The organism is Paraferrimonas sedimenticola (assembly GCF_002282855.1).
GTDB classification, from domain to species: domain Bacteria; phylum Pseudomonadota; class Gammaproteobacteria; order Enterobacterales; family Shewanellaceae; genus Paraferrimonas; species Paraferrimonas sedimenticola.
This window is the reverse complement of record NZ_NRIR01000002.1, coordinates 461,372-516,913: the sequence shown is the minus strand read 5'-3', so window position 1 is coordinate 516,913 and position 55,542 is coordinate 461,372. Positions and strand designations below refer to the sequence as shown.

At 51.8% G+C, this 55,542-nt stretch carries 59 protein-coding genes (2 of these 59 only partly in view); 20 read left to right on the top strand and 39 right to left on the bottom strand.

The window, feature by feature from the left end; translation table 11 throughout:
* Nucleotides 1-1,345 carry the 3' portion of a M20/M25/M40 family metallo-hydrolase gene (locus tag CLC93_RS05740; protein ID WP_095504980.1) on the top strand. The gene continues 59 nt to the left of window position 1, outside the view, so only the last 1,345 of its 1,404 coding nucleotides appear in the window; its start codon lies off the left edge, out of view; its stop codon occupies nt 1,343-1,345.
* 74 nt (nt 1,346-1,419) lie between these two features.
* Here the strand turns inward: CLC93_RS05740 and yaaA are convergent, their stop codons facing one another.
* Together yaaA and CLC93_RS05730 are read right to left on the bottom strand one after the other, a co-directional pair.
* A complete protein-coding gene (gene yaaA / locus CLC93_RS05735; protein WP_095504979.1) occupies nt 1,420-2,193 on the bottom strand; it encodes a peroxide stress protein YaaA in 774 nt (257 codons plus the stop codon).
* 104 nt (nt 2,194-2,297) lie between these two features.
* Nucleotides 2,298-3,734 (bottom strand): alanine/glycine:cation symporter family protein, encoded by a 1,437-nt coding sequence (locus CLC93_RS05730; protein WP_095504978.1) that lies wholly within the window; start codon nt 3,732-3,734, stop codon nt 2,298-2,300.
* Between the two features lie 363 nt (nt 3,735-4,097).
* On the opposite strand from CLC93_RS05730, the gene tal reads away from it, so the two are divergent.
* From tal to CLC93_RS05715, 3 genes are all read left to right on the top strand, one after another.
* On the top strand, nt 4,098-5,051 hold the full coding sequence (tal, locus tag CLC93_RS05725; protein ID WP_095504977.1) for a transaldolase: 954 nt from the start codon (nt 4,098-4,100) through the stop codon (nt 5,049-5,051).
* A 21-nt stretch (nt 5,052-5,072) separates the two neighbouring features.
* Nucleotides 5,073-6,728 carry a glucose-6-phosphate isomerase gene (gene pgi / locus CLC93_RS05720; protein ID WP_095504976.1) on the top strand — a complete coding sequence of 552 codons (1,656 nt, stop codon included), beginning with the start codon at nt 5,073-5,075 and terminating at the stop codon, nt 6,726-6,728.
* Nucleotides 6,729-6,936: 208 nt separating this feature from the next.
* On the top strand, nt 6,937-7,122 hold the full coding sequence (locus tag CLC93_RS05715; protein WP_095504975.1) for a DUF3545 family protein: 186 nt from the start codon (nt 6,937-6,939) through the stop codon (nt 7,120-7,122).
* A gap of 84 nt (nt 7,123-7,206) precedes the next feature.
* Here CLC93_RS05715 and CLC93_RS05710 read toward each other — a convergent pair whose 3' ends face one another.
* Nucleotides 7,207-7,764, bottom strand: coding sequence for a hemerythrin domain-containing protein (locus CLC93_RS05710; protein ID WP_095504974.1), 558 nt, complete (start codon nt 7,762-7,764; stop codon nt 7,207-7,209).
* 130 nt (nt 7,765-7,894) lie between these two features.
* On the opposite strand from CLC93_RS05710, the gene ung reads away from it, so the two are divergent.
* A complete protein-coding gene (gene ung / locus CLC93_RS05705; protein ID WP_095504973.1) occupies nt 7,895-8,629 on the top strand; it encodes a uracil-DNA glycosylase in 735 nt (244 codons plus the stop codon).
* Here the strand turns inward: ung and thrC are convergent.
* From thrC to thrA, 3 genes are read right to left on the bottom strand one after another with little or no spacing between them, the layout of a single operon-like run.
* Nucleotides 8,626-9,909: a threonine synthase gene (gene thrC, locus CLC93_RS05700; protein WP_095504972.1), complete on the bottom strand. Its 1,284-nt coding sequence runs from the start codon at nt 9,907-9,909 to the stop codon at nt 8,626-8,628. The genes ung and thrC overlap by 4 nt on opposite strands.
* Entirely contained in the window at nt 9,909-10,883 is a 975-nt protein-coding gene (gene thrB / locus CLC93_RS05695; RefSeq protein WP_095504971.1) for a homoserine kinase, read from the bottom strand. The genes thrC and thrB overlap by 1 nt, the downstream gene beginning before the upstream one ends.
* Entirely contained in the window at nt 10,880-13,342 is a 2,463-nt protein-coding gene (gene thrA, locus CLC93_RS05690; protein ID WP_095504970.1) for a bifunctional aspartate kinase/homoserine dehydrogenase I, read from the bottom strand. Before thrA ends, thrB begins: the two co-directional genes overlap by 4 nt.
* A 377-nt stretch (nt 13,343-13,719) precedes the next feature.
* On the opposite strand from thrA, the gene aceK reads away from it, so the two are divergent.
* The 4 genes from aceK (at nt 13,720) to CLC93_RS05670 (ending at nt 17,179) form a co-directional block, all read left to right on the top strand.
* The gene (gene aceK, locus CLC93_RS05685; protein ID WP_095504969.1) at nt 13,720-15,423 is read left to right on the top strand and encodes a bifunctional isocitrate dehydrogenase kinase/phosphatase; all 1,704 of its coding nucleotides are present in this window, start codon (nt 13,720-13,722) and stop codon (nt 15,421-15,423) included.
* A gap of 87 nt (nt 15,424-15,510) precedes the next feature.
* Nucleotides 15,511-16,074, top strand: a complete 564-nt coding sequence (gene slyD / locus CLC93_RS05680; protein WP_095504968.1) for a peptidylprolyl isomerase — start codon at nt 15,511-15,513, stop codon at nt 16,072-16,074.
* Between the two features lie 163 nt (nt 16,075-16,237).
* Nucleotides 16,238-16,609, top strand: coding sequence for a hypothetical protein (locus tag CLC93_RS05675; protein ID WP_095504967.1), 372 nt, complete (start codon nt 16,238-16,240; stop codon nt 16,607-16,609).
* 117 nt (nt 16,610-16,726) lie between these two features.
* Nucleotides 16,727-17,179 (top strand): c-type cytochrome, encoded by a 453-nt coding sequence (locus CLC93_RS05670; RefSeq protein WP_095504966.1) that lies wholly within the window; start codon nt 16,727-16,729, stop codon nt 17,177-17,179.
* Between the two features lie 97 nt (nt 17,180-17,276).
* Here the strand turns inward: CLC93_RS05670 and CLC93_RS05665 are convergent, their stop codons facing one another.
* Nucleotides 17,277-17,969 carry a cytochrome b/b6 domain-containing protein gene (locus tag CLC93_RS05665; RefSeq protein ID WP_095504965.1) on the bottom strand — a complete coding sequence of 231 codons (693 nt, stop codon included), beginning with the start codon at nt 17,967-17,969 and terminating at the stop codon, nt 17,277-17,279.
* A gap of 237 nt (nt 17,970-18,206) precedes the next feature.
* On the opposite strand from CLC93_RS05665, the gene hpf reads away from it, so the two are divergent.
* On the top strand, nt 18,207-18,542 hold the full coding sequence (gene hpf, locus CLC93_RS05660; protein ID WP_095504964.1) for a ribosome hibernation-promoting factor, HPF/YfiA family: 336 nt from the start codon (nt 18,207-18,209) through the stop codon (nt 18,540-18,542).
* Nucleotides 18,543-18,785: 243 nt separating this feature from the next.
* Entirely contained in the window at nt 18,786-20,720 is a 1,935-nt protein-coding gene (gene pheA / locus CLC93_RS05655; protein WP_095504963.1) for a prephenate dehydratase, read from the top strand.
* A 51-nt stretch (nt 20,721-20,771) separates the two neighbouring features.
* On the opposite strand, the gene CLC93_RS05650 is transcribed toward pheA, so the two are convergent.
* From CLC93_RS05650 to ffh, 9 genes are all read right to left on the bottom strand, one after another.
* The gene (locus tag CLC93_RS05650) at nt 20,772-21,131 is read right to left on the bottom strand and encodes a VOC family protein (RefSeq protein ID WP_095504962.1); all 360 of its coding nucleotides are present in this window, start codon (nt 21,129-21,131) and stop codon (nt 20,772-20,774) included.
* Nucleotides 21,121-21,471 carry a hypothetical protein gene (locus tag CLC93_RS05645; RefSeq protein WP_095504961.1) on the bottom strand — a complete coding sequence of 117 codons (351 nt, stop codon included), beginning with the start codon at nt 21,469-21,471 and terminating at the stop codon, nt 21,121-21,123. Before CLC93_RS05645 ends, CLC93_RS05650 begins: the two co-directional genes overlap by 11 nt.
* A gap of 70 nt (nt 21,472-21,541) precedes the next feature.
* On the bottom strand, nt 21,542-22,675 hold the full coding sequence (gene tyrA / locus CLC93_RS05640) for a bifunctional chorismate mutase/prephenate dehydrogenase (RefSeq protein WP_095504960.1): 1,134 nt from the start codon (nt 22,673-22,675) through the stop codon (nt 21,542-21,544).
* Nucleotides 22,672-23,751, bottom strand: a complete 1,080-nt coding sequence (locus CLC93_RS05635; RefSeq protein ID WP_095504959.1) for a 3-deoxy-7-phosphoheptulonate synthase — start codon at nt 23,749-23,751, stop codon at nt 22,672-22,674. The genes tyrA and CLC93_RS05635 overlap by 4 nt, the downstream gene beginning before the upstream one ends.
* Nucleotides 23,752-24,019: 268 nt before the next feature.
* Nucleotides 24,020-24,367 (bottom strand): 50S ribosomal protein L19, encoded by a 348-nt coding sequence (rplS, locus tag CLC93_RS05630; protein WP_095504958.1) that lies wholly within the window; start codon nt 24,365-24,367, stop codon nt 24,020-24,022.
* A gap of 18 nt (nt 24,368-24,385) precedes the next feature.
* Complete coding sequence (gene trmD, locus CLC93_RS05625; RefSeq protein WP_095504957.1) at nt 24,386-25,144, bottom strand: tRNA (guanosine(37)-N1)-methyltransferase TrmD; 759 nt, start codon at nt 25,142-25,144, stop codon at nt 24,386-24,388.
* Between the two features lie 16 nt (nt 25,145-25,160).
* Nucleotides 25,161-25,688 carry a ribosome maturation factor RimM gene (gene rimM / locus CLC93_RS05620; protein ID WP_095504956.1) on the bottom strand — a complete coding sequence of 176 codons (528 nt, stop codon included), beginning with the start codon at nt 25,686-25,688 and terminating at the stop codon, nt 25,161-25,163.
* 22 nt (nt 25,689-25,710) lie between these two features.
* Nucleotides 25,711-25,959, bottom strand: coding sequence for a 30S ribosomal protein S16 (gene rpsP / locus CLC93_RS05615; RefSeq protein WP_095504955.1), 249 nt, complete (start codon nt 25,957-25,959; stop codon nt 25,711-25,713).
* Between the two features lie 154 nt (nt 25,960-26,113).
* Complete coding sequence (ffh, locus tag CLC93_RS05610) at nt 26,114-27,487, bottom strand: signal recognition particle protein (protein WP_095504954.1); 1,374 nt, start codon at nt 27,485-27,487, stop codon at nt 26,114-26,116.
* A gap of 268 nt (nt 27,488-27,755) precedes the next feature.
* On the opposite strand from ffh, the gene CLC93_RS05605 reads away from it, so the two are divergent.
* The 5 genes from CLC93_RS05605 (at nt 27,756) to CLC93_RS05585 (ending at nt 31,736) form a co-directional block, all read left to right on the top strand.
* Nucleotides 27,756-28,544 (top strand): cytochrome C assembly family protein, encoded by a 789-nt coding sequence (locus CLC93_RS05605; protein WP_095504953.1) that lies wholly within the window; start codon nt 27,756-27,758, stop codon nt 28,542-28,544.
* A gap of 68 nt (nt 28,545-28,612) precedes the next feature.
* Nucleotides 28,613-29,875, top strand: a complete 1,263-nt coding sequence (locus CLC93_RS05600) for an HlyC/CorC family transporter (protein WP_095504952.1) — start codon at nt 28,613-28,615, stop codon at nt 29,873-29,875.
* Between the two features lie 3 nt (nt 29,876-29,878).
* On the top strand, nt 29,879-30,265 hold the full coding sequence (locus CLC93_RS05595) for a DUF2721 domain-containing protein (RefSeq protein WP_095504951.1): 387 nt from the start codon (nt 29,879-29,881) through the stop codon (nt 30,263-30,265).
* A gap of 73 nt (nt 30,266-30,338) precedes the next feature.
* Entirely contained in the window at nt 30,339-31,247 is a 909-nt protein-coding gene (locus tag CLC93_RS05590; protein WP_095504950.1) for an adenosylmethionine decarboxylase, read from the top strand.
* A gap of 123 nt (nt 31,248-31,370) precedes the next feature.
* On the top strand, nt 31,371-31,736 hold the full coding sequence (locus CLC93_RS05585) for a MaoP family protein (RefSeq protein ID WP_095504949.1): 366 nt from the start codon (nt 31,371-31,373) through the stop codon (nt 31,734-31,736).
* A gap of 24 nt (nt 31,737-31,760) precedes the next feature.
* Here the strand turns inward: CLC93_RS05585 and acpS are convergent, their stop codons facing one another.
* The 11 genes from acpS to rpoE form a co-directional block, all read right to left on the bottom strand.
* Nucleotides 31,761-32,141, bottom strand: a complete 381-nt coding sequence (acpS, locus tag CLC93_RS05580) for a holo-ACP synthase (RefSeq protein ID WP_095504948.1) — start codon at nt 32,139-32,141, stop codon at nt 31,761-31,763.
* 3 nt (nt 32,142-32,144) lie between these two features.
* Nucleotides 32,145-32,876, bottom strand: a complete 732-nt coding sequence (gene pdxJ / locus CLC93_RS05575) for a pyridoxine 5'-phosphate synthase (protein WP_095504947.1) — start codon at nt 32,874-32,876, stop codon at nt 32,145-32,147.
* Complete coding sequence (gene recO / locus CLC93_RS05570) at nt 32,869-33,570, bottom strand: DNA repair protein RecO (RefSeq protein WP_169902836.1); 702 nt, start codon at nt 33,568-33,570, stop codon at nt 32,869-32,871. The genes pdxJ and recO overlap by 8 nt, the downstream gene beginning before the upstream one ends.
* A 22-nt stretch (nt 33,571-33,592) precedes the next feature.
* A complete protein-coding gene (era, locus tag CLC93_RS05565; protein ID WP_245837107.1) occupies nt 33,593-34,474 on the bottom strand; it encodes a GTPase Era in 882 nt (293 codons plus the stop codon).
* Between the two features lie 67 nt (nt 34,475-34,541).
* Entirely contained in the window at nt 34,542-35,213 is a 672-nt protein-coding gene (rnc, locus tag CLC93_RS05560) for a ribonuclease III (protein WP_095504944.1), read from the bottom strand.
* Nucleotides 35,213-36,124: a signal peptidase I gene (gene lepB / locus CLC93_RS05555; protein WP_095504943.1), complete on the bottom strand. Its 912-nt coding sequence runs from the start codon at nt 36,122-36,124 to the stop codon at nt 35,213-35,215. Before lepB ends, rnc begins: the two co-directional genes overlap by 1 nt.
* Before the next feature lie 6 nt (nt 36,125-36,130).
* Nucleotides 36,131-37,921 carry a translation elongation factor 4 gene (gene lepA, locus CLC93_RS05550; RefSeq protein WP_095504942.1) on the bottom strand — a complete coding sequence of 597 codons (1,791 nt, stop codon included), beginning with the start codon at nt 37,919-37,921 and terminating at the stop codon, nt 36,131-36,133.
* A 190-nt stretch (nt 37,922-38,111) separates the two neighbouring features.
* Entirely contained in the window at nt 38,112-38,567 is a 456-nt protein-coding gene (locus CLC93_RS05545) for a SoxR reducing system RseC family protein (protein WP_095504941.1), read from the bottom strand.
* Nucleotides 38,564-39,484, bottom strand: a complete 921-nt coding sequence (locus CLC93_RS05540) for a MucB/RseB C-terminal domain-containing protein (RefSeq protein ID WP_095505036.1) — start codon at nt 39,482-39,484, stop codon at nt 38,564-38,566. The genes CLC93_RS05545 and CLC93_RS05540 overlap by 4 nt, the downstream gene beginning before the upstream one ends.
* A gap of 54 nt (nt 39,485-39,538) precedes the next feature.
* Nucleotides 39,539-40,162, bottom strand: coding sequence for a sigma-E factor negative regulatory protein (locus CLC93_RS05535; protein WP_095504940.1), 624 nt, complete (start codon nt 40,160-40,162; stop codon nt 39,539-39,541).
* 17 nt (nt 40,163-40,179) lie between these two features.
* Nucleotides 40,180-40,758 (bottom strand): RNA polymerase sigma factor RpoE, encoded by a 579-nt coding sequence (gene rpoE, locus CLC93_RS05530; protein WP_095504939.1) that lies wholly within the window; start codon nt 40,756-40,758, stop codon nt 40,180-40,182.
* A 223-nt stretch (nt 40,759-40,981) separates the two neighbouring features.
* On the opposite strand from rpoE, the gene nadB reads away from it, so the two are divergent.
* On the top strand, nt 40,982-42,577 hold the full coding sequence (gene nadB / locus CLC93_RS05525; RefSeq protein ID WP_095504938.1) for an L-aspartate oxidase: 1,596 nt from the start codon (nt 40,982-40,984) through the stop codon (nt 42,575-42,577).
* Here the strand turns inward: nadB and CLC93_RS17945 are convergent.
* The 11 genes from CLC93_RS17945 to rppH form a co-directional block, all read right to left on the bottom strand.
* A complete protein-coding gene (locus CLC93_RS17945) occupies nt 42,574-43,050 on the bottom strand; it encodes a protein YgfX (protein ID WP_425439837.1) in 477 nt (158 codons plus the stop codon). The genes nadB and CLC93_RS17945 overlap by 4 nt on opposite strands.
* Complete coding sequence (locus CLC93_RS05515; RefSeq protein ID WP_095504936.1) at nt 42,950-43,216, bottom strand: FAD assembly factor SdhE; 267 nt, start codon at nt 43,214-43,216, stop codon at nt 42,950-42,952. The genes CLC93_RS17945 and CLC93_RS05515 overlap by 101 nt, the downstream gene beginning before the upstream one ends.
* A gap of 79 nt (nt 43,217-43,295) precedes the next feature.
* Nucleotides 43,296-44,207 (bottom strand): transcriptional activator NhaR, encoded by a 912-nt coding sequence (nhaR, locus tag CLC93_RS05510; protein ID WP_095504935.1) that lies wholly within the window; start codon nt 44,205-44,207, stop codon nt 43,296-43,298.
* Nucleotides 44,208-44,219: 12 nt separating this feature from the next.
* Nucleotides 44,220-44,597 (bottom strand): hypothetical protein, encoded by a 378-nt coding sequence (locus tag CLC93_RS05505; RefSeq protein WP_095504934.1) that lies wholly within the window; start codon nt 44,595-44,597, stop codon nt 44,220-44,222.
* Nucleotides 44,594-45,775 carry a Na+/H+ antiporter NhaA gene (gene nhaA, locus CLC93_RS05500; RefSeq protein WP_095504933.1) on the bottom strand — a complete coding sequence of 394 codons (1,182 nt, stop codon included), beginning with the start codon at nt 45,773-45,775 and terminating at the stop codon, nt 44,594-44,596. The genes CLC93_RS05505 and nhaA overlap by 4 nt, the downstream gene beginning before the upstream one ends.
* Nucleotides 45,776-45,910: 135 nt before the next feature.
* The gene (locus tag CLC93_RS05495; RefSeq protein ID WP_095504932.1) at nt 45,911-46,483 is read right to left on the bottom strand and encodes an LON peptidase substrate-binding domain-containing protein; all 573 of its coding nucleotides are present in this window, start codon (nt 46,481-46,483) and stop codon (nt 45,911-45,913) included.
* Between the two features lie 106 nt (nt 46,484-46,589).
* On the bottom strand, nt 46,590-47,441 hold the full coding sequence (locus tag CLC93_RS05490) for a thymidylate synthase (RefSeq protein ID WP_095504931.1): 852 nt from the start codon (nt 47,439-47,441) through the stop codon (nt 46,590-46,592).
* Complete coding sequence (gene lgt, locus CLC93_RS05485; protein WP_095504930.1) at nt 47,441-48,250, bottom strand: prolipoprotein diacylglyceryl transferase; 810 nt, start codon at nt 48,248-48,250, stop codon at nt 47,441-47,443. The genes CLC93_RS05490 and lgt overlap by 1 nt, the downstream gene beginning before the upstream one ends.
* A gap of 3 nt (nt 48,251-48,253) precedes the next feature.
* Nucleotides 48,254-49,054, bottom strand: coding sequence for a sulfite exporter TauE/SafE family protein (locus tag CLC93_RS05480; protein ID WP_095504929.1), 801 nt, complete (start codon nt 49,052-49,054; stop codon nt 48,254-48,256).
* Nucleotides 49,055-49,148: 94 nt separating this feature from the next.
* Nucleotides 49,149-51,383: a phosphoenolpyruvate--protein phosphotransferase gene (gene ptsP / locus CLC93_RS05475; protein WP_095504928.1), complete on the bottom strand. Its 2,235-nt coding sequence runs from the start codon at nt 51,381-51,383 to the stop codon at nt 49,149-49,151.
* Complete coding sequence (gene rppH / locus CLC93_RS05470; RefSeq protein ID WP_095504927.1) at nt 51,383-51,901, bottom strand: RNA pyrophosphohydrolase; 519 nt, start codon at nt 51,899-51,901, stop codon at nt 51,383-51,385. The genes ptsP and rppH overlap by 1 nt, the downstream gene beginning before the upstream one ends.
* Before the next feature lie 567 nt (nt 51,902-52,468).
* Between rppH and mutH the strand changes: the two genes are divergently transcribed.
* Nucleotides 52,469-53,143, top strand: coding sequence for a DNA mismatch repair endonuclease MutH (gene mutH / locus CLC93_RS05465; protein ID WP_095505035.1), 675 nt, complete (start codon nt 52,469-52,471; stop codon nt 53,141-53,143).
* 139 nt (nt 53,144-53,282) lie between these two features.
* Nucleotides 53,283-54,371: an adenylate/guanylate cyclase domain-containing protein gene (locus CLC93_RS05460; protein WP_169902834.1), complete on the top strand. Its 1,089-nt coding sequence runs from the start codon at nt 53,283-53,285 to the stop codon at nt 54,369-54,371.
* On the opposite strand, the gene CLC93_RS05455 is transcribed toward CLC93_RS05460, so the two are convergent.
* Nucleotides 54,368-54,733 (bottom strand): Hpt domain-containing protein, encoded by a 366-nt coding sequence (locus tag CLC93_RS05455; RefSeq protein ID WP_095504926.1) that lies wholly within the window; start codon nt 54,731-54,733, stop codon nt 54,368-54,370. The genes CLC93_RS05460 and CLC93_RS05455 overlap by 4 nt on opposite strands.
* Before the next feature lie 265 nt (nt 54,734-54,998).
* Here CLC93_RS05455 and folE2 point away from each other — a divergent pair, with 265 nt between their 5' ends.
* Nucleotides 54,999-55,542: the 5' portion of a GTP cyclohydrolase FolE2 gene (folE2, locus tag CLC93_RS05450; protein ID WP_095504925.1), read on the top strand. It continues 383 nt past the right edge of the window; the window shows 544 of its 927 coding nt (coding positions 1-544); its start codon is at nt 54,999-55,001; the stop codon falls past the right edge of the window.

Here is a 55,542-nt window from a genome sequence, read left to right as displayed (position 1 = left end):
AACCTTCGCCACACAGCAAAACCCCACGCCCGCTCAGGTCAAAGCGCTACAACAGCAAGCGCTAAATAGCGATTTAAGTTATCAACTTGTTGAATCGCTGACGGTAGAGATTGGTCCGCGCCTCCCTGGCACGGTGGCCGATATCAAAACCGTAGAGTGGTCGGAGAAGCAGCTAAAACGCTTGGGCTTTGATAAGGTGTACCGCGAGCCCGTGACGATTCCAGTATGGAAGCGCGGCGATGCCAAAGCATCGATTACCGCACCTTTCCCACAAAACATAGTAGTGACAGCCCTGGGTGGTAGTGTTGCCACCCCAAAAGAAGGCATTGAAGCGGAGATCGTTCGCTTTGACTCCATCGAACAAGTGGAGCAAGCCAGCGCGGCTGAGATCGAAGGTAAAATCGTATTTATCGACCCGATTACCGAGCGTCACCGCACAGGCAAAGGCTATGGCAAAGTCGTCGGAGCTCGCTCCAAAGGCGCAGTGGAGTCGGCTAAAAAAGGCGCGGTTGCGGTAGTGATTCGCTCAATTGGTACCGATAGCGACCGTTTTGCTCACACCGGCATGATGCGCTATGCCGATGATGTGGTGCGCATTCCAGCGGCGGCCATGTCTGTACCGGATGCGGAGTTGGTTAACGCCATGCTAAAACGCGACCTTCCAGTAAAAATTAAGCTGCACATGACCCCGGCCCACAAAGGCGAAGGCACCAGCTACAACGTGATTGGTGAGATCACTGGCAGCCAGTATCCAGATGAAATCGTATTGCTAGGCGCTCACCACGACTCCTGGGACGAGGGCACTGGCGCACTGGATGATGGCGCTGGCATGGGTATTGTGATGGCTACCGGCGCTATTATTAAGAAAAGTGGCATTCAGCCGAAGCGCACTCTGCGCGTGGTGCTTTACGCTGCCGAAGAAATTGGTCTGATTGGCGCCAAAGCTTATGTTGAAGCCCATAAAGCCGAGTTGGACAAGCACAAGTTCGCACTAGAGTCTGACTTTGGTGCTGGCTACATCTGGCGTTTTGACACTCGCGTCAACGACAGTGCCTTACCGGCCATGCAAAAGATCGCTGACGCGCTAGCCCCACTAGGTATTGAGCGCGGCCACAACGAAGCGAGTGGTGGACCGGATGTGTCTATGCTGCCTAACTACGGCGTGCCTGTGGTATCTCTGCAGCAAGACGGCAGCGATTACTTCGATTATCACCACACGCCAAACGACACTCTAGATAAGATTGACCCGGTGAAGATGAAGCAAAACACCGCCGCTTGGGTCACTTTTGCGATTTTGGCCGCGGCGGTAGACACGCCACTGCGCCCTATCCCGCCAAAAGAATAATTCAGTTATCTAAATCCAAAAGGCCCGAGCAATGCTCGGGCCTTTCTATTGATGGGATTTTGTAAGAGCCAGTGCTACACAGGGTCGCGCAAAAATACCGGTTGGTCAGGCTTAGACAGCTCTTCGCTATAGCGATAGCCCTCGTAATCAAAAGCCCTCAAGTCTTCTGGAGTTTTCGCCTTTGTTTCAATCATAAAGCGAACCATTAAGCCGCGCGCCTTTTTGGCGTAGAAGCTGATGATTTTGTACTGGCCTTTGCTCATGTCTTTAAACACAGGAGTAATAATGCGCGCATTCACCTGCTTGGCTTTAACCGCTTTAAAGTATTCGTTGGACGCCAGGTTCACCAGCACAGCGTCAGCTTGAGTCGCGAGGGTTTGGTTCAACAGGTCTGTGATGCGTTCGCCCCAAAAAGCATACAGGTCTTTGCCGCGAGGGTTGGCCAAACGAGTCCCCATCTCCAAGCGGTAGGCTTGCATTAAGTCCAACGGGCGCAGCAAACCGTACAATCCCGACAGAATGCGCAGATGCTCCTGAGCGTATTCCAATTGCGCTTGACTCAAGGTCTCTGCATCCAACCCTGTGTATACGTCGCCTTTAAAGGCCAGCAGCGCTTGCTTGGCGTTGTCCAAGCTAAAGGGTGGTTGCCACTCGCCGAACCGGGCTGCATTGAGTCCCGCTAGCTTGTCGCTGATTTTCATCAATTGCGATAAGTCCGCTGGCGTTAGGGCACGACAAATCGGCATCAGCGCTTCGGCTTGCTCTAAAAGTTGAGGCTGACTATGAGTGGCAGTGATTGGCGCAGTTTCGAAATCCAAGGTTTTCGCGGGCGATATCAGGGCTAGCATTGTTGTTCTCTGTTTGGGCTTTGTGCCTATGATAGCCTTAGGCCATAAAAAAACCACGACTTCACGCCGTGGTTTTTTTGAACCTGGTTATCGAGAGAATCGAATCAAGCTTTTTTACCTTCCTCGCTCGGCCAAACCTGCTCCACGGAACTGCCTTTGAGTTCGTCGAATTGGGTGGGGTCAAAGCTAGGCTCTTGGCCCTTGGCCAGCTGTTGCTTGTAATCGCGAATGACTCGAACCGCCAAGCCAGATAGCAGCAGAATGGCCACAATATTAACCACGGCCATCAAGCCCATGGTCACATCCGCCAGATTCCAAACGGTTTGCAGTTGCGCCAAAGAGCCAAATAGCACCATGCCTAGCACGAGCGCGCGAAACGGCAACAGTACCTTGGTGTTGTTCTTCGAAAGGAACAACACATTGGTTTCCGCATAAGAGTAGTTAGCAATGATAGAGGTAAAACAGAAGAGTAAAATGCTAATGGCGACAAAGATAGCGCCCCACTGGCCGACTTCGCTAGTCAGTGCCATTTGAGTCAGAGCGATACCATTAAGATCGCCGGCATTCTCGTGGGCACCGGTTAGCAGTATGATTGCTGCTGTGGCACTACAGATAACCAAGGTATCAAAGAACACGCCAAGCATCTGCACGAACCCTTGGGCCGCCGGATGATTTGGGTTAGCCGCCGCACTGGCCGCTACATTGGCTGCACTACCCATACCGGCTTCGTTAGAGAACAAACCGCGAGCGATACCGCTTTGCATGGCCTGAGCTATGGTATAAGCCACGCCACCAGTGACCACTTCTTGCAAGCCAAAAGCGCTTTTCACAATCAGTAGAAGTACCCCTGGCAGCTCGCTAATGTTCATCGCCACCACGATAAGCGCCACAAAGATATAGCCGACGGCCATCACAGGCACCACTTTCACCGCAACCGAAGCAACTTTTGCCAAACCGCCACTGATCACCAAACCACAAAGCACTACAACAATCGCTGCGACCCACATTTTGTCGAATTCAAAGGCGATAAACAGGGCGTCGGTGATGGTGTTCGCTTGCACTGCGTTGAAGGCAAAGCCAAAGGCGAAGATCAAACAGATGGAAAACAGTATTCCCATCCAACGTTTACCCAAGCCCTGCTCCATGTAATAGGCAGGACCGCCGCGATACTTGCCCTCGCCGTCTTTGACCTTGTACACCTGAGCCAAGGTCGACTCGATCATCGAGGTCGCCATACCTAGCACGGCAATCAGCCACATCCAGAACACAGCACCTGGACCGCCAGCTACAATAGCCACCGCTACACCCGCCATATTGCCTGTGCCAACACGCGCCGCCATGGAGGTGCAAAACACCTCAAACGAACTCAGGCCCGCATCGTTGCGTTGGCTTTGCTTGAGTACAGTAAAACCGTGTTTGAAGTAGCGCATCTGAATAAAACCCAGACGCAGGGTGAAGAACAGACCAGCACCCACGAGCAAGTAAATAAGTACCTTGCCCCAAAGTAAGCCGTTTAGAAAATCAATGACACTGTCTAACATAGGGTCCCCTAGCTGTTAGGTTTTTGACAAAAACCCGAGTGACAAACAGCGCGCAATTTAGCATGGACTAAACTAACATCCTTTAACTGAGCGCGAAAAAGCAGAGCTGACGCACAGGGTTTTTGAGACCGAGTTCAGACTGGCAAACAATGGCTAACCCCTTGGTTACATTCCCAAAGCTTGCTTCCTAATTACCGTGAAGTGATATCTGTAACATTACGACAAAAAACACCTATTTGAGCCAATATCCAGCAGTTGAAGGCTTTTTTGGTAAGTTAAGTACATTATTTGTTCCAATAGGGCTGCAATCCCCTGTAATATTAGCCAATAACTCGATATTCCCAGACAAAGGACGAACTCAAGATGAGCAGCAGCTTAGAACAGCTCAAACAGCTGACCACCATTGTGGCCGATACCGGCGATATTGACGCCATTGCCCAATACCGCCCAGAAGACGCCACCACCAACCCTTCCCTGATTCTAAAAGCTGCCCAAATTCCTGAGTACCGCCCGCTGATCGAAAAGGCTGTTGCCTGGGCCAAAGTACAATCGTCCCAGCCACAGCAAATCATTGAAGACACCATGGACAAGCTGAGTGTCGAGATTGGCGTTGAGATTTTGAAACTGATTCCTGGGCGTATCTCTACCGAAGTTGACGCCCGCTTGTCCTACGACACTCAAGCCTCGATTGCCAAGGCGCGTCGTTTGATTGAACTGTACCAAGATGCCGGTATTGGCAAAGACCGAGTTCTGATCAAACTGGCCTCAACCTGGCAAGGCATCAAAGCCGCCGAGCAACTCGAGAAAGAAGGCATTCAGTGCAACCTGACCCTATTGTTTAGCTTTGCCCAAGCGCGCGCTTGTGCCGAGGCCAAAGTCTTCCTAATCTCGCCGTTCGTGGGTCGTATTCTGGACTGGTACAAGAAAGACACAGGTCAGGATTACAGTAGCGAAACCGATCCAGGTGTGGTTTCTGTCACTAAGATCTACAACTACTACAAGCAACACGGCTACCAGACAGTAGTCATGGGTGCCAGCTTCCGCAACACTGGCGAAATTCTCGAACTGGCAGGCTGCGATCGCCTGACCATTGGCCCAGGCCTACTGCAAGAGCTAGCCGATGCCGATTGGCCAGTGGCCCGTAAACTACACTCAGATGTGCAGCCACAACCAGCCCCTGCCCCGCTGACCGAAAGCGAGTTCTACTGGGAGCACAACCAAGATCCGATGGCGGTTGAGAAGTTGGCCGAAGGCATTCGCAACTTTGCTGTTGACCAGGGCAAGCTAGAAACGCTGCTTAGCGACTTCATTAACTAAGCTTTAGAACGAATCAAGATTATGTCGCAACTTACCCAATCGGCGGCTTGGGCCGCCCTAGAGCAACATCAAAAGTCCATCGCGCCACAACACATGCGCGATTGGTTTAAAGCCGACCCACAGCGCGCCGAGCGCATGCGCCTAAGCGCCGCTGGCTTGACCTTGGACTACTCCAAAAACCGCGCCAACGACGAAACCCTGTCTTTGCTGATGGATTTGGCCAAACAACAGGGCCTGAATAAGCTGCGCGTGGCCATGTTCAGCGGCGAGACCATTAACAACACCGAGCAGCGCGCAGTGTTACACACTGCGTTGCGCGCTAACCCAAGCGACTCGGCCTGGCAGCCACAAGCTGACAAGATTGAAGCGGTTCAAGCTTCACTTGAGAAAATGCGCGACTTTGTCGAGCAAGTTCGCGCGGGCCAGTGGCACGGTTATACCGGAAAAGCCATCACCGACGTGGTTAGCATAGGTATTGGTGGTTCATTCTTGGGCCCTAAAATGGCGTCCGAGTCGCTTAAGCCCTATTGGCACGAAAGCTTGTCAGTGCACTATGTGGCTAACGTCGATGGCACTGCCATTGCCGATAAGCTAAAAGGCTTAGACCCTGAGACCACCTTGTTTGTCACCAGCTCTAAGTCCTTTGGTACTCAAGAGACGCTGGCTAACACACTTAGTGCGCGCGCTTGGTTCTACGAGTCTGGCGCTGGTAAGCAAGACGTAGCCAAGCACTTTGTTGCCGTGACCTCAAACATCAAAGCCGCCACTGAGTTCGGTATTGACGAGAATAACCTGTTCCCAATGTGGGATTGGGTTGGCGGTCGCTACTCCATGTGGTCAGCGATTGGGATGCCAATTGCACTGCTGATTGGTTTTGAGCGCTTTGAAGAGATACTCAAAGGTGCTGAAGCCATGGACACTCACTTCATGGAAGCTCCGATTGAGCAAAACATGCCAGTGCTGATGGCCATGCTGGGGGTTTGGTACGCCAACTTCTTCGACTCGCACGCCCACGTGATTCTGAGCTACGACCATTACCTGCGCGCGCTGCCTGGCTATCTGCAGCAACTCGACATGGAGAGCAACGGTAAAAACGTCACTCGCAGCGGCGAGCTTGTGGATTACCACACTGGGCCTGTAATTTGGGGGGGCGAAGGCACCAATGGTCAGCACGCCTATCACCAACTGCTGCACCAAGGCACTCGAGTGATCCCTGCGGACTTTATCATGCCGCTTAAGAGCCACAATCCTATCGGTGAGCACCACGATATGCTGGCGTCCAACTGCTTTGGTCAAACTCAGGCGCTGATGCAAGGTAAAACCCTTGCTGAAGCACAAGCGGAACTAGCAGGTAGCCAGCACTCGCCAGAGCAGCTTAGCTTATTGGCTAAGCACAAGGTCATGCCGGGTAACAAACCGTCAAATACGATTCTGATGGAGCGGGTGACTCCGTACACCCTAGGCGCGCTAATCGCCCTGTACGAGCACAGAACCTTTGTTCAAGGGGTAGTGTGGGAACTCAACTCCTTTGACCAATGGGGCGTGGAGCTAGGTAAGCAATTGGGCAACTCTGTGTTAAGTGCGATTCGCGACACTCACGCAGAAGTCGAACTAGACGCTTCTACCGAGTACCTAGTGAATAGCTTTCGCCAAGCCAAGCCTCAAACACTTGGTTAAAAAATAAGCAAACGAATTTTGTTCATTTAATGCCGGCAGCTATGCCGGCATTTCTTTTTGTGACAAGCAGTTAGGCCAAATTTTAAACGATCAATTAGTCCTGTTTTTTGCATAAATATTTAACACAGACTTAACAAAATGGTTGCATGCGCTTTTTAGGCTGTGATATTAACAAGTCATAACACTAAGAAAGGCACAGGAGGCCGCCATGGATCGTTTGGATTTTGGTAACGCTATTGGGGAAGTGGTTGAAAAGCCAACACGCTCGCGCAGCTCAAACAAGAAACGCAAGTTCCGGGAGATTGAATTGCTTAAGGAAAAGCATCGCCTAATGAAAGAATTACAAGAGCTTGAGCCAGGTCTGGCATACGACCTAGAAAGTTTAGGCTTATAACTCTTCGACTCCTTGCCGAGTATACAAAAAGCGCCTGTTAGGCGCTTTTTTTGTGTCTGCGTGCTGAGTGTTAAGGCCTAGCAACTAAGGCGCGACTTCTGCATAGGTCTCGTCGTTTATGTATTGCTTTAACGCGCGAAACTCTGCGGCACCCTCTTCCGAGAACAGTGGATCTTGAATGAACAGGGGCGTGAGTTCAGTTTCGACTTTGCGCCAATCAGATTCGACAAACTTTTGCTCAATTTGCGGGAAGATATGTTGCTCTTCGTACTGCAGGTGAGCCTGCTGTAGAGTCACATAGCGCTCAATTTCCTCAATCAATTGAGGCATCGGCACCATCAAGTCACTCAATACCATAGTGATAGAGTGAGATAGCATTTCGTTGGCTTGAGCTAAACGCTCATGCTCAACCGTCAGCCGCTCTAAATCTTCCTGATTGCCGAACTGCTGGCAATAATGACCATACAGAGTATCTTCCACCGGGTGGTGACAGCGATCCGTGTACTGCTGCATGTATTCAATAATGTCGCTAATGAGCGAAAAGTTGACCTTCTGATTGCGCTTCAACTTGTACGCTTTGTCTTCCAACACGCCCAGCAACATGCCGATGTTGTGGTGATCTTGGCGTAATCGTGTCAGCATAAGGTTCTCCTTTTTCGTTCGTATTAGCCACTATAGTTGATGCCGGTTCTGCACCGCCGAATAGTTAGCCCAAACTTGATTCAGATCAGTTTTCGGCCGTGTTTACTCTTCAATTTTGCGAGATCAGCCCATGCCGCTTAGCCAGCTTGCCCGCCAACATATTCCCAACAACGACTGGAACGAGTTTCTCGAATCCCAATGGCAAAGCCAGCCTTTTCAACGTCTACTGAGCGCGCTAGAAGAGCGCCACCTGCAAGGCGAGAATATTTTGCCGCCGCCACCGCTGTGGCTTAACGCATTCGCTTTGACCAAGTTGGCAAAGGTAAAGGTGGTGATCATTGGCCAAGACCCATACATGCATCCAGGCCAAGCCATGGGCTTGTCCTTTAGCGTGCCACAAGGGGTAAAAGTGCCACCGTCGTTAAACAACATATACAAGCAGCTGGAAGCCGAGTTTGGTGGCGAGCGACCCGCTCACGGCGATCTCAGCCACTGGGCCGAGCAAGGGGTGTTCTTGCTCAACGCCAGCTTAACCGTGGCAGAAGCGCAAGCGGGCAGCCATTTAAAGCTGGGATGGTTGGCGTTTACTCAGGCGACCCTTGAATACCTTAATCAAGAGAGAGACGGGATAGTGTTCTTAGCTTGGGGGGCGTTTGCGCAGAAATTGTGTAAGGACATAGACCAAAGCAAGCACAAGGTGATCGCTACCACTCATCCTAGTCCGCTTGGCGCCAGGCGCCCCTCCAAAGAGGCGCCGGCGTTTTTAGGCAGCAACTGCTTCACTCAGACCAACGACTGGTTGAAAGCTCAAGACCAAGCCCCAATCGAGTGGTTGCCCGAGCCCAGCCAGTACAGCCTGATTTAACCTTTGAGCTGTGCCAACATCCACTGGCGCAGTGCTTGATAGTCTGGTGCCAAGGATTGGGCCAGACAGGTTTTATCGGCCACAGCCGCGAGTGCCGCCGGTAATTCCAGTTGGATATTCAAGCTGCGCTCAACACTGCTTTGGAACTTGGCCGGGTGGGCCGTACCCAAGAACACCCCAAGTTGATTGGGTTGTAACTTATTCGCCAAGGCATGAGCTGCTACCGCCGCGTGGGGCTCACTGACATAGCCTTGCTGATGTAATTGCTGCAAACTCGCTTGAGTCTCATCCTCACTCACCGCCACCGCTTCAACTAGCTCCTGACTCAAGTGCTCGCGCAATAGAAATTCAGCTCTGGGCCAATTACTTGGGTCGGATACGTCCATGGCATTGGATTCGGTGGATTGAGTGGGATTGACCTGCCACTCACCCTGATTCCAAAAACGCGGCACAGTGTCGTTGGCGTTGGTGGCTGCAATGAATTTAGCTACCGGCAAACCCATGGCCTTTGCCAATAGACCTGCCGTCAGGTTGCCAAAGTTACCGCTAGGCACGGATACCACTACGGAATCGCGCTGGGACGGCTCCACTTGCGCTAGCACTTCAAAGTAGTAGCACACCTGCGCCAGCAAGCGACTGATGTTAATCGAGTTGGCCGAATTCAGGTTGACCGCTTGGCGTAGCTGGCTATCTTCAAAGGCTTGCTTGACCAAATCCTGGCATTGGTCAAAATCGCCATCCACCGCCAGCGTGTGAATATTGCCACCTAGAGTAGTGAACAAGCGGCGCTGCAGCTCTGAGATACGCCCGTCGGGATAGAGAATTACCACTTCAACATTGTCTAAGCCATAAAAGGCGTCGGCAACCGCAGCACCGGTATCGCCAGAGGTAGCGGTAAGAATGGTAATTTTCTGGTCCGGATTCAGCGCGGACAAGCACTGCGCCATGAAGCGTGCGCCAAAGTCTTTAAACGCAAGCGTCGGCCCGTGGAATAACTCTAGACAATGGCGTTGCTCATCCACCTTAATCAGCGGCAGCTCAAAGCCAAACGCCTTGCTCACCAGTTGGTCAACACGCTCCTGACCCAACTCGTCTGCCAACCAGGCACCAAGGATTTTCTGGCTGCGCTCAACAAACCCAAGCGACAGCAAGGACTCTACATCGTCCAACTCAGGCACCTTTGCTGGCATGTACAAACCGCGATTGCGGCCGAGACCTTTAACTAGAGCAGTTTTAAAGTTCACTACCTCTTCAGGCGCGCTTAGATTAAAGAGTTCCATTAACATACCTCGAGACGACAGCCGCGCTCATCAAGGCGGCAAATATGGGCAAAGCCCTGTGAAGATTGCAGATAATTTTGGTTTAAGTACTCAAGTCCAGCTTGGGCTTGCTCGAGGGATTGGCAAACCGCGAACAAGGTCGGTCCGCTGCCTGAGATTCCGCACACCGGTACCCCAAGCTCAGTCAAACCCGCGCGAGCGTCAACAAACCCAGGAATGGCGTCCGCTCGATAGGGTTCGGCTATCACATCGCGCATTTTCGCTAAGGCAAGAGGCTCATCGCCCTGATGACTGGCGTGAATAAAGGCCGACAGATTACGCCCATAGGCCAGTACGTCTTTTAGTGGGAAAGCCTCGGGGAGCAAGGCACGCATTTTGGCAGTGGACAAGCTCACACCAGAATAGGCCACCAGCCAATACCAGTCGCTGAACACCGGCAGAGCTCGACACTCCGCCTGACCATTGTCGCTGACCATAAGTTGCAGACCACCTAGGTAGCTAGGCGCTACGTTGTCGTAGTGCACGGCACCACTGATCCGTCCTTCTAGCTCACCCATCAGCATCAACAAGGCTTGCGGACGCAGCGGCTCGTCGAATAGGGCATTGAGCGCGTACAAGGCCGCGACCACAGAGGCCGCACTAGAGCCCAAGCCGCTACCAACCGGCAGTTGTTTGTACAACACCAGTTTTAACGCCGGCGCACGCTTGAGCCATCCCTGTTCCAGGCCCGCAGCTAGAAAGGCTTCGGCGCACTGCCACACAATGTTTTGTTCAGGCGCACCTGGCAGGGCTGAGGCCCATTCGCCTTTCACTTCCAGTTGTAATGGCGGCGAGCCGACAGATGCCAGCTCAACGCTGACTTTATCCCCCAGCTGATAACCATCGATTGGTGCCAGCGCAGCTCCGAGTAGGTCAAAGCCAACCCCAACATTGCCCATGGAGGCAGGCGCAAATGCGGTAACGCGATTGATCATAGCGATACCTCACGCTGCCAATTCAAGGTTCTCAATAAATCCGCGTATACGCCCGCCGCGGTCACTTGAGTCCCAGCGCCATAACCGCGCAACACAAATGGCAGCGGCTGATAATAGTTGGAGTAAAACGCCAACGCATTCTCGCCCTCGTCCACACTGTAGAGCGGATGCTCAGCGCCAACCGCTTCAATGGACACGCGACACTGGCCTCCCTCAATACGCCCGACGTATTTGAGGACCTTGCCCTCACTGGCCGCTGCTGAGATTTTCTGCGCCATCCAGTCATCGAGCTCTGGCAAGCGCTGCATAAACTCGTCGACCGAGCCACTGGCGTCAAAGTCCGCAGGCAGTACGCCTTCTACTTCAATGTCATCGAGTTCCAACTCAAGCCCAGCTTCCCGAGCCAAAATCAATACTTTACGCGCCACGTCCATGCCGCTTAAGTCATCGCGCGGATCCGGCTCAGTAAAACACTTCTCACGAGCAATGGCGGTGGCTTGGGACAAACTCATGCCCGCTTGTAGCTGGCCAAAAATGTAACTCAAAGACCCCGACAGAATACCTTCGAAACCGCGCAATTGATCCCCTGCCGCCAAGAGTTTTTTGAGGTTGTCGATGACAGGCAAGCCAGCACCCACAGTGGTCTCATAGAGGAACAAGCGGCGCTGCGCCATGGCGGCTTGGCGTAGCTCGTGATAGAAGGCCATGGATTGAGTGTTGGACTTTTTGTTTGGGGTCACCACGTGCACACCAGCGGCCAACCATTGCGGGTAAGCGCTGGCCACCGAGTCGCTGCTAGTACAATCCACTAACACTGGGTTGTGTAGCGTTTGCTCGCGCACCCAGTCCAACAGCTGACTCACATCACTGGTGATTCCTTGCTGCTCGAGTACCTCAAGCGCTTGCGCTGGCGCTATGCCGTTGGCACGACGCAGCATTTGACGCGAGTTCGCGATCCCCACCAAGCGCACGCCGATCTGCTGTTGCTGCAATAACCCTTGGGTCTTTTGCATTTGCTGCAAGAACTCGCCACCCACGTGACCGCATCCCACCAGAATCACGTCTAGGGTCAATCGCTGGTCAAAGAAGGCCTGATGGCAAGCTTGTACCGCTGCATTGACTCGATGCGAGCCCACCACCACAGAAATCGAGCGCTCAGAGGAGCCCTGCGCCATGGCAACAATATTGGCGCCTGCTTGCGAGATGGCTCCAATGAATCGCGCCGCTACCCCTTTGTAAGTGCGCATGCCATCGCCGACGATAGACACAATCGCCAAGTTGGACATCAAACGCACCGGCTCTAGTAGTTCGCTGGCCAGCTCCAATTCGAATTCCGCTGACAAGGCCTGTTTGGCGGCAACTGCTTGCTCATCGGCCACACAAAAACTCACAGAGTACTCACTCGAGCTTTGAGTAATCAGACTCACAGAAATCCCGGCGCGAGAGATGGCGCCAAACACTCGAGAGGCCATACCCACCATGCCCTTAAGGCCAGGGCCACAAACCTCCACCATGGTCACTTGCTCAAGGTGAGAAATAGCCTTAACCCGTTGGCTCGGATCACCGCTGGCGGACACCAAAGAGCCCTCGCCTTTGGGGTTTTGGGTATTCTTAATCACACAGGGAATATGGTACTGAGCGATGGGCGCTATGGTTTTTGGATGTAGCACCTTGGCGCCAAAGTAAGACAGCTCCATCGCTTCTTGATAGCTCAAGCGCGGCATTAGCTGGGCGTTTTCCACAAGGCGTGGATCACAGTTAAACACCCCATCCACATCGGTCCATATCTCGCAGCGGCTAGCCCCAATACAAGCGGCTAGCGCGGCCGCGGAATAATCACTGCCATTGCGCCCGAGCAACACTCGCTCACCATCGCTATTGGCGGCGCTAAAGCCGGGCATCAGCCAAACTCGCGCTTGCGCCCATTGGACTTGAGACAGGGCTTGTTGGCTAGCAGGAATGTCTACTCCCGCCTCTAAGCGCTCGCCTTCGGCGCGCAGCACGTTGCACGGGTCCAGGGATTGAGCCGATAGGCCGGTCTGTTGCAGTAAGGCGGTCATCAGCGCCACCGACAAATACTCACCGGCACCAACAAATTCGGCGTAAATGCTCTGCGGACATTGCTTGAGCAGCTGACAGCCGTGCAGACACTGTTGCCAGCGAGCCACTTGCGCCGCCAGCGCTATCTGAAAGCGCTCTCGAGCCGACTGAGTCAGCACCACTCCAGCCGCTTGCGCAATTCCGGTGAAGGTTTGCTCAACGGCGACCAATGACGCCTGCGGGTCGCTGCCCTGCTCTGCCAGTTGCAACGCCTTAATCAAATGGTTGGTCACGCCGGCAGGGGCAGATAGCACCACGGCCAAGGAGGTATTCTGCGCCTCATCGCGCAAAATGTTTGCCACTCGCTCAAACTGCGGCCATCCCGCCAGCGAGGTTCCTCCAAATTTCACCACCTTCATAAGGCTCTCCTATATCTCTTGTTGATGCATGTGTATCGCTAATACTTGCCGGTCAACGCCAGGCCAAAAAAAAGCCCGCTCCTTTGATGGAAGCGGGCTGGTATTTGTTTGTCGAACTTGGATTAATACGCGGCCGCCACCAACTGAGTAATCAGGGTGGTTGTAATAATAATGGTCATGGTAACTACTGCTTGAGCCATTAGTGCGCGTGTCCAACTGGGTTCGAATTGATTTTTAGAATGGCCTTTTGGCCTCGCTAAAGTCAAGCCTAAAAGCCGCGCTTAAATAAAATTCAACCTGGGTTAGATCACAGCTTGTTCAACTCTTGCTCAGAGAAAGCGGCTTGGGTACTCTGGGCACTTAGCAAAGGAGTCGCTATGTCGCAATCACAAGCCAATCGAGTGGCCTATCGTATCCTGATAGGTTTTGAGCAGCACTTTCGCCGCTTCATGCGGATCACTGGTCAGGCTTCGACTCGATTCTACTTAGGTCAGTGGAATGCGACAGCGCAGGCTCAACGGGATCGCATCAACCAGTACAGCCGTATTGTGGATGAAACCGCCTCGGATCTGATCACCAAGCTCGATGCTCCGGTTATCGTCGCCGACTTGTGGCGCGACACCAAACACGCCTATAGCCATTTGCTAGAGCAGCATCCCCAAGCCGAGCTAGCGCAGACCTTTTTCAACTCTACTTTTGCGCGTCTGTTTCGCCATCAGGGTTTTAATAGCCAGTACTTGTACCTAAACGACGCGCCCCCTCAATGCCCGATTGCCGACGCCAGTCAGTATCTGCAAATTGGCGTGGGGCCAAACCTAAAAAGAGACCTAAGGCAGTTTGTTTATCGCCAAGGTTGGCCCAAGTCGCTGTGCGATTTTGAACAAGCCCTATCAAGTACCGCTGACGAGTTGTTAAGGCTAGGGCTTGAAGATGAGTACAGCGAACTTAAGCTGATCAAAAGTGGGTTTTATCGCAACAAGGGCGGCTATCTGATCGGTGCGTTGAAATGCGGCGGCCGACGCTTGCCCATCGCTCTGGCCTTTGTGAACCGCGACAACAAGGTAGCACTCGACGCGCTCATCACCGGCGAAGATGCACTGTCTTTGGTGTTCAGTTTTGCCCGCTCTTATTTCATGGTGACCTGTGATAAGCCCGCCCAATTAGTCGGCGCGCTAAAAAACCTAATGCCCAACAAATCGATTGCAGAACTCTATTCGGCCATTGGTTTTCAAAAGCACGGCAAAAGCGAGCTTTATCGCGACTTCATTAATCACATGAATGCCAGTGATGAGCAGTTAGTCGCTGCCGAGGGTATTAAAGGGATGGTAATGACAGTGTTTACCTTGCCCTCTTACCCTGTGGTGTTTAAGGTCATAAAAGATAAATTCGCGCCACCAAAAGACGCTAACAAACAGTTGGTTATCGACAAGTACGCCTTGGTGAAGCGCCATGACCGCGTCGGTCGAATGGCGGATACTCACAGATTCACTCAGCTTCAACTCCCCAAAGCCCGCTTTCATCCTGAGTTACTTGAAGAGTTGCGACAAACCGCACCAAGCGAAGTGGAAATTATTGAAGACTCGGTGATCATTCATCACTGCTATCTCGAACGCCGTCTCACCCCGCTCAACATCTTCATTGAACACGCAGATACGCAAGCTCTGGATCGCGCCATCGACGACTATGGCCAGGCGCTTAAGGACATGATCAGCGCCAATATTTTTCCCGGCGACATGCTCTACAAGAACTTTGGCATATCCCGGCATGGTCGAGTGATTTTCTACGACTACGACGAAGTCAGTTATCTGGACGAGTGTAACTTTCGCAAAATACCGCCACCGCGGTTTCCCGAAGACGAGTGGGCCGCTGAGCCTTGGTATTCAGTGGCTCCTAACGACGTGTTCCCCGAGGAGTTTGCCAGTTTCTTGCTGACCATTCCAAAGGTGCGCAAGGCTTTTTTACGACGCCACAAAGACCTACTGTCGGCGGACTACTGGCAAGCGCAGCAAGCGGCAATTGCCGAGGGTGAGCAGGCGGATGTCTATCCCTACCCGCCCGAGTGTCGAATTCCGCCAAATTAAGCCTAGATTGTGTCGCTTTCGTGAGCAGCTCGCTGTCTAAATTCGCCAGATTCCAGTATGATTGCGCCAGATTTTACGGGAGACAGTATGAAGATTTGCGAAAACAAGGTAGTGACTTTGCACTACCGTCTACACGACGACCAAGGCCAACTGATCGAGTCGTCTTTTGACAGTGAGCCGATGCAGTATTTGCACGGCGCAGAGAACATGATCCCAGGTCTAGAGGTTCAACTGGAAGGCAAACAGGTTGGCGACACCATGACCGCCGAAGTGCCTGCGGACCAAGCCTACGGCGATTACCAAGAAAGCTTGCGCCAGTCGGTGCCAATCGAAGCGTTTGGCAATGTTGAAGACATCATCCCAGGTATGCGCTTTATCGCAGAGACCGATGTGGGTCAGCGACCTGTTCAAGTGGTCGAAGTCAGTGAGAATGAAGTGGTTGTCGATGGCAACCATCCACTCGCAGGCGTTGCGCTGAGCTTTGAAGTGGAAGTAGTTGAAGTACGCGATGCTAGCGCTGACGAAATCGCTCACGGCCACGTGCACCCAGAAGCCAGCGATTGCGACAATGAAGGCGGCTGCTGTGGCGGTGCCGGACACGAGGATCCGAATCACCAGTGCTGCGGTGGCGGCGGCTGTAAAAGCCACTAATTCCCACCACAAAAGCCCGCTCATTTGAGCGGGCTTTTTAGTGCCAGTTCACATTTCGCTAGAACATAAATTAGAAAAAATCAAAAAATACTGGTTATTTTTTTAGCAACTTGGTAAAAAAGACAAGGAATTACAATACCCTTTTCACACTAAGGACAGTGACATGTTAGCCAAGCCTATCTATGAAGCGCTGCCATACGCCTATATGTTCGGCGGACTTGGGGCGATAACAATAAGCCAAAATCAAGCACAAACCTTTATCGCCTGTTTGTTGGTGTTATTTGGTGGATTGGTTTATGTATGGCGTTCTGAGAATCGCCGCACCGATATCAAGCTTCGCCGCAAAGGAAAGATACCTAAGTATTTTTACGAGCTGGCACCATTTGCTTACGGATTAGTGGCCTGTCTTAGCTTGAAGTACAGCCAACCAGCATTTGCCAAAGCCTCGTCTTTAGGCCTGTTATTGGTGGCGATTTATGTGCTTTACTGCCGTGCCAACTACCGCCGCCACCGCAGTCCGCACCGCGCCGCCTAAGCACTTCTTAAAAGTTTACAGAGTTTTACAACTTGTGAAGGCCATTGGCTCTAGCCGATGGCCTTCAGCAATTGTATGATAAGCCTCGCAAATAACGATAAATATGTGAGGATGCACATGAAAAAGTCAGCTCTAACCCTAGCGATCGCCACTCTGATCTGCGGTAGCGCGATTGCCAGCGAGTTTCGTTCACCAGAACACGCCGTTAAATACCGCCAAAAAGCCTTCTCTTTGATGGCACACAACTTTGGCGACATGGGCGACATGCTGAAAGGCAAAAAGGAATTTGACGCCGACAAGTTTGCCAAGCGCGCTGCCAACGTAGCCGCTCTGTCGCACATTCCAGCCGAAGGCTTTGAGCCTGGCACCGACAAAGGTGAAACCGACGCGCTGCCAAAAATCTGGGACAACATGGACGACTTCAACAAGCGTCTAATGGACTTGCAAACCGACGCTGCTGCACTGGCTAAAGTCAGTGCTGAAAAAGGCGACAAGCGCGCTCTAGGTCAAGCCTTCAAAAACGTTGCGCAAAACTGCAAAGGTTGTCACGACACCTACAAGAAAGACTAAGATTTAGTCCTGCCACAAACTCTGGCGATACAAAAAACCGGCTTGTTATGAAGTAACAGCCGGTTTTTTGTGGATTGCTTTTGCTCGTGCAATGCAATTAGTAGTAACTGAGTATGGGCCGCAGTAAGTAGTAGTATACCGGTGCGCCAATTAGCAACCCCAAGCCTAAGGCCCACCAGCCTGAGACGAATCGAAACGAGGGCGACTGCTGGGCCGGCGCAGGTTTGTGGCCGTGTACCATGGCTGGCACTATACGCTCGCCTTTTAGGCTGTGCACCAACACAGCCAATACGTGCAACCCGGCGCAGCCGAGCAACAAATTGAAATTGGTTTTGTGCCACCAGGTCAAAGTACTGACCGTATCAGCAGAGGCATATGCCACCAGTGGCCCTTCGGTAAAGACTTCATCGCTGCTAAATAAACCCGAGCCAAACTGAGCTAGCATAAGGCTAAGCATCAATGCCACCATATAGCCGCCCATGGGGTTGTGCCCAAGCGTTGCCGGTGCCTGTCCCTTTTTAAGTGACTTTGCGTAACTTAGTACAGTAAATGGAGAGCGGATGAACTGGCTAAAACGCGCGGTTTGGCTGCCAAACACTCCCCATAGAATTCGCCAAACTAGCAAGCCACCAAAGCTATAGCCCAGCATCATATGCAGGTCCATTTCCGCTTGCTCGGCCGTCCACCAAAGTCCAACCATTAAGGCCAGACCCAGCCAATGGAAGATTCGAACTGGCCAATCCCAGACTTTGACGCGATTAATAGAGGGGGAAGAGGAAGAAGTGGGCATCTGGTCTACTACTCCTAAAGGGGCAATCTGCGGCTCTTTAGCGGCCACTTATCTGACCCAGTGTGCGTGGCTTTCGAGCGAATTTCAAGCAAATTTACGCCTCTTTTAAGCAGTTTTTGAGCGACTGCCCAAAGTCTCAGCAAACAGGCTTAAACCCCATAAATTATTGATGAAAGTCACACTTTTTTAAACGCAGAGTGATAGTCTGGAATTGAACTTAGAGAGAAGAGGTAGCCTATGATTAAGATCACCAGCAAGCAATTCAACATCACCGACTCTATCCGCGACCGCCTGGCCAGCCGTTTTGAAAAATTGGCCAAACACGACATACCTCTCAACTCGCCTCACGTCATTATTACGCAAGAGCGTCAGACCTTTAAAATCGAGGCCAAAATTCAAATCAGCAATGGTCAGCTATTTGCCCAAGCCAAGGCTGAAGACTTGTACGTAGCTATTAATGCACTGGGACAAAAGCTAGAGCGTCAGATCAATAAGATCACCCACAAGAGCGAAGCCGGACGCCGCCAGCGACCGATCTTTGAGGAGCCTGAAGAAGTCAGCGACGCCGCTTAAGCTATACGCGAGTCCCCAAGTCACAAAACGCACCTTAGGTGCGTTTTTTTCATTTGACTCAAGCCTATCCAGCAAGTAGTTTTAACTGCATGCCAAACGTCGAACTTATGTCCCTGAGAGGACACCTATTTTTTATGGACTTCTTTGCCAGCAATCGCTAGCAGGGGTGTTCGAGTTTGCTCAAAAATTTTCGAAAGCCTCCTGCCATCAGGGGGCTTTTTTGGTTATCGAGAGGATTAAACCATGGCCAAGCAGCCACCACTTTCAGAAACTCGCCAAGCCATCACTGACTTGGATCAGTCACTACTGGATATGCTGGCTCGTCGACGCTCGCTCACACTGAATGTGGCCTTGAGCAAGGAGCAGACTCTAAAACCCATTCGCGACGTAGAACGCGAGCAACAATTGTTGACTCGTTTGGTCAACCTAGGCCGCGAGCAAGGTTTGGACGCCCATTATGTCACCTCGGTGTTTCAAACCATTATTGAAGATTCGGTGCTGAATCAGCAGGCGTTTCTTGCCCAGCGCGCCAATCCGGAAACCGATAAGCCCGCCTACAATGTGGCTTTCCTCGGTGGTAAGGGCGCGTACAGTTATTTAGCAGCAACGCGCTTTTGCAATCGCCAAGGTGCCGATTTTCGTCAGCTTGGCTGCGCTAGCTTTGACGAGATTATTCTCGCGGTGGAAAGCGGTCAGGCCGACTTTGGCCTATTGCCCATAGAAAATACCTCGAGTGGCAGCATTAACGAAGTCTACGACTTGCTGCAGCACACTAATCTAGCTATTTCTGGCGAAATTCGCATCGCGGTTAAGCACTGTTTGATGGTGAAGTCCGGGCAGGCGCTGGAACAGGTGCGCAAGGTGTACGGCCACCCTCAAGCCATCAGCCAATGCTCACGCTTTTTAAAGTCTCAGCCGCAAATTGAACCTGTGTATGTGGCCTCGACCGCGGATGCCATGGATGCGGTTGCCAACAGCACTGAAGCTGGGGTGGCTGCGATTGGCTCAGAGGAAGGTGGCGCTAGCTATGAGCTAGTGGCGCTAGAGAAAGGGCTGGCCAACCAGCAACAAAACCACAGCCGCTTTATCGTGGTATCGCCCAAGTCAGTGGAAGTACCGACCCAAGTACCGGCCAAAACCACCTTTATCATGGCCACCGGCCAACGCCCAGGCGCTTTGGTGGATGCGCTGTTAGTGCTCAAGAGTCACGGCATCAATATGTGTAAGTTGGAGTCGCGTCCGATTCACGGCAACCTCAACGAAGAGATGTTCTACGTGGATGTGGAGGCCAACTTGGCCAGTCGTAAACTCAAAGACGCCCTGTCCGAACTCACTCGCATCACTCGTTTCGTTAAAGTGCTTGGCTGTTACCCGCAAGACAATGTGGCACCGACCCAACTGAGCGCCGCTCAGCTGACCCCAGCTCAGCAAGCACTGCCAAGCAAGTCGGGCTTGAGCCTGCGCAGCCACAAGCCGGAAACCAGCGTGGTAGAGCTTGGCCAGCAGCGTTTAGGCGATGGGCAGTTCGCGACTTTGGCAGGTCCTCAATCTTGGCAGCAAGCGGCCGAACTTACCTTGGTGGCTAAAGCTTTGTCCGAATACGGCGGCTGTGCCCTTAAAGGCGGTAGCGACTTAACCAACGAGCAAAGCGAAACCTTGTTGCGCACTGCTGAGACCATGCAACTGGCGCAATTAAGCGCCATCCAATTGCCACAGCAAGTACAGTCGTTGTCGCTAAGTTGTGATGCCTTTTTGCTGGAATCCAATCAGATGCAGCAACACGCGCTGCTTAACGCCATAGGCCGCAGTCACAAGCCGGTGATTTTACGCCGTGGCCCTACCGCCAGTGTTGATGAGTGGCTGGAGGCTGCGCAACTGATCATGAGCCAGGGCAATCAACAAGTGATTTTGTGCGAGTGCGGCGTGCGCACGCTTGAAACCGGCCAACGCAGTGCCATCGACTTGGCCGCGGTGGCAGAAGTGAAAGCACGCAGCCATTTGCCTGTGTTAGTCGAACCGGGCTCTGGCAGCGATGACAAAGCTTTGATTCAGCCGTTAACCCTTGCCGCAAAGGCAGCGGGTGCCGACGGCGTGCTCATAGACGTGCACCCTAGTGGCGAGTTCGGTCAGTTGGATATCGCGGAGTTTGGCGAGTTACAGCAAGCACTGCACGGCTAACAGCCCCTACTAAAAACACGAAGGCACTCCAACGAGTGCCTTTTTGATGTGTTAGCTAATGGGGTCGCCCCATACCGCCCATTCGTTACCAGCCGGGTCGGCAAAGTGAAAACGCCGTCCTCCGGGAAAATCAAAAATAGGCTTGAGTACTTCACCACCGGCGGCTTGGACTTGCGCCAAAGTGACTTGCAACTCGTCGCTATAAAACACAATAAGCGCAGCACCAGTGGCTGTTGTGGAAGCTAATGGCGCTCGATAAAAGCCACCATCTAGCCCAGCCGATGCGGCAGAAAAGGCGGTGTAATCTGGGCCAAAGTCTTCAAACTGCCAGCCAAACACTGTGGAAAAAAAGGTCTTTACCGCCTCAATATCCGTGGCGGGAAGCTCAACATAGTTGAGCTTAGCTGGCATGGCTAACCGCCATTGCACCGTCGGTTAAGCGCAACCAACCTTTGGCAATTCGATAAGCAAACCAGGCCGCACACAATGACAGCAAACTCAGGCTGAGCCAGGTAGGTTCAACAAAGCGGCTCACCACATAAATCGCAGCGGCCACCATCGCCGACTGACGCTGCCAACGAATGTGGCTCGCCGTCAGCGAGTTGATCCGACTGGCGCTTTGGGTCAGATTGATAACCATCGCCAACACGGCGGGTAATCCGTAAAGGGGGAATGCCAAAAACAGCGCATACATCAGATGCACCAAGGTGGTGTCTTCGCGCACCGAACAAGGGTTGTTGGCTGAGCTCACTAGCGACCTCCTTGATTACAATACAGTTTAAGCATAGCGCTAAAGCTGAGAAGGCAACACCCCTTTGTCATTATTGGCGAGAATCATTCGCCGACTTGAGCATGTTGCGACTCTCTCTTTGGAACTGACCGGCAAAGTCGCCAAACCATTGCGCCACTTCATCAAACGTATCAATGAAGCCTTGTCGATCACCTGAGTTCAATAAAGTTAGCGCTTCTTGATAGCGCTTAAGATAATCGGCAATCGCATCATGGCTGTGCTCTTGAGCAAAAATGATGTCGGCGTAAAGTTTCGCGTCTTGGGCAAACAGTCGTCCCACCATGGCCAACTCCAAACGGTAAATTGGCGAACTGAATTGCAGCAAGGTATCGAGGTTAGCGTTCTCTTTGTAAAGGTTGTAGCCATACACAAAGGTCGAGAAGTGGCGCATTGCCTGGACTAATTGCATGGCGTCATCGTGCTGTTTAGCTTGGGCGTCAACAATGCGAGCACCCCAGATCTTAATTTGCTCAAGCAACCATTGGTAGTTGTCAGCATCGCGACCGTTACACACCACCACTAGCTGTTTCGCCAGCGAACCTACATCCGGGCCAAACATTGGGTGCAATCCCACCACAGGGCCGCTGTGAGTATCTAACATGGCCTGTAGTGGCTTTTGTTTAATCGAGGTTAGGTCCGCCAAAATACAATCATCTGGCAGCTTAGGCAGACGCTTTATCACTTCCTCGGTGACAGCAATCGGCACAGACACAATCACCAGTTGCGCTTCACTGACTATCTCTTCGGCGCGATCCCAGTCTTGCTGGTCTAAAAGCTCAACCCGATAGCCTGATAGGGTCAGCATCTGATTAAACAAGCCACCCAGCTGACCTCGACCACCGACAATCACCACAGGACGAGGGGTTGGGTTGATTTGCTTAAAGCCCACATCTTTTTCGTTGATGTAAGATTCGCGCATTAAACGGCGCAAAATGTCTTCCACTAACTGCGGCGCAATCCCCAGCTCTTTCGCCTCACCGCGGCGTTTGGCTAGCATACTGGCTTCGCGCTGGGGTGCGTAAATTGGCAAGCCGGCTTGGTGTTTGACCGCGCCCACTTGGGCCACTAGGTCCAAGCGCTGGCGCAGTAAGCTAATTAACTGCTGGTCCACCGCATCGATTTGATCGCGTAAGCGCTCTAAGTCTTGATTGGTTTTTTCGCTCATGCTGACTCCTCAAAACGGGTTGGAAGTACGCCGGCTAATTCCGCCGCCGAAGTGCGCAGCAAGTCTTCGGTACTTTGCCAGTTAATACAGGCATCGGTCACCGATACGCCGTATTTCAAGCTGCTGTTGTCGCCATTGGTGGGCTGATTGCCTTCAAACAAATGGCTCTCAAGCATCAAACCAATAATCGATTTGTTACCTTCCTGGATCTGGTGAATCACGTTTTGCGCCACTAACGGCTGTAGTCTGTGGTCTTTGTTGGAGTTGCCATGGCTACAATCCACCACCAAGCGGGCGGTGAGACCGGCGCCGTGCAGCTGGTCTTCGCACTGAGCCACATTGACCGAGTCATAGTTTGGCGACTTGCCACCGCGCAAAATCACGTGGCCGTCAGGGTTGCCATCGGTTTGCAATAGCGCCACCTGACCGGCTTTGTTAATACCCATGAACCGGTGCGAGCTGGCCGCTGACTGAAGCGCGTTAATCGCCACGTCTAGCTTGCCGTCGGTACCGTTCTTAAAGCCAACCGGCATCGACAAACCCGAGGCCATTTCGCGGTGGGTTTGTGACTCGGTAGTACGAGCACCAATCGCCGACCAAGATACTAGCTCTGACAGGTACTGAGGGCTGATAGGGTCTAGCGCTTCGGTGGCTACCGGCAATTCCAGCTCCGCCAACCAAATCAGTAGCTCGCGGGCAGTGTGCAGGCCAGACTCCACGTCAAAGGAGTTGTCCATGTGCGGGTCGTTGATCAGGCCTTTCCAACCGACGGTGGTACGCGGCTTTTCAAAGTAAACTCGCATTAGAATAAAGAACTGGTCGCTTAGCTCGTCGTGCAGTTTCTTAAGCTTTAGCGCGTACTCTTTGGCGGATTCAATATCGTGAATCGAGCACGGGCCAACGACGGCGAGAATGCGCGAGTCGCGTTTGTGGACAATATCTGAGACCTGTTTGCGAGCTGAGCGTATATATCGATAAGCGGCGTCCGACAAAGGCAATTTTTCACTGAGCTGTGCAGGAGTCGTTAGCACTTGCTCAGAGGCAATATGGATATTGTTAATTTTGTCTTGTTGCATGTCTTTCACCACTAGTTAAAACTCAGCCCTTATGGGCGTCCGCCCAGAATGCCTAGCCATGGACACAGATTCAAGGGTATCGGATGAAACGGTGAAATAAATTCAGAAGTGGTTGGCGAACTTGTGCGCTAGATACGAAAAACCCGCGCTCACTTTGCAAAGGACCCAAGCGCCAGTTACGAAAACCCGCGTTCTTTATACGAAAAACCCGCCAAAGAGGCGGGTTTTCGTTGCGAACACTAGCTTGTTTTTATCGATTAGGCTCGATTTAGCCCAGCTTCTCGCGGATACGAGCAGACTTACCAGAACGACTACGCAAGTAGTACAGCTTGGCACGACGTACACGACCACGACGCTTAACATCGATCTTCTCAACAAGCGGGCTGTGAGTCTGGAAGCAGCGCTCAACACCTTCGCCATTAGAAATCTTACGCACGGTGAAAGCTGAGTGTAGACCGCGGTTCTTAACTGCGATTACAACGCCTTCGAAAGCCTGTAGACGAGTCTTGTTACCTTCAGTAACACGTACTTGAACTACAACGGTGTCACCAGGACCAAATTTTGGTAGGTCCTGCTTCATTTGCTCTTCTTCGAGCTGTTTAATGATATTGCTCATTTTCGTCTCCAATCTAGGTTAACTGTCCGATTTTTCCTGCTCGCGCATTTCTGCCACGAACTCGGCAAACAGTTCGGTTTGCTCGTCAGTCAGAGCTAGGTTGTTAAACAATTCTGGACGTCTGAGCCAAGTCCTACCTAAGGACTGTTTCAAACGCCAGCGTCTAATATGTTCGTGGTTGCCAGACAACAACACGCTTGGTACTTTCCGACCATCCAGAACTTCTGGACGGGTGTAATGCGGACAATCCAGCAAGCCATCGCTAAACGAGTCTTGCTCCGCTGATGCCGCTTTACCGAGAACTCCCGGTACTAAGCGAGAGACCGCGTCGATTAGTGTCATCGCTGGCAGCTCGCCACCGGATAACACGTAATCGCCAACAGACCACTCTTCGTCCACCAGCGTCTGGATAACGCGTTCGTCTACACCTTCGTAGCGACCGCACACCAGAATCAGTTTGTCGCTCTGTGCCAACTCGGCAACACCCGCTTGATTCAGCTGGCGGCCTTGTGGCGACAGATATATCACCTTAGCCCCATCGCCTGCAGCCGCTTTGGCCGCCTCGATGGCGTCGGTCAGTGGTTGCACCATCATCAACATGCCAGGTCCGCCGCCGTAAGGCCTATCGTCCACTGTGCTGTGTCGGTCATGGGTGAAATCGCGAGGATTCCAGGTCTGCAACGTCAGCGTGCCATTTTTAATGGCGCGGCCCGTAACTCCGTGATCTGATATGGCGTTAAACATATCTGGGAATAGGGTAATTACCCCTAACCACATATTTTGCCCCTCAGACTTAGAAGTCCGGTTCCCAATCCACAGTTATTTGTCGGCTGTCCAAATTCACCTCAAGGATGAACTGTTCAGTGACAAACGGGATCAATCTTTCTTTTTGACCAAAGGCATCTTTGGCGTTGGCTCTTACTCTAAGCACATCATTTGAGCCGGTTTCGAGAATATCGTCCACCTTGCCCATGTGATAACCCTTAGCGTTAATCACCTCGCAACCGATGAGATCTCGCCAGTAGAACTCGTCTTCTGGAAGGTCTTGCAGCTGATCGGCGCTAACGCCAATCTCGCAGTTCACCAGTTGTTGAGCAGCATCGCGACCATCGGTACCTTTAAGTTGTACCACTGGCCCCTTGTTATGAGCACGCCAATTGGCGATTTCAACTTGCTGCCACTGCCCCCGGACCTTTAGGTACCATGGAGCGTATTCAAATATGCCTTCGGCATCGTCGGTAAAGCTATTGACTCTTAACCAGCCTTTGACTCCGTAAACAGAGCCTAACTTGCCAAGAACGACCATCTCCTGGTCTGCCATCGATATAACCCTACCTACTTTATTAAGCAGCTTTTTGAGCTTGCTTAACTAGCTGGGCAACGCGCTCTGACGTGCTAGCGCCAGTCTCTACCCAGTGCGCGATACGATCTAGGTCAAGACGCAAAGCTTCTTCTTGACCACGAGCAACAGGGTTAAAGAAACCCACGCGCTCGATGAAACGACCGTTACGAGCATTGCGGCTATCAGCCACAACTACATGATAAAAAGGACGCTTCTTAGAACCGCCACGTGCTAAACGAATGGTTACCATACGTTTATTTCCTCTAATGGTTTGCTGTAATAGCAAAATAAAACTGGGACCCGTGTTCGCAAATAGGTCCCAGAAAGAAAGCCGCAAAATTTTACCTGAATTCGGCTGAAATGCAACCACTAGCCTTCAGGCATTTTGGAATTTGAAGCTGAGCTTAACGCCCAGGGAAGCGCATGCCCGGTGGCATCATGCCTTTCATGCCACGCATCATCTTCTGCATGCCGCCCTTGCCCTTCATCTTCTTCATCATTTTTTGCATCTGAGTAAACTGCTTCAGCAGGCGGTTTACGTCTTGCAACTGAGTGCCCGAGCCCGCCGCGATACGGCGCTTGCGCGAGCCTTTGATGATGTCGGGACGAGCGCGCTCGCCGGGAGTCATGGAGTTAATAATAGCTTCCATTTGGTTGGTCATCTTGCCATCTTGCACTTGAGCCAGTGCATCTGGCGGCAATTGGCCAACCCCAGGAAGCTTCTCGATCATGCTCATCATGCCGCCCATATTGCGCATTTGAGCCAGTTGATCGCGAAAATCTTCTAAGTCAAAGCCCTGACCTTTTTGAACCTTCTTGGCCAGTTCTTGCGCTTTGCTCTTGTCGACCTTGCGCTCTACCTCTTCGATAAGCGACAACACATCGCCCATGCCAAGGATGCGCGAAGCAACGCGGTCTGGGTGGAAAGGTTCTAGCGCGTCGGTTTTCTCACCCACGCCCAAGAACTTAATTGGCTTACCAGTAATGTGGCGAATAGACAGCGCCGCACCACCGCGAGCATCACCGTCAATTTTGGTCAGTACCACACCGGTCAGTGGCAGCGCTTCGTTAAACGCCTTAGCGGTATTGGCCGCGTCTTGACCTGTCATGGCATCCACCACGAACAGGGTTTCCACCGGCTCAACCGCGGCGTGAAGCGCCTTGATCTCGTCCATCATGGCTTCATCAACCGCCAGGCGACCGGCGGTATCCACCAACAGCACATCGGCAAATTGCTTCTTGGCCGCGTCTATCGCACCGTTAACTATGTCGATAGGCTTATCGTTAACGCTAGATGGATGGAAGATAGCGTTGACGTCGTTCGCTAGGGTTTCTAGCTGAGTGATTGCCGCCGGACGATACACGTCGGCACTCACTACCATTACCTTTTTCTTTTCGCGCTCAATTAGCAGCTTGGCTAGCTTAGCCACCGAGGTGGTTTTACCGGCACCTTGCAAACCGGCCATCATGACCACTGCAGGCGGTTGTGCCGCAAGATTGAGCGCTTCGTTTTGCTCGCCCATGGCGGCTTCAAGCTCACCTTGCACGATTTTAATAAAGGCTTGGCCCGGGCTTAAGCTCTTAGCCACTTCCTGGCCAAGGGCGCGCTCTTTCACCTTCTTAACGAAATCGCGAACCACAGGTAGGGCAACATCTGCCTCAAGCAGAGCCATGCGCACTTCGCGCAAGGTGTCTTTGATGTTGTCTTCGGTTAATCGCCCGCGACCACTGATGTTTTTCAGCGTTTGGGATAAGCGATCGGATAAATTGTCAAACATGCTTGAATCTAGCCCTAGTCACCTTTTTATAAAGAGGCGACATTATACGCCGAGCGAGCCGTTAGGGCCAATCCCAAACCGTGCTCAAGCCGCAATTGTGCGCCAAAACAGCAGACTTGCAGGGATTAACGAGTTTTTCATCAGATTGTGATCCGACTGGCGTCAAATCTGACTTTGGCCTATCTGGCTTATCACCAAGGTCATGATATGCTAGGCAGAATTGACTCTAGGTCTAATCCAAACAAATCAAATAGCGCAGGTTAACTTGATGATTTTGATGTCCATTGGCGCAATCGCCTTCTACGCGGTTGCCTTGGTTATGGTGGCAAGCCGACTCACCCACGAAAAAGGGCCCAATCGCTCTTTAGTCGCCGGTTTAGGCGCCGCAGCCGTGATTTGCCATGCCTTACTGGTATACCAGCATATGTTTGCGGTAGAAGGTCAGGACTTTTCTGTCATCAATGTGGGCTCTCTGGTGTGCCTCATCATTAGCGCCAGCTTTGTAGTGATCCTCAATCGCGTCAAAGTGATGGTAATGGTGCCTGTGGTATTCGCCCTGTCGATTGTCAGTATTGCGGTAATGATGCTGATTCCCGACAACTACACCACCCATTTTGAAACCGCGCCAGAGCTATCGGTTCACATTGTGCTTAGCTTGCTGGCCTATAGCGTGCTGATGATTGCCGCGCTATACGCAGTTCAATTGAACGCCATTCAAAACAAGCTTAAGAACCGCCAACTGATCCTAAGTCCAGCGCTGCCGCCATTGATGACGGTAGAAAAGCAGTTGTATCACTTGGTGATGGCCGGAGTGATTTTGCTAACTCTGAGCTTGGCCACCGGATTTATTTTCCTCGATGACATGTTTGCCGAGGGCAAAGGCCACAAGGCCATTCTCTCTATGCTGGCGTGGGCGGTATACACACACCTGCTAGTCCAACACTACCGCCGTGGCGTGCGCATTCGCACCGCGGTGCTTTACACCTGGATTGGTGCCATCCTGCTGAGTTTGGCCTACTTTGGCGCTCGCATCGTCAAAGAGATGATTCTAGGATAAGCTAGGCTACCGGCCCGAGCGCTTTTGCTTGGGCCTATCTGTCCGCTAACAGGGAGTTAAGCCACTTTTTGGACGACATAAGTACCGGCACTTTACTGCTGATTCTAGCAGGGCTCATTCTCGTCTCTGCTTACTTTTCTGGTTCAGAAACCGCGATGATGTCCCTCAATCGCTATCGTTTGCGCCATTTGCGCAAAGAGGGCCACCGCGGCGCTCGCCGAGCGGGCGAGCTACTGGAAAAACCTGACCGCTTAATTGGTTTAATTCTGATTGGCAACAACCTAGTCAACATTCTCGCGTCCGCCATTGCCACTGTCATTGGCATGCGTTTGTACGGCGATGTGGGCATCGCCATTGCCACCGGTGTACTCACCTTAGTGGTATTAGTGTTTGCCGAGGTCACACCCAAAACTGTGTCCGCGCTATACCCAGAACGGGTCGCCTACCCATCGAGCGCACTACTCAAAGTCTTGCTCAAAGTGCTCAGCCCCCTAGTGATTACTGTTAATTTCATCACCAACGGATTTTTAGCCTTACTGGGTATTAAAACCAAACCCGAGGAAGACGATCTCAGCCAAGAAGAGCTGCGTACCGTGGTGCACGAAACCGGTACTATGATCCCAAGTCGTCACCGCGACATGCTACTGTCGATCCTTGACTTAGAGAAGGTCACGGTAGAAGACGTGATGATCCCTCGCGCCGAAATATTCGCGATAAACGTCAACGACGACATCAAGGTCATTAACAAGGCACTGACCCATAGCCCACGTACACGAGTAGTCTTGTATCGCGACACCATAGATGACGTGGTGGGCTTTTTGCACATGCGCGAGGTGATGCGCCTATTAACCAAGCAGCAGTTCACCAAAGCCACTCTGCTGCGCTCGAGTAAAGAACCCTATTACATTCCCGAAGGCACGCCGCTAAACGTGCAGCTACTCAAGTTCCAGCGCAACAACGAGCGCATCGGTCTGGTAGTAGACGAGTATGGTGACATTCAAGGGCTTGTGACCCTAGAGGATATCCTTGAGGAGATCGTCGGGGACTTCACAACCTCAGCCACACCATCAGTATCCGAGGACATACAACCGCAACAAGACGGCAGCGTGCTGATTGAAGGCAGTGTCAGCTTGCGTGAACTGAATAAGGAAATGGGTTGGCATCTACCCACCAATGGGCCAAAAACCCTTAACGGGCTTATCATTGAATTCCTAGAAGACTTGCCCCAAGAGCAAGTCAGCTTGAAAATCGAGCAATACCCGATGGAGATTGTCGAAGTGCGCGAGAATCGCATTAAGACAGTGCGCTTCATCAATTTGAACCCGGAGTAAGTCATGAACCTAGGTACCCCTGCGATCTTATTCAGTGCTATCGCTTTGATCATGCTGGCCTACACCAATCGCTTTTTCGTACTCGCCAAGCTGATTCGCGACATTCATTCGGACCGAGGCAATCGCCCGGACCTGCAAGTCAAACAGATCCCCAACCTACGCCGACGTCTAAGCTTGATTAAGACCATGCAAGCGCTTGGAGTGATTGCCTTTATTCTCTGTACCCTATCGATGCAGCTGATTTACATGGACCACGCCGATGTGGGCGCGCAAGTCTTCATGCTGGCGGTATTCACTCTGATGGGCTCACTGGTGATTTCACTATGGGAAGTGATGATTTCTACCAAGGCGCTAGATATCGTGTTGGCCGATCGAGAGAACGAAGGCTAGCGGCCCCTTTCCATTATCCATGCGTTATCGCTAAAATTTTGCTAGACGCGTTTGTTAATAGCCTAGGTACCCTATGTTCTTTGAGGGCTCAGAAAAAAAAGTCCAAATTCGAGTCACTCCACAAGCGGGCTCTTTACGGGAGCTAGGCATTGAATTTTGGCGCGCGCTAGTAGCTCAAAGCCAAGCCAGTATTCTGTCTCAGGTTCAAAGCGCCGAGCTTGATGCCTTTATTCTGTCCGAGTCTAGCCTGTTTGTGTGGGACGACCGCTTTGTGATGATCACCTGCGGTAACATCTCTTTGGTTGATTCCATTGGCTTCTTTTTACAAAGATTTGACCGTGAACTACTGGCCGAAGTGAGTTTTCAGCGCAAAAACGAATACCAGTCCCACCTGCAAAAAACCACCTTTGAGCAAGACCAACAACAGCTGAGTCAGTGGTTGCCAGGCCGTGCTCATCAGCTGGGCCACCTTGATGGCCACCACAACTTCATCTGGTATTGGCACGCTGGCCATCAACCCAAGGCATTAGACATCAACACTGAGCTACTCATGTATCACATAAGTGGTGAGGCGGCTGATTACTTAAGATCCCAGGGGCAAAGCATTGCAGGAGTGCGCCGTGCGTTGGCGCTGGAAGACTTGTTTGCAGGCTTTATAATCGATGACTTCTTATTTGAACCCTATGGTTATTCGGTAAATGGTGTGAAGGGCTGCCAGTACTTCACCATCCACATTACTCCCCAAGAGGACTCTTCCTACGTCAGCTTTGAAACCAACATAGACTTGGCGCTGAACCATCCAACGCTGCTTGACCAGCTTTGCCAGATTCTGAATCCCAGCTCGTTTGACCTTATAACCTTTAATTGCTCGCCGAGCCTGACTGCGAGCGACGATACCGTGTTAGTCGCCCACCAAAGCGCCTCGCTTCAAGCGGTGTATCCAGTGGACTTCAAGCACTTTATGTGCCCGCTTGGTACATAGAAAGACAGTCACGCTTGACGATAAGCAAGTCTTATCATCACCACAAAAATCTTTTGATTTTCAATTTTGGAATTTGGATTTAATTTCTCGCTATTGCAGACGGTTCACATAGCGAGGGTAATCATGTCTGAAATACTGTTTCGTCCAGGCGAGAAGCGCTTTTACGATGACGTTGCGTTTCCACGAGGCTTTGCCAAGTCGGGTAATTTTACTCTATTGGAGAGCGAGCTATTGACTAACTATGGCGACACTATGCGCGCCTTAGAGTCGGGCCTACTAGCACCGGCCAACGCTGAAGAACGTCAGTTCGTTAAGTCGCTAAAGGACCCTAAGCGGGCCCGTTCCAGATTAGAACGAGTGTGGTTAAAATACATAACCCACACTCGCAGTCCCAAACACTTTTACAGTCTGAATAGCCGCGCAACACCAGCAGCGTACACGCTCGCTGAACAGGCCGCAGACAGCGTGAGTGAGTACGGATACGATTAACAGCCTAGCTAGCGGGTCTTGCCGCTAGCTTTCAGCGACGGCAAAGGCGCTGGCGTAATGACGCTCGTCGCTGATACTGATGTGAATTCGAGTGCCACCCAGCTCAGCTAGGCGCTGTTGCGCGCCATCGCTTAGGTGGCACAAGGGTGCGCCATTGAGATCATTGCTAATTTCAATGTGCTGAAAGGAAACACCGCGGCCAATGCCTGTACCTAAGGCCTTAGCCACCGCCTCTTTGGCGGCAAAACGCTTGGCCAAATAGCGCCCCGCTTGCTTGTGCTCGTGGTAGATCGCCAACTCGCGCTCGGTGAGAATTCGTTTGGCAAAACGATCGCCGAGACGACCCAGTTGAGCCTCCACCCGAGCCACTTCCACCAAGTCAGTACCAATTCCCACCACAGCCATGGCTTAAGCCCTCGCCTGGCGCATTAGTGCCTTCATATCAGCGACCGCTTTACCTAGGCCATCGACGGCGGCACGAGCGATAATCGCGTGGCCAATGTTGAGCTCATAAAACTCTGGAATGGCGGCAATTGGCTGAACGTTGTGATAGTGCAGACCGTGACCGGCATTCACAATCAATCCCTTGCCATGAGCATAGGTCGCCATTTCAGCAATGCGCTTAAGCTCAGCGGCCTGAGTAGCGTCATCTTCGGCATCAGCGTAGTGACCAGTGTGGATTTCAATGTAAGGCGCACCACAGGCCACAGTAGCGTCAATCTGTTTAGGATCCGCATCAATAAACAGGCTAACCTTGATACCCTTGGCGCTCAAGCGCGCCACTGCGTCGGCAATTTTGGCCTGCTGTCCGGCAACGTCCAAGCCACCTTCAGTGGTCAGCTCTTCGCGCTTCTCTGGAACCAGACAGACGTATGTTGGTTGAATGCGCTCAGCAATCGCCAACATCTCTTCGGTGACAGCCATTTCCAGATTCATACGAGTCTTAATGGTTTGCGCCAACACTTCCACGTCGCGATCGACAATGTGGCGACGGTCTTCGCGCAAATGAATGGTGATGCCATCCGCACCAGCGTGCTCAGCTACCGCCGCAGCGTGCACAGGATCCGGGTAAGTGGTGCCTCGAGCTTGGCGAAGGGTAGCGATGTGGTCAATGTTGACCCCAAGATAAAGTTCAGTCACTGCTGTCTCCTTTGCGCGGCTGAAACAGCGCTCGGCTGGTCAGCGGCTTGTCCCCTAGCAATGGGGATAATAATTGTCTGAGTAAATGCTTACTTTCACGCCACTGCTCTGGTGTCAGTTGACGCGCGGACAAACTCTCCAAAGTTTGCCCAGAATAATTAGCCCCTGGCTCATTGAGCTGACTGGCTTCAAACCCTTGCTGCGGTACTAGTTGGTAGCGACCCTTAGCCTCAATCTCACCGCCTTGAGTATCAAACTGCAACGAAGGTGCTGCGCCCAAGGCGTCGAGTAACAGCCATTCAAAATAGCGCAGGGTTGGCTCCATTGGTTCGGCTTTGGCTAAGCCTAGCAAGCTTTGGTGATAGCCATCAAACACACAGGGCACTGGGTCACCTTCCGCCAGTAAACGCACGCACAATTCGTTGAGATACAAACCTGCATATTGTGGTTTGCCCACCAATGGTAGCGCGGGTGCGGCCGCTTCCACTCGACTCAAGGTCTTGAGCTGACTGCGGCCACTGAGTTCGATTTGCAAAGGTTGGAAAGGCTGTAACAGCGCTCGCTTTAGGCGCTGAGCTTTAGAGGTGCCAACGCGGACCACAGCGCCAATGCGCCCCTGAGATTCGGTCAGCAGCTCAATCAGTAGCTTGTGCTCCTGGTACGGGCGGGAATGTAGCAAGTAGGCTCGCTGCATCGGCATCCTTGTCGACTGCTGGTTAGTCCTCGCCGTAGCCTAGGCTACGCAAAGCGCGTTCGTCATCGGCCCAGCCGGATTTCACCTTAACCCACATCTCGAGAAACACCTTGTTGTCGAACAGGCGCTCCATATCGAGGCGGGCTTCGCGGCCGATGGTTTTAATCTTCTCGCCTTTGTTACCGATGATCATCTTCTTCTGACCGCTGCGTTCCACCAAAATCAAACCATTGATCTGATAAACGCCGTTGTCCATTAGCGCAAAACGCTCTATCTCTACGGTCACCGAATAAGGCAGTTCATCGCCTGTGTAGCGAATCAGTTTTTCGCGAATGATCTCGGCCGCCATAAAGCGCGAGGAGCGATCGGTCACGTACTCTTCTGGAAAGAAGTGAGCGCCTTCGTAGCTGGCGTTTTTGGCCAACTCCAGCAATTGAGGGACACGGTCGCCGCTTTTGGCCGATACAGGCACGATGGCATCAAAAGCAAACTTTTTCTGCAGTTCTTGCAGGTATGGCAGTAAGACGTCTTTTTCTTTGATTTGGTCAATCTTGTTGATGACCAACACCGTCTTGCGCGACCCGGAACCCTTTTTCACCTTGTTGAGCACCAGCTCATCGTCGGCGGTCCAGTTCATGCCATCCACCACAAACATCACCATTTCTACATCGCCAATCGAGCTGGAGGCAGCGCGGTTCATGTAGCGGTTAATGGCGCGCTTTTCTTCGCTGTGCAGGCCGGGAGTGTCGACAAACAGCAGCTGACAATCGCCTTCGGTATGAATACCCATAATGCGATGGCGAGTAGTTTGCGGCTTACGCGACGTGATGGATACTTTTTGTCCAAGAATGCGATTGAGCAGGGTCGATTTGCCCACGTTTGGGCGACCGACAATGGCCACCATGGCGATGCGTTGCTCGCCCTCTTCCGGTGTCAGGCTGCCCGGTTCGATAGGGTCGAAATCTTGAGAGTTATCGGCCATGGATTTGCTCCAATACTTTAGCAGCGGCAATTTGTTCCGCCTTGCGACGAGAGCTGCCCTTGGCAACCACAGGCTGGTTTAGCTCGCTGGTGCGACACTCGACGGTAAATTCTTGACGGTGGGACTCACCGGTGATCTCTGTGACCACGTACTCTGGCAATGGCAAACGACGCCCTTGTAAGTACTCTTGCAAGCGAGTTTTGGCGTCCTTTTGATTGACCGGCTGCACCGTATCTAAGCGAGTCTGGTACCAGCGCAACAGCAAGGCTTTGACCGTGGCAAAGTCCGAGTCCAGATAGACAGCACCAATAATCGCTTCGACAGCGTCTGCCAGAATCGAGGCGCGACGAAAACCACCGCTTTTAAGCTCACCAGCGCCTAATCGAATGTAATCGCCTAGCTCAAATTCCAAGCCAATTTCAGACAGCGTATCGCCCTTTACCAAAGCTGAGCGCATGCGCGTTAGCGCGCCTTCGTTGACTTTGGGAAAGCGGTGGAACAACTCTTCGGCGATCACCACAGACAACACAGAATCGCCTAAGAACTCTAGGCGTTCGTTGTGCTGACCGGCCGCGCTGCGATGAGTCATCGCCAGCTGCAAATGAGAGATGTCGTTAAATTGGTAGCCGATAATGCGGCACAATTTGTTTAAATCAGCCACTAACTAATGCCACCAACACGGTTAAAGCGAACGCCGGTCGGGATCCAAGTTGGCAGCAGGCTATCTTCGCTGCGCTCAAACTCAAAGCTTATCCATATCGCAACCGCCTTACCTACTAAGTGCTCGTCTTTGATAAAGCCCCAAAAACGACTATCTGTGCTGTTATCACGGTTGTCGCCAATCCCGAAGTAGTGTCCTTCTGGCACCACAAAATCACCGCGGGGCACGCCGTCTTCTTGGAAGAACATGCCAATAGGATCTGGACGTTGGGTGTTAACCAAAATATCGTGGCTCACTTCGCCTAACTGCTCAGTGTAGCGCGTCAGTGGGTATGGGCCTTGGAAGTATTCGTCGCGATTGACCAAAGAGCGGCTGACCAACTGAAAGTCTTGGCAGTTCTCACCAGAGTCACAAGCGGGTTTGATATATAGCTGCTTGTTGCGGTAGCGAATGGTGTCACCAGGCAAACCGACAATGCGTTTGATGTAATCAATACGCGTATCTACCGGATACTTAAACACGGCAACGTCGCCGCGCTTAGGCTCGCCGGTTTCCACAAGCTTGTTGCGCCAAACCGGGTCTTTAAGCCCATAGGCGAACTTCTCTACCAGAATAAAATCGCCCACCAGCAGAGTTGGCATCATAGAGCCCGACGGAATTTGGAAGGGTTCCCACAGGAATGAGCGCAGTACCAACACAAAGGCAATGACAGGGAAAATCGAGCGAGAAGTTTCGACGATCGCCGGCTCTTGAGTGATCTTCGCCGCTGCCTCTTCGCTGATTTGGCCATTGGACTGCGCAGCGCTCAGACTCGCCAAGCGCTTGGGTTTAAACACTTTCACATCCAGCAGCCAGATAAGCCCTGAGCCCAGGGTTACTAGTACCAGAATTAACGAAAAGTACGCCGCCATCTAGAGTTAATCTCCTACTTTCAATACGGCCAAGAAGGCTTCTTGTGGCACTTCCACGTTGCCCAAGGACTTCATGCGCTTCTTACCTTCTTTCTGCTTCTGAAGCAGTTTCTTCTTACGCGACACGTCACCACCGTAACACTTAGCAGTTACGTCTTTGCGCAAGGCTTTAACGGTAGAGCGAGCCACAACCTGATTGCCAATCGCCGCTTGAATCGCGATATCAAACATCTGTCGTGGAATCAGCTCTTTCATTTTCTCAACCAGCGCTCGACCGCGGTAGTGCGAGTTCTCACGGTGAGTAATGATGGCTAGAGCATCAACCCGCTCGCCGTTGATCAGCACGTCCAGGCGAACCATGTCTGCCGGCTGGAAGCGCTTAAAGTTGTAGTCCAGCGAGGCATAACCGCGCGAGGTGGATTTCAAACGGTCAAAGAAGTCCAACACCACTTCGGCCATGGGCAGTTCGTAGTTCACCGCCACTTGATTGCCGTGGTAGCTCATGTCGGTTTGCACACCGCGCTTTTCGATACACAAGGTAATCACATTCCCCAAGTACTCTTTTGGCACTAGGATATTGGCTTCGACAATTGGCTCTGCCAGTTGTTCAATTTCATTAATGGCGGGCAAGTCGGACGGGTTGTCGACGTGAACGGTTTCGCCATTGGTTTTTTCGACTTCGTAGATAACCGTCGGTGCTGTGGTAATCAGGTCCAGGTTGTACTCGCGCTCCAAGCGCTCCTGAATGATTTCCATGTGCAGCATGCCCAAGAAGCCACAGCGGAAACCAAAGCCCAAGGCGGTTGAGGTTTCTGGCTCATAGAACAAAGAGGCGTCATTAAGGCTTAATTTGCCCAAGGCGTCACGGAAGTTCTCGTAGTCGTCTGAGGAAATTGGGAACAGACCAGCGTATACCTGCGGCTTCACTTTCTGGAAACCCGGTAGCGGCTCTTCGGCGCCGTGTTTGGCCAAGGTCAGGGTATCCCCCACAGGAGCCCCCAAAATGTCTTTGATGCCGGCAATCACGAAACCCACTTCGCCGGCGTTAAGCACGCCAGTGTCGGTTTGCTTTGGCGTGAAAATACCAATGTGATCCACTTGGTGCACTTGGCCTGTGCTCATTACTTTAAACTTATCGTTCTTTTTCAGGCTGCCGTTTTTGATTCGAACCAAAGACACAACGCCTTGGTAGTTATCGAACCAAGAATCGATGATCAGTGCTTGTAGCGGTGCATCAGGATCACCCTCTGGCGAAGGCACCTTTTGAACGATCTCTTCCAGTACGTCTTTAATACCAACACCGGTTTTGGCCGAGCAACGCACTGCTTCGGTGGCATCGATACCAACGATGTCTTCGATTTCTTCGGCGACGCGATCTGGATCCGCTTGCGGCAGGTCAATCTTATTCAGAATTGGCACTACTTCTAGGTCCATGTCGATAGCGGTATAGCAGTTGGCCAAAGTCTGGGCTTCTACCCCCTGACCGGCGTCAACCACTAACAGCGCCCCTTCACAGGCCGCTAGGCTGCGCGATACTTCGTAGGTGAAGTCCACGTGTCCGGGAGTGTCGATGAAGTTAAGCTGATAAGTTTCACCGTCGTCGGCCTTGTAATCCAAGGTCACGCTTTGGGCTTTAATGGTAATTCCGCGTTCGCGTTCGAGGTCCATCGAATCGAGAACCTGAGCTTCCATTTCGCGATCGGACAAGCCGCCACAAGTTTGGATAAGACGATCCGACAAAGTGGATTTGCCGTGGTCAATGTGTGCAATAATGCTGAAATTGCGAATGTGTTTCATGCTGAATTACTAAAACCGTAGTCGGGACGGGCGCAGATGGGTCTGTTTGTTAGCTTAGCCAAGCCAGCGCCGGTCGCAAATTGACGTGTATGGATTACCGAAAAACTTGGGCGCGAATCATACCACAAGTTGGGGATCTAAAGGAAAGGATAACTGAGATGAGCCATTGGCATAGTCGAGGGGCGTCGAACTAGCCGCGCACTAGGGTTTGACGCCCCAAATTTTGCAGTACCACTGGCTGCGTTTTTCGACTTAGACGCTTGGCGGCACTTTTGGCGAGCCACCAGCCCAACCCAGCACCTACCGCGGCACCGGCTATCGCACTGGCATCTCCCGCCCCTAACGGCTGCAGCCATTGACCTACCACAGCACCGCCGATTAACCCAATCAAGGGAACCAGATAGACCCAAGCCGCCGCTTTAACGAACTTGTCCTCTGGGATCCCCAAGCGCAGTAAATCGCCCTGTTGAAACTCACCTTCGCAAGTGATTTCAATCAGATGACGCTCGTCAGAAAAGGCTTTTGACACGGCGGAAACGCCGCAATTGTCGCTGCTATCGCAATGGTTGCAGGCCGACTTGCGGCTCACCTCGATGACCAACTGCTGGCCATCTCGAAGAACCACTTTTCCCAACTCTTCGATCATTGTTCTGAGTCGGCGCCGCCTGGGCGAATGCTTAGCGCAATGCGATGCAAGGTATCGGCAGGCACTTTGCCTATCGCTACCACTTCTAGATCGCCATGGCGAGCACTGGCGATCGCTGTGCCATTGTTGTGAGTGACGTGTTCTGGCAAGTCCACTTGTCCTGCAACAGACAAATACACAGAAATCTGTACTAAACCGTCGGTAAGCGAGGCGTACTCCACCGCTTCGTTGGCGCCAAACAGACGATGTTGGTCTCGCACGGTTTCTTCAAATCCGGCCGGGAGCCAGCCAAAATGCCACTGCGAGTCAGTGGCCACCGACGGAGTTTCAATCACTGCAGGCCAGTCGCGACGGGCCGCTTCTAACAAAATACCGGCAGGTTCGTCCATCATACTCAGCTCAATCACCATCAAGCGTTCAAGCAGTTGCTCCCCTGCGAGCATATCTAAGCGCAATGGCAGTGCAGTCTCTGTGTCTAGCCACACCATGTAGCTGAATCTGTGCTCATCGCGGGCAACGACTCGCACCAACTGAGCGGTTCGCGCGGCAATGCGATTGCGACCACCCAGAACAAATTCGTAGCCCTGATTTAAGCGTTCCAGCTCTTGGGCAAACACCGCCGGAAACAAGCCTGGAATGCGGCTGGCGTTAACACTGTAAGGGGGTTGGTCTTGCTCTAAGTAAGTCACCACTTGCCCCACGCGCACCGCGCTCTTGTATGGGCCATTTAAGTGGTCCATAAAGGCAATTTGCTGCTTGTCGGTTTGGCCGTGGATATAGATCAGCGGTCGCACCTGATTGGATTGCAGGTGAACCATAGAAGCTTTGAACTGATTATTGTTGAGGGCCTGGCTCATGCGCTCTAGCCAGACCTCGGCGGTGGTTTCTTTCGGTTCTGCGGTTTCGGCTTGTGCCATGAGGCTCAGCAGAGTGAGCCCCAAAATCAATAGGCGTTGCAATTGAACTCCTAACTAGCGTTGATTGTCCTGCATCTCAGCGGGACCCTTGGCTGCATTTGGTTCCATCACAGCATGGTTCAAGCGCTGTTGCAACATGTGGTCTTGCAAGTAGGCGTTCAAACGCTGGCGCTGAGCTTCGGCACGCTGCTCTTCAAGACTGGCATTAGCGCGCTCGCGCTCTTGCATACTCGGTGCTTGCAGGCTCACCGGTGATGCGCTGCCAATCAGCGGATTGGTTTGTAACACTGGCAGTGGTGAAAGCTCATCAGCGCCATTTTGACCTTGGCCTTGAATACCAATCACAGCCACAATCGCGACGCTGGCAGCAATCGCATACTGACCAAACTGACGTAAGAATGGAACCACAACACCGGATTTCTTCGGTGCTTGCTCAGGTTCAGCCTGAGCTGGCTTAGGTGCCACAATCGATGGCTCGTCTTCTAGCGCTGCTGCAACCTTGGCACTGATGTCAAAGTCTAGATTCTGCGGCAGCTCATCACGCATGGCGTCACCAATCAGGTGGTAGCTCTGCCACTTTTGGGCATCAGTAGTCTCGCTGTCGAGGGTCGCCAACGTTTGGTGGCTATTCTCGTCATCGACTGCTGCCGATATCCATTCATTGCGTTCGATTGTCATTACACACCTGTTTTCACTTAACCCTGCAGCAAAGGCTGCAATCGTTTATCTACGGCTTCCCGAGCTCGAAAGATGCGCGATCGCACCGTTCCTACTGGGCATTCCATAACATTAGCGATGTCTTCGTAACTCATCCCTTCGATCTCTCGCAGGGTAATCGCCATTTTCAATTCGTCTGGTAGCTGTTCGATGGTGTCAAACACTACCTGTTTAATTTCACTTGAGAGTAGCACTCGTTCAGGCGAGGCGACCTCACGCAGGGCATCCCCGGCTTCGTAGAACTCAGCGTCTTCCACGGCCACATCGTTGGCGGGTGGTCGACGTCCCTGAGAGACCAAATAGTTTTTCGCAGTGTTAACCGCAATTCGGTACAACCAGGTATAAAACGCACTGTCTCCACGAAAATTGGGCAAGGCTCGATAGGCTTTGATAAAGGCTTCTTGTGACACGTCGGCCACATCACCTTGATTTTTCACGTATCGAGAAATCAAGTTTGCTACTTTATGCTGGTACTTTTGTACCAACAAATTGAAAGCGTTCTTGTCTCCTTGTTGAACCCGTTCAACTAATTGTTGATCACTATCCTGGCTACTCATCCGAGCCGTTTCACTCCTAACGGTCTGTCTGTTTTTGCTTCGCGGCCGAATCAATTGCAAAGGTATAGACTGGCCCTAATTCGAAAAGTTCGTAAAATTTTGTAAAAAAGTTGGCGATTGTCTAAAAAGTGTCTAAACGCACCTATGCATCAACCGGTTAAACGTATCCATTATGGCGGTTTTTGGCTAACATGGCGACATTCAAAGAGATTCTATTAATAGCATGACCCAAGCTCCTTCTAAGCAATGCGATATTTTGATCGTCGGCAGCGGTGCCGCCGGTATGACCTTGGCCCTGTCTGTCGCTGAGAATGCCAAAGTCATTCTGATCAGCAAAAGCGTGCTCAACGAAGGGTCGACTTATTACGCCCAAGGCGGGATTGCAGCGGTTTTCGATGAGAACGACAGCATCGAAGCCCACGTCAACGACACCCTCAAAGCCGGCGCAGGTTTGTGTGACAAGCAGACGGTAGAGTTTACCGCCACCAGCGCTAAAGATTCGTTAGAGTGGCTAATTCGCCGCGGCGTGTCCTTTGACAAGATGGACAACCAATCGAATAAGTATCACCTGACTCGCGAAGGCGGACACAGTCACCGCCGTATATTGCACGCCGCCGATGCTACCGGCAAAGAGGTGCAACTGACCTTGGCGCAAAAGGTACGCAATCACCCTAACATTGAAGTGGCGGAACGCTGCAATGCTATTGATTTGATCACTAGCCGCAAATTGGGCCGCGCGGGCAACCGAGTGCTGGGTGCCTACATTTGGAATCGCGACACAGAGCAAGTTGAAACCGTCGCCGCCAAGTTTGTCACTTTGGCCACCGGTGGTGCTTCTAACGTTTATCAGTACACCTCAAACCCCGATATTGCCAGTGGCGATGGTATTGCCATGGCTTGGCGCGCCGGCTGCGAAGTGGCCAATCTTGAGTTCAACCAATTTCACCCCACTTGTTTGTACCACGAGCAAGCACGCAACTTTTTGTTGACCGAGGCCTTGCGCGGCGAAGGAGCCGTGCTCAAACGCCCGGACGGCAGTCGCTTTATGCCGGACTTTGACGAGCGCGAAGAGCTAGCACCTCGCGATGTAGTCGCCCGTGCTATCGATTTCGAAATGAAGCGCTTGGGGGCCGATTGCGTTTATCTGGACATTAGCCACAAGTCACCAGATTTCATCAAGAAACACTTCCCAACCATTTATGAGCGTTGCTTGGGCCTTGGATTAGATATCACTCGCGACGCCATCCCTGTGGTTCCCGCAGCTCACTACACCTGTGGCGGGGTAGTGACCAACCTTCAAGGTGAAACTCGAGTCAAAGGTTTGTACGCCATTGGCGAAGTGGCCTACACGGGTTTACACGGCGCCAATCGCATGGCCAGTAACTCTTTGTTGGAGTGTTTGGTATTTGCCCGCGCCACTGCCCAAAGTATTTTGCCTCAGCTCGAGCAAGTGGCGATTGCCAGCGATTTGCCGGCTTGGGACGAAAGCCAGGTCAGCGATTCCGATGAAGAAGTGGTGATTGCCCACAACTGGCACGAACTCAGGTTATTCATGTGGGACTATGTGGGTATTGTGCGCTCAGACAAACGACTGCAGCGTGCCTTACGCCGAGTGGAAATGTTGCAGCAAGAAATTCACGAGTACTACGCCAATTTTCGAGTGAGCAATAATCTGCTCGAATTGCGTAACTTGGTGCAAGTGGCTGAGCTGATTATTCGCTGTGCCATGCAGCGAAAAGAAAGCCGTGGTTTGCATTACAACATAGATTACCCAGACTTAGCAGACGACGCGCAACCAAGCCGGCTTAAGCCAGATTAGCCCAACAAGCGACTGAGGCGCCGAAAATGGCGCTGGGGCAATTGGCAAGGCAGTACTATTAACCACTGCCTTCCGCCTTCGCTGGCAAGCTCGAACCAGAGTAGATAGGGCTGGCGAATCAAAACACAGCTCACTCTTAGTGTCTCGCCGCCGTGCCACTGTCCAGATTTTTGTTCATTCAAACCAAAGCGCCATCTCTGCCCGTTAGCTCGACACCAGTGCCGCCAAGCCAAGGCAAACACCAGCCCAAGCGCAAGAATCTGAAAAACGTGCCCTAAGGTGTTTGGCTCCATCACCAACAACCAAAGACAAACAAAAAGGTATGGAATTAACCCCAGTGCGGCCGCGCTAGGGTGTGGAGCTAGGACAAAGTTATGGCTTAACTCGGCCACGTACTTTGATAACCATTGCTGCCAATTCGGGATCCTGACACTCCTCGTGGCCCATGAACCATGCAAACAACTCGGGATCATCGCACTCAAGCAAGCGCTCAAAACCGGCTTTGTCGGCACTGGATAGACTGTCGAATTGCTGTTCCACAAATGGGGTAAACAACACATCCAGCTCTAGCATGCCTCGGCGACAGGCCCATAACAGGCGGGCTTTTTGCGAGTCTGCGGATGCGGTGGCGTTCGACATAGTGAGATCCTTGAGTATCAATTTTTCAGCAGGCCGATTATGTCAGTGGGAGGCGCAAGACGCCAGACTTTATCGCAGTTTAGTCGACCCTAGGTACTCGAGGGTCATCACCGCTAAAAAGATCGCCAAAGTCAGTCGAAAGTAGTCTTTTTACCGCGGGATGCTGAATCATACGCTCGGCAAACATCACGTGATAAACATCTTTGACTTCGTCAGTGCTGCCCACCAAGTGCATCCCCCTTTTAATGTACTCCTCGCGATTCAGCGTGGGTACCACAAAGATGCCCTGATGCATGAAACCAAAGCTTTTCATCATGGCCACATCGTCGAACTCAGCCATGATTTGCACTTCTAGCCCGCGCTCGTCAAACCAACGCAACAGTTGCTGTCCTAAGGAGGTTTGACGTCCGGGGATCAGCAGGGGTTTGCTTTCTAAGCACTCGGGGAAATCCCCTTCAATGGGCTCTCCGCAGAAAAAAGACACGCCGGTTTCACCTAATTGTTTGGACAAAATATCCGGATGCTTGAGTGACTCGCCAGCACAGTCCGACAAAATCATGTCTAACTTGTGTTGTTTTAGCCGTTCGATCAAATCTTGGTGAGTGGACTCATAGCAACACAGATGAATTGAGCCATCGGACGGTACCACCTCGAGCAATATTCGACTGGCCAAGGCTTTTGACAAGGCGTCAGCGATACCCACTTCAAAAAGAATATTGCCGTCTTTTTGATAGTTGAGTATGTCCATCATTTCGTAGCTGAGAATGAACATTTTATCGGCGTAGCGATACACCAACTCACCCAATTCCGTGGCCTTTAACCGACGCCCGTCACGCTCAAACAGTCGGTCGCCAAGCCTGTGTTCTAACTGACGAATTTGGCCAGTAATGGTTTGAGGAGTAACGTACAAAGCCTCGGCAGCTTTCGCTACCGAGCCTTTGGATTTGACCATCCAGAAGTAGTACAGATGGTTGTAATTTAGATGCGACATGCTGTCCCTTGCTTACGGCAAACGTTCACAGTCTAATTTACTACGTAGTGCTCGAGTCAAGTCGTTGTCGTTCGCAATGCGGCCTTGCTCAATGCCTTCACCCAATCGGGTAACCAGATCTTCATTGGAAGGTATGCGGTCTTGGCAATAGCGCTTGTTGGCTTGTACCACAGCGTTGTTTGCACGAGTGTTCAATGCTCGATTACTAAACCCCTGTTGTTCGCTGGCTCGCAATCCGAACTTATCCGAGTAGGCCAAAGCGCCGGCCACTTTACCACTTAGGTAGGATTGGCAAAGTGCTGAATCTACATCCTCTTGGCAATGTTGCATCGAGGCCATTGCAGGCAAGCATACTGCGGCAAATGATCCTATTAAGAATTGGCTTTTCATGACGTTACCTCCGCTTGTTGAACTGGTTGTTTGGTGACTGCGGCCAACCAGAAGTAGCCGACGATTGCTGCAATGGCAGATCCAATCAGGATGCCCATACGGGCGGTGTCACCGTATTGCATACCACCGTGCTCGAAAGCCAAGGATGCGATAAACATGGCCATGGTGAAGCCGATACCACACATCAGACCCACTGGCGCAATGTGGTTCCAGGTAATGCCTTGTGGCAGTTGAGCCCAGCCCATGCGCACTGCAATCCAGCTGGTTAGCATGATGCCCAAAGGCTTACCAATCACCAGGCCAAGGATAATACCTACAGGTACTGGCGACATTAGTGCGTCCAGACTCAAGTTACCCAAGTTCACACCAGCGTTGGCAAACGCGAACACAGGCAGAATTAAGAAGGTGCTCCAAGGGTGCAGCTTGTGCTCTAGGGTCTCTGCTGGTGACGCTTTGCCAACACGTAACGGAATCAAGAAGGCCAGTGCCACACCTGCTAGAGTCGCGTGTACACCCGACTTAAGGACTGCAGTCCACAACACCAGACCCAATAGCAAGTAAGGGGTTAGCGATGCCACTCGACGACGGTTCAAATAGAACAAGCCAGACAGAGCAACAGCTGCGATCATCAAGCTGACCATCGACAGTTCCGAGGTGTAGAACAGAGCAATAATTACAATCACACCCAAGTCATCAATGATGGCTAGCGCCAGCAAAAAGACTTTCAGTGCTACCGGTACACGGTTACCCAGCAAGGCCAAAACACCTAGCGCAAACGCAATATCTGTAGCAGCTGGAATCGCCCAGCCCACTTGAGTGTCGGTACCATAGTTAAACATTAGATAGACAGCAGCCGGCGCTAGCATACCGCCAATCGCTGCGAAAGTTGGTAGTGCTGCTTTGGCAGGGCTAGATAGTGCCCCTTCTAGCAATTCACGCTTTACCTCAAGCCCAATCAATAGGAAAAACAGGGCCATCAAGCCGTCGTTAATCCAAAGAAGCGCTGGTTTGTCGATATCCAGGTGACCAATGCGCACTTGGATTTCGGTTTCGATAAAGCCATTGTATAAACCCGCTAGCGGTGAGTTGGCTAAAACCAAAGCCAAGGCAACCGCGATCATCAGCAATATCCCGCCCGCTGACTCTTGGTTCATAAAGTTTCTGATAAGTTGGCTCATTTAAGCGCTCCGCAATTTAGAAGACGCTGAATATTAGACATCTAGAAAGCATAAGTAAAACCGAATTTTCTTACTTTATAACTCGGAAAAACTATAGGTATTAACCAATTGGGAACAAAAGATCCTAAATTAGGTTTAGCTGTTGGGTTCAGCTTTAGGTAACACCTGGGTCAGTATTTGCGCGAGGCGTCGGCTTTCTTGAACCGCCAATAACTGGCGCTTAGTGGTTTCGCTGAAGGGTAGGAATTCGAGCCAACGCTGGCAGACCCAGGTGAGATCCGCCAGTTGAGCAGAAGTGATTTGATCCTCATAAAGCGGATGTTGGGATAACACTGGGGCCAGACCTTCTGCCAGCCAGTGGTATTCAGCCAAAGGTTCGCCGGCAGGTAAGTTGGCTATCGAAACATACTGAGCGGTGTGCAGTTTGTCGTCCGCTTGGCGAAAATCGTACAAGCTCACCCGCTCTATTGCCTCAATACTGATCCCCAACAAACCGTCTTGAAGTCGGTCAAAGTCGGTAATCGCGACCCGCACACCAAGCCTAAATGGATGCGACTCGCCCGTCAGCATACTCGGGCTGAGTACGAAACTGTTGTCGTTCTGATGCGCCTCTGCTACCAGTCGCTGATAGCGAGGTTCAAATATTCTGAGCTGTGATACCCCGCCCGGCATCAACAACATGGGCAAAGGAAAAAGACCAATCGACATCCAACTACCTTGAAGACAAATCGCTCTTTAACACTAGCCCATAGAAAGCTAAAGCGCCCATCACAGGGCGCCTGGGCTTTACCGAGAATGGCTTTACCGAGAAAGGTTATACCGAGAATGGGTATTGAATAGGGTCGTGATGTTGATAACCTTCCACTGAAAAGTCGTCCATAGTGACCCATGTTTCGAGGTCTTGCAGTGACTTAATCTCTGGATTGATGTGCAACTTGGGCGAAGGGAAAGGATCCCGCTTCAGTTGAACATCGCGCATCAGCTGTAGCTGATCTTCGTAGATGTGAGCATTCACTATCTTGTGATACGCCTTGCCCGGCTTCAGCCCACAAATTTGCGCAACTAAGGCTAGTAAGGTGAACACCTGAATCTGATTGAAGTTCAAACCAAGCGGTACGTCGCACGAACGCTGATATGAGGTTAAATACAGAGTGTCACCCAGCAAAGAGAAGGTATGCGTGTGCATACAAGGACGCAAACAGCCTAAGTGAAACTCACCTGGGTTGTAGAAACTCAAAATCTCGCCGCGATCGTCGATGCCGTTTTTAAGATTGTTAACTAGCTTGGCGAGCTGATCCACCACGGTACCGTCGCTGCCCTGCCAGGCACGACCTTGAACCCCATAGACTCGACCCATATGGTCTTCGCCCTGTCGAGCTGGATTTTCCAGCCAAGCTTGATTCAAATTGGCGTTGGCATCCCAGGTTTTGGTACCCAGTGCTCGAAAATCAGCGGCATTGTCGTAGCCGCGAATGTAACCCAGCAACTCGGCAATCGCCGCTTTGTAAAAACTCTTGCGGGTGGTGATCAAAGGAAATTGATTGGCCGCTACATCGTACTCAAGATCGGCGTTGATCAAGGTTAGGCAGGATTTACCGGTGCGCTTGTTCTCTACCCACTGCCCTTCGTCAATGATGCGTTGGCACAGGTCTAAGTATTGTTTCATTAGGCTTCCTTATTGCTCGGTTTGCGCATCATCAAATAGGCGCCGAAAGCGATCATGGGCACAGATAACATTTGTCCCATGGTGAATAGTCCGGCGTACAAACCCAGATGAGCATCGGGCTCGCGCACAAATTCAACCACGATTCTAAAAGCACCGTAGCCCACTAGGAACAAACCTGACATAGCGCCGCGAGCGCGCGGTTTGCGTCCATACCAGGCCATAATGGCAAACAAGGCCACCCCTTCAAGGGCAAACTGGTACAACTGCGACGGATGGCGGGCCAGCTCACCGGCACCTGGAAATACCATGCCCCACGGCACATCTGTAGTGCGTCCCCACAGCTCGCCATTGATAAAGTTGCCCAAACGACCGGCACCTAGACCAATAGGTACAGTCGGCGCGACCACATCGGCTACTTCAAAGAAGGTGCGCTTTTGCGTGTAAGCGATATAGAAGAAGGCACTGATCACGCCAAGCAAACCGCCGTGGAACGACATGCCGCCATCGGTAATCGCAAACAGGTACATGGGATTATCGATAAAGGCGCCGAAGTTGTAGAACAGCACATAGCCCACTCGACCACCGACGATTACGCCCATGAAGCAGTAAAACAGTAGATCGGAAACCTGCTCTTTGGTCCATTTGGAGTCGGGTTTAGCGGCCATGCGGTTGAGAATATACATGGCAGCGACAAAACCGATTAGGTACATCACTCCATACCAGCGCACAGCTGGCTCAAAGGTTTGCCCAAAAAGCTCAAACGGCCCGATGGAAAAAATAATCGGGTCAATTTCTGGAAAGCGTAACATTCCTTATCCTAGTAATAACCGCAAGCCAATGAAGGTCATGAATGCGGCGAAAAATCGTTTTAGTAATTTAACGGGTAATACGGCGGCGGCCTTCACCCCTAAGCGAGCGGTGAACACAGCAGTGGATATCACTCCAATTAGCGCCGGTAAATAGACGTACCCAAGCGCACCCGAGGGCAAATCGTCGGCACCCCAGCCAGCAATCACGTAACTCATGCAACCAAACAAGGCCACTGCGATACCCGATGCTGCGGCGCAGCCAATGGACTTGCGCATCTCTAACCCGAAGAAAGTCAGAAACGGTACTAATATGACACCCCCGCCGATGCCCATCAAGGCAGAAAAAGCGCCAATGCCGGTAGCAGAGATAAACAATAAGGTGGGTGCAGGTAAAGGGCGAACTCGCGCAGTGTTGAGCGGCATCACCATCTTGACCGCCATTAACAGCAAAAAGACGGCGAAGGTCGTGGTTAGGGTCTTGGCTGACAGGCTTTCTGCAATAAACCCGCCGGAAATCGAACCCAATACTATGCCAGGCAGCAGAGCCTTGGCCACTGGCCATGAAATATTGTCGCGTTTTTGATGCCCTAAAGCCGCCGAAAACGAGGTCAGGATGATTGCACCTAAGGAGGTACCAATGGCAATGTGAGTCGCCAGTTCGGTAGAAATATTGAGTTGAGGAAGCAAGTAGATAAAAGCAGGAACCAGCACGATGCCGCCGCCAATGCCCAGCATACCGGCCAAAAATCCCTGTACGACGCCAACCAGCATGCACAGTGCAATGATTAGCAAAAGGTTGTCCAAGAAATACCACCTGCTTTAAAGCCAACCCAATTGGCTTATGCGCGCTTTTAAGTGAGGGCGCTAGTTTAGGTGAACCCCGAATGAAAGGCCAGTGTTAGCGCACTAAGTCGTTGAGCTGAAGGCGATTCAACTCCTGCAAACATAAGTCTCTGACTTGCGTACCACTTTGACAGCTTAGCGCCGATTGCACTAAGCGCTGCATATCGGCGCATTCCACCCGTCGAATCAGGTGATTTACTTTGCCCAAATTTCCCGGGTTCATGCTCAATTGATAATAGCCCATGCCGAGCAACAACATCACTGCGAGTGGATCACCGGCCAGCTCGCCACAGATGGAGAATGGCAGCTCTAAGGTCTGGCACTGCTCAGCGATGTGGTTTAGAGCGGTTAACACCGCCGGGTGGAAGCGGTCGAAGAGCTCGCTCACCGCCGGATTGTTTCTATCGACGGCCAGTAAGTATTGAGTCAGGTCATTGGAGCCGACGGAGATAAAATCAACACAGTCGGCCAAGGCAGCTAGTTGAAACATCATCGCCGGAATTTCAAGCATCACTCCAAGTTTAGGCGCTTGCAGTTGTTCGCCATACTCTTCTTTTAACTCGGTCACCGCTTGCTCTAAATAGTGTCGAGTGCGCTCCACCTCGCTGAGTTGGGACACCATGGGCAACAGAATCGATAGTGGCCCCTGCCCCACGCCGGCGCGGAGCATGGCCTTGAGCTGCACCAGCAACATTTCCGGATGATCTAAGGTGAGTCGAATCCCGCGCCAGCCCAAAAATGGATTGGCTTCGGCCATAGGAAAGTAGGTCAGCGGCTTGTCGCCACCTGCGTCTAAGGTACGCATCACTACCGGCTTACCTTTGGCCGAGCGCATCACTTTTTGATACAGCTTGAATTGTTCTGACTCGGTTAAAAAGTGGCTATGCAGCATAAAAGGAATTTCGCTGCGATACAGGCCAATCCCTTGCACTGCCGGGCGTTCGACAGAAGCCAGCGCGCCAGTCAGTCCAGCGTTGACGTGCAACCCAATAGGTTTGCCACAACCGCTGAAGCAAGCCTCATCCAACTCGGCGTTTAGCTGTTGATTTTGCGCGCTGATCTGCTCGATCAGGCGTTGGTACTCTTTGCAAAGTATCGCAGTCGGGTTTAGCACCACCTGGCCGCGGTATCCATTGACGATTAGGGTTTGCTCAGCCTCAATGTCCTCAAACGAGGTTTCCAATCCCATCACCGCGGGTATATTCATCGCACGAGCCAAGATTGCTACGTGTGAGTTAACCCCTCCGCTTTGAATGACAATTCCGGCAATGCCGTGCTGAGGCAGTTCCGCCAGTAAAGTAGCGGATGCTTCTTTGGCAACCAAGATTCTGGGTTGGCTCGGGTCCAGCGCTAGCCGTTGTTTACGCTGTAGCTGTTGGATTAATCGCTCACCCACATCGACCACATCCCTGCCGCGCTCACGCAAATAGGCGTCTTGCATTTGTTTGAACTGTGCCGCCACTCGTAAACACACTCGACGCACAGCCGATTCAGCCTGCCACCCCTGCATGACTTCGTCTAATAGTGGCTGTCCTAACGAGGCCGGCTCCAACAAGCTCTGATAGGCGGAGAAAATTTGCGCCACTTCGGTATCGATCTCTGCATCGAAGCGCTGACTCCAGGTAAAGAATTGATTGCGGCAGAATTCGATCGCCGCCGACAAGCGCTCCCGCTCGGCCTCAAGGTTCTCCGCTTTATGCTGCGGTGCCTGCATATCGACCGCTTGGTGGATCAGCAAGGCCGGTGCTACCGCTAAACCGGCGGAAGCTGCCTCACCTGTTAGCAATATATCGGTTTGTGGTCCCTTGTCTGCTTTGCGTTGGCGCAGACCTGATACGGCTAATGCCAGCTGAGCGGCGAGTGTCACTAAAAAGGCTTCTTCGTCTTCGTCGAACAAGCGCTTTTGCTGCTGTTGCACCGCCAACACCCCAAGTACTTCACTCTGGTGAATAATTGGCGCGGCCAGAAACGCGCTGTACTTATCTTCGTTTACGCTCGGTATCAGCTTAAATGCAGGATGACGATGAGCGTCGGCCAGATTGATCGGCTCGGCACGCTCGGCGACTAGGCCAATGACACCTTCGCCAAACTTTAAACTGGCTTTGCCAATTGCTGAGGGAGAGAGGCCATCACTGGCGCAAAGAAGTAGGTGTTGCTGTCTGACCAAATAAACGGAACAGCATTGAGTCGCCATGGCACGCTTGGTTTGAGTCACCAAGGCCGCCATGGCTGAATCGAGATCCGCCGAGTTGACGACGGTTTGAGTAATATCGCGTAATCTGTCTAGCATCAGCCTCGGTATCGCTGACGACGCTTTCCTTCTCGTTTTTTGTGAAAGGGTAACGCCGTGCTTGCAAACTCTTTCATGACTTTCCGATAGACATCGCGTTTAAACGATACTACTTGTCGAACCGGATACCAGTAACTCACCCAACGCCAATCATCAAATTCGGGGTGGCCGGTTGCATCGAACGAAATGGCACTTTCATCTGAAACCAGTCGCAGCAAAAACCATTTTTGCTTCTGGCCGATACACACAGGATTGGTGTCCTGTCTTATCATCCGTCGCGGCAAACGATATCTGAGCCACGATCGAGTGGACGCGAGAATCTTTACGTCGTGGGGGCGCAAGCCCACCTCTTCGTATAGTTCGCGGTACATGGTTTGTTCAGCGGTTTCACCGCTATCCACGCCACCCTGAGGGAACTGCCATGAGTGCTGACCGTGACGTCGAGCCCACATAACCTGCCCATGCTGATTACAAATGACTATGCCAACATTCGCTCGAAATCCATCACTGTCGATCACATGGACTCCAAACGGTAAATTTTTAGCTGTTCCGATTGTTTCACAATCCGCAGTTCGCAGCAATGCCTTAGAAATCAGGTAAATCTGGATAACTTCGCGATTTTGGCAATGTTATTCACAATTAGCGGGCGTTGCGGCGATCTCTATCCACAAAATCTGTGGATAGATCTGTTTGCAACTCAAAATAAGTCTCGATCTGTATGAATACCGAACGGATTGCGAGTTATCTCTCAGCCCATTAAAAACGTTTTAAATCAGCACAATAAGAAGAAAGCACTGTTAATAAAATCAGTATCCAAAGGGATCCCTGCGCACTTTTTAATCAAAGCGCGTATTTAGTGGATCTTATTTAAAGTTATGCACAAGCATTCACCAGATCTTGATGGATCAAGCAGCAGTCAGTGGGATCCATTCGAGGATCACCGGCTGATCCCTTCCGAAATGAACAAAACTGGTGAGTTATCCAAGTTTTCTGTGGATAACTTTGTTAGCAAGCCGAGAATAGCTTGTCGATGTATTACCAAAGCGGATCTGGTCAAGGGATCCAATTGTGCTTACACTAGCGCCATGACATCGAATTCCCAGCCTCCTCAGTCTATTGACGAACTCATGCAGCGCGCCTATTCCATGGCCGGTCAAAGTTTGTCCGAATTAGCCCAAAGCTGGGCGATTCAGGTACCCAACAATCTCAAACGAGACAAAGGCTGGGTAGGACAATTGATCGAACTACAACTCGGCGCTACCGCCGGCAGTAAAGCCGAACCGGATTTTGCGCACCTTGGGGTCGAACTCAAAACCCTGCCCCTTAGTCACAGCAACACGCCCCTAGAAACCACCTATGTCACCGTGGTTCCTTTAGTCGGACACAGATCCATGCGCTTTGAAGACTCTGTGGTGTATCACAAGCTCAAGCGAGTGCTTTGGGTACCGGTGCAAGGAGAGCGTGATATTCCTGTCGGTGATCGGATTATCGGCACCCCTATCCTGTGGGAGCCAACTCCAGAACAGTGGCGCATCCTGCGAAACGATTGGGAAGAGCTAATGGAAATGGTGGCACTGGGGCAAGTGGAGAGTATTTCCGCCCGCTTTGGCGATGCCCTGCACATTCGCCCAAAAGCCGCCAATAGCCGCGCACTGACCGAGGGTGTCGGCCAGGGCGGCACGATAATTCAAACCTTGCCCAGAGGTTTCTACTTACAAAAAAGCTTCACTCAAGGGATTCTCCATAGCGTATTTGGGTGACATTCGCCTCAGAGTTATACAAATTCTTGATCCACGTCATGCTTTTAGTTCAAAAACAACCGACAATTTTGGCTCGATTTTTATAGAATATGGCAGTTTTTTTCAGCCTTATTGAAACTACCTAGGAATCGACAACCGAGTGCGGAGTCTTCAGCAATTTAAACGACTGGCCATTTTAGTGGTTGCCTGGACCATGGCGATGAGCCTGTATGTGTCGTTTCGCTATTCCCAAAGCCTGACTCTGCCGCAATGGGCGGTTGGTGAGTCCGATCTCTACACCTTGACGGTATTCATGGGTGTGATTTTCGGCTGTCTGCACTGGCTGTCCAACCTGATTTCCGAAGTGACTTTCATTCGGCGTATGCCCTACACCTTTATCGTGTTGTTTAAGGGCGTGTTCCTGCTGATCGGTGCCACCACTATTGCCTACGTCAGTCAACTGCTGACCATGTGGGCCTTGTCGAATCATGTGGTTTCTTTGCGCCAAATGCTCACCATGCAGATTGTCTACAGCCCCTCATTTCAAGGTTTGATTTTGTATCTGGTGTTTGTGCGCCTAGGCATCGCCTTTGTCGAGCAAATGACCTTACTGATGGGCCGGCGCATGCTGCTCAATATTGGCTTGGGTAAGTACCACAGACCAAGGTACGAAAACCGAGTGTTTTTGTTTGTCGACATGGTGGCATCGACGGCTCACGCCGAATCTTTGGGCGACTATCGCTTTTCTCGGCTGATTCAAGACAGCTTTGAGGTGCTCTCGGACGTAGCGGCCCGCCATGACGCAGAGATTTATCGCTTTATGGGCGACGCAGCACTTATCTCCTGGACCATAGAAGATGGTGCTCAAGAGCAGCGTTGTTTGCGCTTGTACTTTGACTTCATGCAGCAATTGAATTGGCAACGTGCCGGTTTTGAGAAGTACTACGGCTTTTTACCTAGATTTAAAGCTGCAGCGCATTGCGGCCAGGTAGTGGTGGCCGTGGTAGGTGTTAACAAGCAAGAGATCAGCTATTTCAGCGATGTGCTAAACACCCTGGCGCGCTTACAAGACCAGTGTACGCCGCTGGGTCAAAACATGCTGATTTCTGGTGAATTAAAGTCTCAACTGTATGAGACTAACGACCTTCACTATGAGGAGATGGGGCCTATTATGCTTAAAGGAAAGCAAAACCCCATAGAAGTCTATGGGGTTGAGACGCGCTACGCGAGCAGTGCAAGCAAGGCTTAGACTTTCGAGTTAAGGTAGTCCACCAAGTGGCCCAAGTCTTTTTCCGTCAAGCTGACGATGTCCGCTAGCCACTGAGGGTGGGCTGATTGCCAAATAGGCTCTTCGCCGTGTTGCAGCGCTTGCGCTAGTTGCTGAATGCGCTTTAGGCCAATCGAACCCGCCGCACCTTTGAACTTATGCGCTTCTTCGCACAGGGCCTTTTTGTCTTTGTTTTGATACGCAGTCTTTAGCGACTGCAAATACTCTGGCAAGAGTTGTTGAAACAGCTCAACGCTTTTCAACAAGGTACCCGCACCGATAGCGCTGACGTACTGCTCTAGAGTGCTCAAATCCAGAATATCTTCAATCTTTGCTGTGGCCATTCCGGCTCTTCTCCCAATTGCTAAGCAGATTAAATGTGACTTAGTCGAATTTACATACTGCAGTTATAGGGTTTGCAGCTTCAGCAATCAACCATTTCTCTGCGTAATGACACATAGCTCACTAAATTAGGGTCAGTTTTAGCCGATTTATGCGATACGCTACCCAGCATTTTAGTAGCACAACCGCGCGAGCGTACACATTAATAGGCATCGTGCTATAATCGCCAGCCTTTTCAAATAACAAATAGCTAAGTCTGGAGCCAATATGCCAACCACCATGCCTGATGTTGCGAGCAGTGCCACCGCGCCGACGCAAGGCACCTTGGATTGGGTGGGAATGAGCAATATCGAACTACCGCTGTCGATCGCTGTAGATCAGGGTATCGCTCGCCAAGTCAGCGCACGCTGTAAAGCCTATGTGAATCTTGAAGATGCCAATGCCAAAGGCATTCACATGTCGCGCTTGTATTTAGCCTTGGATCAAATGTCGGTCAAAGAGGCCGTCACTCTGGAAAACCTGCATTGGTTGCTGCAGACCTTTATCGCCAGTCACGAAACGCTCTCTAGCCATGCCTTGGTTGAACTGAGCTTTGATTTCCACTTGCGCCGACCATCGCTAAAAAGTGATAAAACCGGCTGGAAAGCCTACCCAACCAAAGTGGTAGGTCGCATTGACGAAGGTGTGTTGAGTTTCGAACTTCAGGTACAAATTCCGTATTCATCGACTTGTCCGTGCTCAGCGGCATTGGCCCGTCAGTTGATTCAAGAGGCGTTTGCCAATCGCTTTGATGCGGCTGAGTCTTTGGACT

What these genes read in the sequence shown, in the direction of transcription:
- lgt (WP_095504930.1), bottom strand. Translation starts at nt 48,250, where the DNA reads ATGTTACGCTTTCCAGAAATTGACCCGATTATTTTTTCCATCGGGCCG.
- CLC93_RS17945 (WP_425439837.1), bottom strand. Translation starts at nt 43,050, where the DNA reads ATGATCCCGAGTTGTTTGCATGGTTCATGGGCCACGAGGAGTGTCAGG.
- CLC93_RS05730 (WP_095504978.1), bottom strand. Translation starts at nt 3,734, where the DNA reads ATGTTAGACAGTGTCATTGATTTTCTAAACGGCTTACTTTGGGGCAAG.
- CLC93_RS05715 (WP_095504975.1), top strand. Translation starts at nt 6,937, where the DNA reads ATGGATCGTTTGGATTTTGGTAACGCTATTGGGGAAGTGGTTGAAAAG.
- acpS (WP_095504948.1), bottom strand. Translation starts at nt 32,141, where the DNA reads ATGGCTGTGGTGGGAATTGGTACTGACTTGGTGGAAGTGGCTCGGGTG.
- tal (WP_095504977.1), top strand. Translation starts at nt 4,098, where the DNA reads ATGAGCAGCAGCTTAGAACAGCTCAAACAGCTGACCACCATTGTGGCC.
- CLC93_RS05535 (WP_095504940.1), bottom strand. Translation starts at nt 40,162, where the DNA reads ATGACAATCGAACGCAATGAATGGATATCGGCAGCAGTCGATGACGAG.
- recO (WP_169902836.1), bottom strand. Translation starts at nt 33,570, where the DNA reads ATGCAGCGAGCCTACTTGCTACATTCCCGCCCGTACCAGGAGCACAAG.
- CLC93_RS05455 (WP_095504926.1), bottom strand. Translation starts at nt 54,733, where the DNA reads ATGGCCACAGCAAAGATTGAAGATATTCTGGATTTGAGCACTCTAGAG.
- ffh (WP_095504954.1), bottom strand. Translation starts at nt 27,487, where the DNA reads ATGTTTGACAATTTATCCGATCGCTTATCCCAAACGCTGAAAAACATC.
- rplS (WP_095504958.1), bottom strand. Translation starts at nt 24,367, where the DNA reads ATGAGCAATATCATTAAACAGCTCGAAGAAGAGCAAATGAAGCAGGAC.
- CLC93_RS05605 (WP_095504953.1), top strand. Translation starts at nt 27,756, where the DNA reads ATGATTTTGATGTCCATTGGCGCAATCGCCTTCTACGCGGTTGCCTTG.
- CLC93_RS05490 (WP_095504931.1), bottom strand. Translation starts at nt 47,441, where the DNA reads ATGAAACAATACTTAGACCTGTGCCAACGCATCATTGACGAAGGGCAG.
- yaaA (WP_095504979.1), bottom strand. Translation starts at nt 2,193, where the DNA reads ATGCTAGCCCTGATATCGCCCGCGAAAACCTTGGATTTCGAAACTGCG.
- lepA (WP_095504942.1), bottom strand. Translation starts at nt 37,921, where the DNA reads ATGAAACACATTCGCAATTTCAGCATTATTGCACACATTGACCACGGC.
- aceK (WP_095504969.1), top strand. Translation starts at nt 13,720, where the DNA reads ATGTCGCAATCACAAGCCAATCGAGTGGCCTATCGTATCCTGATAGGT.
- CLC93_RS05595 (WP_095504951.1), top strand. Translation starts at nt 29,879, where the DNA reads ATGAACCTAGGTACCCCTGCGATCTTATTCAGTGCTATCGCTTTGATC.
- hpf (WP_095504964.1), top strand. Translation starts at nt 18,207, where the DNA reads ATGATTAAGATCACCAGCAAGCAATTCAACATCACCGACTCTATCCGC.
- trmD (WP_095504957.1), bottom strand. Translation starts at nt 25,144, where the DNA reads ATGTGGTTAGGGGTAATTACCCTATTCCCAGATATGTTTAACGCCATA.
- CLC93_RS05675 (WP_095504967.1), top strand. Translation starts at nt 16,238, where the DNA reads ATGTTAGCCAAGCCTATCTATGAAGCGCTGCCATACGCCTATATGTTC.
- CLC93_RS05650 (WP_095504962.1), bottom strand. Translation starts at nt 21,131, where the DNA reads ATGCCAGCTAAGCTCAACTATGTTGAGCTTCCCGCCACGGATATTGAG.
- nhaR (WP_095504935.1), bottom strand. Translation starts at nt 44,207, where the DNA reads ATGTCGCATCTAAATTACAACCATCTGTACTACTTCTGGATGGTCAAA.
- thrB (WP_095504971.1), bottom strand. Translation starts at nt 10,883, where the DNA reads ATGATCAATCGCGTTACCGCATTTGCGCCTGCCTCCATGGGCAATGTT.
- CLC93_RS05545 (WP_095504941.1), bottom strand. Translation starts at nt 38,567, where the DNA reads ATGATCGAAGAGTTGGGAAAAGTGGTTCTTCGAGATGGCCAGCAGTTG.
- nhaA (WP_095504933.1), bottom strand. Translation starts at nt 45,775, where the DNA reads ATGAGCCAACTTATCAGAAACTTTATGAACCAAGAGTCAGCGGGCGGG.
- CLC93_RS05540 (WP_095505036.1), bottom strand. Translation starts at nt 39,484, where the DNA reads ATGGCACAAGCCGAAACCGCAGAACCGAAAGAAACCACCGCCGAGGTC.
- rpoE (WP_095504939.1), bottom strand. Translation starts at nt 40,758, where the DNA reads ATGAGTAGCCAGGATAGTGATCAACAATTAGTTGAACGGGTTCAACAA.
- nadB (WP_095504938.1), top strand. Translation starts at nt 40,982, where the DNA reads ATGACCCAAGCTCCTTCTAAGCAATGCGATATTTTGATCGTCGGCAGC.
- CLC93_RS05670 (WP_095504966.1), top strand. Translation starts at nt 16,727, where the DNA reads ATGAAAAAGTCAGCTCTAACCCTAGCGATCGCCACTCTGATCTGCGGT.
- era (WP_245837107.1), bottom strand. Translation starts at nt 34,474, where the DNA reads ATGGTGGCCATTGTCGGTCGCCCAAACGTGGGCAAATCGACCCTGCTC.
- ung (WP_095504973.1), top strand. Translation starts at nt 7,895, where the DNA reads ATGCCGCTTAGCCAGCTTGCCCGCCAACATATTCCCAACAACGACTGG.
- CLC93_RS05635 (WP_095504959.1), bottom strand. Translation starts at nt 23,751, where the DNA reads ATGCAACAAGACAAAATTAACAATATCCATATTGCCTCTGAGCAAGTG.
- CLC93_RS05590 (WP_095504950.1), top strand. Translation starts at nt 30,339, where the DNA reads ATGTTCTTTGAGGGCTCAGAAAAAAAAGTCCAAATTCGAGTCACTCCA.
- tyrA (WP_095504960.1), bottom strand. Translation starts at nt 22,675, where the DNA reads ATGAGCGAAAAAACCAATCAAGACTTAGAGCGCTTACGCGATCAAATC.
- lepB (WP_095504943.1), bottom strand. Translation starts at nt 36,124, where the DNA reads ATGGCGGCGTACTTTTCGTTAATTCTGGTACTAGTAACCCTGGGCTCA.
- CLC93_RS05710 (WP_095504974.1), bottom strand. Translation starts at nt 7,764, where the DNA reads ATGCTGACACGATTACGCCAAGATCACCACAACATCGGCATGTTGCTG.
- rpsP (WP_095504955.1), bottom strand. Translation starts at nt 25,959, where the DNA reads ATGGTAACCATTCGTTTAGCACGTGGCGGTTCTAAGAAGCGTCCTTTT.
- pheA (WP_095504963.1), top strand. Translation starts at nt 18,786, where the DNA reads ATGGCCAAGCAGCCACCACTTTCAGAAACTCGCCAAGCCATCACTGAC.
- CLC93_RS05495 (WP_095504932.1), bottom strand. Translation starts at nt 46,483, where the DNA reads ATGTCGATTGGTCTTTTTCCTTTGCCCATGTTGTTGATGCCGGGCGGG.
- CLC93_RS05515 (WP_095504936.1), bottom strand. Translation starts at nt 43,216, where the DNA reads ATGTCGAACGCCACCGCATCCGCAGACTCGCAAAAAGCCCGCCTGTTA.
- thrA (WP_095504970.1), bottom strand. Translation starts at nt 13,342, where the DNA reads ATGAAGGTGGTGAAATTTGGAGGAACCTCGCTGGCGGGATGGCCGCAG.
- rimM (WP_095504956.1), bottom strand. Translation starts at nt 25,688, where the DNA reads ATGGCAGACCAGGAGATGGTCGTTCTTGGCAAGTTAGGCTCTGTTTAC.
- slyD (WP_095504968.1), top strand. Translation starts at nt 15,511, where the DNA reads ATGAAGATTTGCGAAAACAAGGTAGTGACTTTGCACTACCGTCTACAC.
- thrC (WP_095504972.1), bottom strand. Translation starts at nt 9,909, where the DNA reads ATGGAACTCTTTAATCTAAGCGCGCCTGAAGAGGTAGTGAACTTTAAA.
- ptsP (WP_095504928.1), bottom strand. Translation starts at nt 51,383, where the DNA reads ATGCTAGACAGATTACGCGATATTACTCAAACCGTCGTCAACTCGGCG.
- CLC93_RS05665 (WP_095504965.1), bottom strand. Translation starts at nt 17,969, where the DNA reads ATGCCCACTTCTTCCTCTTCCCCCTCTATTAATCGCGTCAAAGTCTGG.
- mutH (WP_095505035.1), top strand. Translation starts at nt 52,469, where the DNA reads ATGACATCGAATTCCCAGCCTCCTCAGTCTATTGACGAACTCATGCAG.
- CLC93_RS05585 (WP_095504949.1), top strand. Translation starts at nt 31,371, where the DNA reads ATGTCTGAAATACTGTTTCGTCCAGGCGAGAAGCGCTTTTACGATGAC.
- CLC93_RS05505 (WP_095504934.1), bottom strand. Translation starts at nt 44,597, where the DNA reads ATGAAAAGCCAATTCTTAATAGGATCATTTGCCGCAGTATGCTTGCCT.
- pgi (WP_095504976.1), top strand. Translation starts at nt 5,073, where the DNA reads ATGTCGCAACTTACCCAATCGGCGGCTTGGGCCGCCCTAGAGCAACAT.